Origin of the sequence: Rhizobium sp. 18055 (assembly GCF_902706285.1) — a bacterium.
Lineage (GTDB): Bacteria > Pseudomonadota > Alphaproteobacteria > Rhizobiales > Rhizobiaceae > Rhizobium.
Genome location: NZ_CACSKD010000014.1, coordinates 1 through 55,261, shown reverse-complemented (window position 1 = coordinate 55,261; position 55,261 = coordinate 1). Strand labels below are relative to the sequence as shown.

61 protein-coding genes and 1 tRNA gene (1 of these 62 cut by a window edge) are annotated in these 55,261 nt (G+C 62.2%); 27 read left to right on the top strand and 35 right to left on the bottom strand.

Annotated elements, in window-relative coordinates; all coding sequences use genetic code 11:
• Both GVL52_RS21310 and GVL52_RS21305 read right to left on the bottom strand, forming a co-directional pair.
• Positions 1-143, bottom strand: partial view of a MarR family winged helix-turn-helix transcriptional regulator gene (locus GVL52_RS21310; RefSeq protein WP_160010846.1) — the start only. The gene continues 202 nt to the left of window position 1, outside the view; the window shows 143 of its 345 coding nt (coding positions 1-143); the start codon lies at positions 141-143; its stop codon lies off the left edge, out of view.
• A gap of 114 nt (positions 144-257) precedes the next feature.
• Complete coding sequence (locus GVL52_RS21305) at positions 258-1,646, bottom strand: M17 family metallopeptidase (protein ID WP_160010844.1); 1,389 nt, start codon at positions 1,644-1,646, stop codon at positions 258-260.
• A 143-nt stretch (positions 1,647-1,789) separates the two neighbouring features.
• Here GVL52_RS21305 and GVL52_RS21300 point away from each other — a divergent pair, with 143 nt between their 5' ends.
• On the top strand, positions 1,790-2,617 hold the full coding sequence (locus GVL52_RS21300) for a tetratricopeptide repeat protein (RefSeq protein ID WP_160010842.1): 828 nt from the start codon (positions 1,790-1,792) through the stop codon (positions 2,615-2,617).
• Between the two features lie 21 nt (positions 2,618-2,638).
• Here GVL52_RS21300 and GVL52_RS21295 read toward each other — a convergent pair whose 3' ends face one another.
• From GVL52_RS21295 to GVL52_RS21250, 10 genes are all read right to left on the bottom strand, one after another.
• A complete protein-coding gene (locus GVL52_RS21295; protein WP_160010840.1) occupies positions 2,639-3,271 on the bottom strand; it encodes a LysE family translocator in 633 nt (210 codons plus the stop codon).
• 109 nt (positions 3,272-3,380) lie between these two features.
• Positions 3,381-4,367 carry a type II secretion system F family protein gene (locus GVL52_RS21290; RefSeq protein WP_160010838.1) on the bottom strand — a complete coding sequence of 329 codons (987 nt, stop codon included), beginning with the start codon at positions 4,365-4,367 and terminating at the stop codon, positions 3,381-3,383.
• A 13-nt stretch (positions 4,368-4,380) separates the two neighbouring features.
• Positions 4,381-5,388 (bottom strand): type II secretion system F family protein, encoded by a 1,008-nt coding sequence (locus GVL52_RS21285; RefSeq protein WP_160010836.1) that lies wholly within the window; start codon positions 5,386-5,388, stop codon positions 4,381-4,383.
• Between the two features lie 4 nt (positions 5,389-5,392).
• Complete coding sequence (locus tag GVL52_RS21280; RefSeq protein ID WP_160010834.1) at positions 5,393-6,865, bottom strand: CpaF family protein; 1,473 nt, start codon at positions 6,863-6,865, stop codon at positions 5,393-5,395.
• 26 nt (positions 6,866-6,891) lie between these two features.
• Positions 6,892-8,169, bottom strand: a complete 1,278-nt coding sequence (locus GVL52_RS21275) for a CpaE family protein (RefSeq protein WP_160010832.1) — start codon at positions 8,167-8,169, stop codon at positions 6,892-6,894.
• A 14-nt stretch (positions 8,170-8,183) separates the two neighbouring features.
• Positions 8,184-8,918 (bottom strand): CpaD family pilus assembly protein, encoded by a 735-nt coding sequence (locus GVL52_RS21270; RefSeq protein ID WP_160010830.1) that lies wholly within the window; start codon positions 8,916-8,918, stop codon positions 8,184-8,186.
• Positions 8,919-8,935: 17 nt separating this feature from the next.
• Positions 8,936-10,441 (bottom strand): type II and III secretion system protein family protein, encoded by a 1,506-nt coding sequence (locus GVL52_RS21265; RefSeq protein WP_160010828.1) that lies wholly within the window; start codon positions 10,439-10,441, stop codon positions 8,936-8,938.
• An 11-nt stretch (positions 10,442-10,452) separates the two neighbouring features.
• On the bottom strand, positions 10,453-11,265 hold the full coding sequence (gene cpaB, locus GVL52_RS21260; RefSeq protein ID WP_160010826.1) for a Flp pilus assembly protein CpaB: 813 nt from the start codon (positions 11,263-11,265) through the stop codon (positions 10,453-10,455).
• Positions 11,266-11,375: 110 nt separating this feature from the next.
• Positions 11,376-11,888, bottom strand: coding sequence for a prepilin peptidase (locus tag GVL52_RS21255; protein ID WP_160010824.1), 513 nt, complete (start codon positions 11,886-11,888; stop codon positions 11,376-11,378).
• Positions 11,889-11,986: 98 nt separating this feature from the next.
• Positions 11,987-12,172, bottom strand: coding sequence for a Flp family type IVb pilin (locus tag GVL52_RS21250; RefSeq protein ID WP_160010822.1), 186 nt, complete (start codon positions 12,170-12,172; stop codon positions 11,987-11,989).
• A gap of 402 nt (positions 12,173-12,574) precedes the next feature.
• On the opposite strand from GVL52_RS21250, the gene GVL52_RS21245 reads away from it, so the two are divergent.
• From GVL52_RS21245 to GVL52_RS21215, 7 genes are all read left to right on the top strand, one after another.
• On the top strand, positions 12,575-12,991 hold the full coding sequence (locus GVL52_RS21245; protein ID WP_160010820.1) for a pilus assembly protein N-terminal domain-containing protein: 417 nt from the start codon (positions 12,575-12,577) through the stop codon (positions 12,989-12,991).
• Positions 12,992-13,097: 106 nt separating this feature from the next.
• Entirely contained in the window at positions 13,098-13,706 is a 609-nt protein-coding gene (locus GVL52_RS21240; protein ID WP_160010818.1) for a TadE/TadG family type IV pilus assembly protein, read from the top strand.
• A gap of 2 nt (positions 13,707-13,708) precedes the next feature.
• Positions 13,709-14,281 carry a TadE/TadG family type IV pilus assembly protein gene (locus GVL52_RS21235; protein WP_160010816.1) on the top strand — a complete coding sequence of 191 codons (573 nt, stop codon included), beginning with the start codon at positions 13,709-13,711 and terminating at the stop codon, positions 14,279-14,281.
• 105 nt (positions 14,282-14,386) lie between these two features.
• Positions 14,387-15,607, top strand: coding sequence for a phosphopentomutase (locus GVL52_RS21230; RefSeq protein ID WP_160010815.1), 1,221 nt, complete (start codon positions 14,387-14,389; stop codon positions 15,605-15,607).
• The gene (locus GVL52_RS21225) at positions 15,604-16,572 is read left to right on the top strand and encodes an adenosine deaminase (protein WP_160010814.1); all 969 of its coding nucleotides are present in this window, start codon (positions 15,604-15,606) and stop codon (positions 16,570-16,572) included. The genes GVL52_RS21230 and GVL52_RS21225 overlap by 4 nt, the downstream gene beginning before the upstream one ends.
• A 107-nt stretch (positions 16,573-16,679) precedes the next feature.
• A complete protein-coding gene (gene upp, locus GVL52_RS21220) occupies positions 16,680-17,309 on the top strand; it encodes a uracil phosphoribosyltransferase (protein ID WP_160010813.1) in 630 nt (209 codons plus the stop codon).
• 125 nt (positions 17,310-17,434) lie between these two features.
• Entirely contained in the window at positions 17,435-18,004 is a 570-nt protein-coding gene (locus GVL52_RS21215) for a TIGR02281 family clan AA aspartic protease (protein ID WP_160010812.1), read from the top strand.
• A 3-nt stretch (positions 18,005-18,007) separates the two neighbouring features.
• On the opposite strand, the gene deoA is transcribed toward GVL52_RS21215, so the two are convergent.
• From deoA to GVL52_RS21170, 9 genes are all read right to left on the bottom strand, one after another.
• Positions 18,008-19,315, bottom strand: a complete 1,308-nt coding sequence (deoA, locus tag GVL52_RS21210; protein WP_160010811.1) for a thymidine phosphorylase — start codon at positions 19,313-19,315, stop codon at positions 18,008-18,010.
• 1 nt (position 19,316) lies between these two features.
• Positions 19,317-20,093, bottom strand: a complete 777-nt coding sequence (deoC, locus tag GVL52_RS21205) for a deoxyribose-phosphate aldolase (protein ID WP_160010810.1) — start codon at positions 20,091-20,093, stop codon at positions 19,317-19,319.
• The gene (locus GVL52_RS21200) at positions 20,090-20,896 is read right to left on the bottom strand and encodes a purine-nucleoside phosphorylase (RefSeq protein ID WP_160010809.1); all 807 of its coding nucleotides are present in this window, start codon (positions 20,894-20,896) and stop codon (positions 20,090-20,092) included. Before GVL52_RS21200 ends, deoC begins: the two co-directional genes overlap by 4 nt.
• Positions 20,896-21,282, bottom strand: a complete 387-nt coding sequence (locus GVL52_RS21195) for a cytidine deaminase (RefSeq protein WP_160010808.1) — start codon at positions 21,280-21,282, stop codon at positions 20,896-20,898. Before GVL52_RS21195 ends, GVL52_RS21200 begins: the two co-directional genes overlap by 1 nt.
• 4 nt (positions 21,283-21,286) lie before the next feature.
• Entirely contained in the window at positions 21,287-22,258 is a 972-nt protein-coding gene (locus tag GVL52_RS21190) for an ABC transporter permease (RefSeq protein ID WP_160010806.1), read from the bottom strand.
• A gap of 12 nt (positions 22,259-22,270) precedes the next feature.
• Complete coding sequence (locus tag GVL52_RS21185; RefSeq protein ID WP_160010804.1) at positions 22,271-23,374, bottom strand: ABC transporter permease; 1,104 nt, start codon at positions 23,372-23,374, stop codon at positions 22,271-22,273.
• A gap of 7 nt (positions 23,375-23,381) precedes the next feature.
• The gene (locus GVL52_RS21180) at positions 23,382-24,893 is read right to left on the bottom strand and encodes an ABC transporter ATP-binding protein (RefSeq protein ID WP_160010802.1); all 1,512 of its coding nucleotides are present in this window, start codon (positions 24,891-24,893) and stop codon (positions 23,382-23,384) included.
• Between the two features lie 69 nt (positions 24,894-24,962).
• The gene (locus GVL52_RS21175) at positions 24,963-25,955 is read right to left on the bottom strand and encodes a BMP family protein (protein ID WP_160010800.1); all 993 of its coding nucleotides are present in this window, start codon (positions 25,953-25,955) and stop codon (positions 24,963-24,965) included.
• 267 nt (positions 25,956-26,222) lie between these two features.
• On the bottom strand, positions 26,223-26,540 hold the full coding sequence (locus GVL52_RS21170; protein ID WP_160010798.1) for a hypothetical protein: 318 nt from the start codon (positions 26,538-26,540) through the stop codon (positions 26,223-26,225).
• A 228-nt stretch (positions 26,541-26,768) separates the two neighbouring features.
• Here GVL52_RS21170 and GVL52_RS21165 point away from each other — a divergent pair.
• A tRNA-Ser gene (locus tag GVL52_RS21165) sits at positions 26,769-26,858 on the top strand.
• A gap of 421 nt (positions 26,859-27,279) precedes the next feature.
• On the opposite strand, the gene pncB is transcribed toward GVL52_RS21165, so the two are convergent.
• The 10 genes from pncB to GVL52_RS21115 form a co-directional block, all read right to left on the bottom strand.
• Positions 27,280-28,584 carry a nicotinate phosphoribosyltransferase gene (pncB, locus tag GVL52_RS21160; protein ID WP_160010796.1) on the bottom strand — a complete coding sequence of 435 codons (1,305 nt, stop codon included), beginning with the start codon at positions 28,582-28,584 and terminating at the stop codon, positions 27,280-27,282.
• Positions 28,585-28,743: 159 nt separating this feature from the next.
• A complete protein-coding gene (locus GVL52_RS21155; protein WP_160010794.1) occupies positions 28,744-29,061 on the bottom strand; it encodes a hypothetical protein in 318 nt (105 codons plus the stop codon).
• Positions 29,062-29,157: 96 nt separating this feature from the next.
• Entirely contained in the window at positions 29,158-30,111 is a 954-nt protein-coding gene (locus GVL52_RS21150) for a glyoxylate/hydroxypyruvate reductase A (RefSeq protein WP_160010792.1), read from the bottom strand.
• 9 nt (positions 30,112-30,120) lie between these two features.
• On the bottom strand, positions 30,121-31,749 hold the full coding sequence (locus tag GVL52_RS21145; RefSeq protein WP_160010790.1) for an ABC transporter ATP-binding protein: 1,629 nt from the start codon (positions 31,747-31,749) through the stop codon (positions 30,121-30,123).
• A complete protein-coding gene (locus tag GVL52_RS21140) occupies positions 31,749-32,243 on the bottom strand; it encodes a PIN domain-containing protein (protein ID WP_160010788.1) in 495 nt (164 codons plus the stop codon). The genes GVL52_RS21145 and GVL52_RS21140 overlap by 1 nt, the downstream gene beginning before the upstream one ends.
• Complete coding sequence (locus tag GVL52_RS21135; protein ID WP_160010786.1) at positions 32,240-32,491, bottom strand: hypothetical protein; 252 nt, start codon at positions 32,489-32,491, stop codon at positions 32,240-32,242. Before GVL52_RS21135 ends, GVL52_RS21140 begins: the two co-directional genes overlap by 4 nt.
• Positions 32,492-32,563: 72 nt before the next feature.
• Positions 32,564-33,712: an ABC transporter permease gene (locus GVL52_RS21130; protein ID WP_160010784.1), complete on the bottom strand. Its 1,149-nt coding sequence runs from the start codon at positions 33,710-33,712 to the stop codon at positions 32,564-32,566.
• Positions 33,712-34,806 (bottom strand): microcin C ABC transporter permease YejB, encoded by a 1,095-nt coding sequence (locus GVL52_RS21125; protein WP_160010782.1) that lies wholly within the window; start codon positions 34,804-34,806, stop codon positions 33,712-33,714. The genes GVL52_RS21130 and GVL52_RS21125 overlap by 1 nt, the downstream gene beginning before the upstream one ends.
• A gap of 178 nt (positions 34,807-34,984) precedes the next feature.
• The gene (locus tag GVL52_RS21120) at positions 34,985-36,820 is read right to left on the bottom strand and encodes an extracellular solute-binding protein (protein WP_160010780.1); all 1,836 of its coding nucleotides are present in this window, start codon (positions 36,818-36,820) and stop codon (positions 34,985-34,987) included.
• 135 nt (positions 36,821-36,955) lie between these two features.
• Entirely contained in the window at positions 36,956-37,570 is a 615-nt protein-coding gene (locus GVL52_RS21115) for a TetR/AcrR family transcriptional regulator (RefSeq protein ID WP_160010778.1), read from the bottom strand.
• Between the two features lie 51 nt (positions 37,571-37,621).
• Between GVL52_RS21115 and GVL52_RS21110 the strand changes: the two genes are divergently transcribed.
• From GVL52_RS21110 to GVL52_RS21070, 9 genes are all read left to right on the top strand, one after another.
• Positions 37,622-38,215: a hydrolase gene (locus GVL52_RS21110; RefSeq protein WP_160010776.1), complete on the top strand. Its 594-nt coding sequence runs from the start codon at positions 37,622-37,624 to the stop codon at positions 38,213-38,215.
• Positions 38,216-38,371: 156 nt separating this feature from the next.
• Positions 38,372-39,445, top strand: coding sequence for a penicillin-insensitive murein endopeptidase (gene mepA / locus GVL52_RS21105; protein ID WP_160010774.1), 1,074 nt, complete (start codon positions 38,372-38,374; stop codon positions 39,443-39,445).
• 86 nt (positions 39,446-39,531) lie between these two features.
• Complete coding sequence (locus tag GVL52_RS21100) at positions 39,532-39,915, top strand: methylglyoxal synthase (protein ID WP_160010772.1); 384 nt, start codon at positions 39,532-39,534, stop codon at positions 39,913-39,915.
• A 33-nt stretch (positions 39,916-39,948) separates the two neighbouring features.
• On the top strand, positions 39,949-40,977 hold the full coding sequence (locus GVL52_RS21095; RefSeq protein WP_160010770.1) for a glucokinase: 1,029 nt from the start codon (positions 39,949-39,951) through the stop codon (positions 40,975-40,977).
• A 93-nt stretch (positions 40,978-41,070) separates the two neighbouring features.
• A complete protein-coding gene (locus GVL52_RS21090; protein ID WP_160010768.1) occupies positions 41,071-42,858 on the top strand; it encodes an ABC transporter ATP-binding protein in 1,788 nt (595 codons plus the stop codon).
• A 23-nt stretch (positions 42,859-42,881) separates the two neighbouring features.
• Positions 42,882-43,706, top strand: coding sequence for a 4-hydroxy-tetrahydrodipicolinate reductase (gene dapB, locus GVL52_RS21085; protein ID WP_160010766.1), 825 nt, complete (start codon positions 42,882-42,884; stop codon positions 43,704-43,706).
• Between the two features lie 20 nt (positions 43,707-43,726).
• Positions 43,727-44,362, top strand: coding sequence for a 2,3-bisphosphoglycerate-dependent phosphoglycerate mutase (locus GVL52_RS21080; protein ID WP_160010764.1), 636 nt, complete (start codon positions 43,727-43,729; stop codon positions 44,360-44,362).
• 74 nt (positions 44,363-44,436) lie between these two features.
• Positions 44,437-44,718, top strand: coding sequence for a CopG family ribbon-helix-helix protein (locus GVL52_RS21075; RefSeq protein WP_160010762.1), 282 nt, complete (start codon positions 44,437-44,439; stop codon positions 44,716-44,718).
• A gap of 5 nt (positions 44,719-44,723) precedes the next feature.
• Positions 44,724-45,011: a type II toxin-antitoxin system RelE/ParE family toxin gene (locus GVL52_RS21070; RefSeq protein WP_160010760.1), complete on the top strand. Its 288-nt coding sequence runs from the start codon at positions 44,724-44,726 to the stop codon at positions 45,009-45,011.
• Positions 45,012-45,020: 9 nt separating this feature from the next.
• Here the strand turns inward: GVL52_RS21070 and phnF are convergent, their stop codons facing one another.
• Positions 45,021-45,752 (bottom strand): phosphonate metabolism transcriptional regulator PhnF, encoded by a 732-nt coding sequence (gene phnF / locus GVL52_RS21065; RefSeq protein ID WP_160010758.1) that lies wholly within the window; start codon positions 45,750-45,752, stop codon positions 45,021-45,023.
• A gap of 98 nt (positions 45,753-45,850) precedes the next feature.
• Here phnF and phnG point away from each other — a divergent pair, with 98 nt between their 5' ends.
• The 8 genes from phnG to GVL52_RS21025 all read left to right on the top strand — a co-directional run bounded on the left by phnG (position 45,851) and on the right by GVL52_RS21025 (position 52,154).
• Positions 45,851-46,327, top strand: coding sequence for a phosphonate C-P lyase system protein PhnG (gene phnG / locus GVL52_RS21060; protein ID WP_160010756.1), 477 nt, complete (start codon positions 45,851-45,853; stop codon positions 46,325-46,327).
• Positions 46,327-46,974 carry a phosphonate C-P lyase system protein PhnH gene (gene phnH / locus GVL52_RS21055; RefSeq protein WP_160010754.1) on the top strand — a complete coding sequence of 216 codons (648 nt, stop codon included), beginning with the start codon at positions 46,327-46,329 and terminating at the stop codon, positions 46,972-46,974. Before phnG ends, phnH begins: the two co-directional genes overlap by 1 nt.
• 3 nt (positions 46,975-46,977) lie before the next feature.
• Positions 46,978-48,093 carry a carbon-phosphorus lyase complex subunit PhnI gene (locus tag GVL52_RS21050; RefSeq protein ID WP_160010752.1) on the top strand — a complete coding sequence of 372 codons (1,116 nt, stop codon included), beginning with the start codon at positions 46,978-46,980 and terminating at the stop codon, positions 48,091-48,093.
• An 85-nt stretch (positions 48,094-48,178) separates the two neighbouring features.
• A complete protein-coding gene (locus GVL52_RS21045; RefSeq protein WP_160010750.1) occupies positions 48,179-49,060 on the top strand; it encodes an alpha-D-ribose 1-methylphosphonate 5-phosphate C-P-lyase PhnJ in 882 nt (293 codons plus the stop codon).
• 346 nt (positions 49,061-49,406) lie between these two features.
• The gene (phnK, locus tag GVL52_RS21040) at positions 49,407-50,183 is read left to right on the top strand and encodes a phosphonate C-P lyase system protein PhnK (protein ID WP_160010748.1); all 777 of its coding nucleotides are present in this window, start codon (positions 49,407-49,409) and stop codon (positions 50,181-50,183) included.
• An 83-nt stretch (positions 50,184-50,266) separates the two neighbouring features.
• A complete protein-coding gene (phnL, locus tag GVL52_RS21035; RefSeq protein WP_160010746.1) occupies positions 50,267-50,977 on the top strand; it encodes a phosphonate C-P lyase system protein PhnL in 711 nt (236 codons plus the stop codon).
• Positions 50,974-51,591 (top strand): DapH/DapD/GlmU-related protein, encoded by a 618-nt coding sequence (locus GVL52_RS21030; protein ID WP_160010744.1) that lies wholly within the window; start codon positions 50,974-50,976, stop codon positions 51,589-51,591. The genes phnL and GVL52_RS21030 overlap by 4 nt, the downstream gene beginning before the upstream one ends.
• 149 nt (positions 51,592-51,740) lie before the next feature.
• Positions 51,741-52,154 carry a hypothetical protein gene (locus tag GVL52_RS21025; protein WP_160010742.1) on the top strand — a complete coding sequence of 138 codons (414 nt, stop codon included), beginning with the start codon at positions 51,741-51,743 and terminating at the stop codon, positions 52,152-52,154.
• Between the two features lie 82 nt (positions 52,155-52,236).
• On the opposite strand, the gene GVL52_RS21020 is transcribed toward GVL52_RS21025, so the two are convergent.
• Positions 52,237-52,509 carry a hypothetical protein gene (locus GVL52_RS21020; protein WP_160010740.1) on the bottom strand — a complete coding sequence of 91 codons (273 nt, stop codon included), beginning with the start codon at positions 52,507-52,509 and terminating at the stop codon, positions 52,237-52,239.
• A 102-nt stretch (positions 52,510-52,611) separates the two neighbouring features.
• On the opposite strand from GVL52_RS21020, the gene rsgA reads away from it, so the two are divergent.
• Positions 52,612-53,700 carry a ribosome small subunit-dependent GTPase A gene (gene rsgA, locus GVL52_RS21015; protein ID WP_160010738.1) on the top strand — a complete coding sequence of 363 codons (1,089 nt, stop codon included), beginning with the start codon at positions 52,612-52,614 and terminating at the stop codon, positions 53,698-53,700.
• Between the two features lie 92 nt (positions 53,701-53,792).
• Here rsgA and GVL52_RS21010 read toward each other — a convergent pair whose 3' ends face one another.
• Together GVL52_RS21010 and GVL52_RS21005 are read right to left on the bottom strand one after the other, a co-directional pair.
• Positions 53,793-54,551, bottom strand: coding sequence for a hypothetical protein (locus tag GVL52_RS21010; protein ID WP_160010736.1), 759 nt, complete (start codon positions 54,549-54,551; stop codon positions 53,793-53,795).
• Positions 54,530-55,141 carry a hypothetical protein gene (locus GVL52_RS21005; protein WP_160010734.1) on the bottom strand — a complete coding sequence of 204 codons (612 nt, stop codon included), beginning with the start codon at positions 55,139-55,141 and terminating at the stop codon, positions 54,530-54,532. Before GVL52_RS21005 ends, GVL52_RS21010 begins: the two co-directional genes overlap by 22 nt.
• Positions 55,142-55,261: the final 120 nt, after the last annotated feature.

Sequence of the window (55,261 nt, the reverse complement as noted above, 5' to 3'; positions counted from 1 at the left end):
GTGTGCGGCGGCGGTACCAGATAGATATGCAGCAGGATCGCCATCTGGCGCAATGTCAAATCGCGGTCGTCGTGACGAACCTGATCGAGCGAAACGCCGTGCCAAAGCCCCAGCGCCTGCGAAGCGGTCAATTCGATCGGCAAGGCCACCTCCGGACTTCGTTACGCCTGCGTTCCATTTTCCGGCAGGTGGTGGCGCAACGCAATGGGGCGGCAAATCTGCCGCCCCACAAGGTGAATCAAATTTTAACGATCGCGTTAACGCACGCTCTCGCGGATGTGGTGGTAGAGCGCCCGGATCGCCTGCGCCTCGCCGCCACCCGGCGAATGCGGCCGCTCGGAAGGCGCCCAGCCGTAAATGTCGAAATGCGCCCAGCTCTTCGCCTTGCTGACGAAGCGCTTCAGGAACAGTGCCGCGGTGATCGCGCCTGCCATGCCGCCCGACGGTGCGTTGGTGAGGTCGGCGAACTTCGAGCGGATGTCCTTTTCGTAGCCGGCATAAAGCGGCAGCCGCCACAGGGGATCGTCGGTCTCGAGGCTCGATTCCATCAGGTCCTGCGCCAGCTCCGTGTCATCGGTGAAGAACGGCGGCACGTCGGGGCCGAGCGCCACGCGGGCTGCCCCCGTCAGCGTCGCCATGTCGATCATCAGGTCCGGCTCTTCCTCGTCGCCATAGGCAAGCGCGTCGGCCAGAATGAGGCGCCCCTCGGCGTCGGTGTTGTCGATCTGCACCGTCAGGCCCTTGCGGCTCTTGTAGATGTCGCCGGGGCGGAAGGCGTTCGATGAGATCGAGTTCTCGACGACCGGAACGAGAACCCGCAGATCGACCTTCAGCTTGGCGTCCATGATCATCAGCGCCAGGCCCATGACGTTGGCGGCACCCCCCATGTCCTTCTTCATCAAAAGCATGGAGGAGGCCGGCTTGATGTCGAGGCCGCCTGTGTCGAAGCAGACGCCCTTTCCGACCAGGGTGATCTTGCGATGCCCCTTCTTGCCCCAGCGCAGGTCGAGCAGCCGCGGCGCATCGGCGCTGGCACGACCGACCATGTGGATCAGCGGGAAGTTATGCTTCAGGTCTTCGCCGGAGATGACCGAGAGTTCGGCCTTGTAATGCGCTGCAAGCCCGCGGAACGCCGCTTCCAGCTCGTTCGGTCCCATGTCGTTGGTGGGGGTGTTGATCAGGTCGCGGGCGAGAAACACACCGGCGAGCTGCCGCTTGATGTCGGCAGCATCGGCGTCGCGCGGGATCATCAGCGTGCCGGAGGGCCGTTTGTCGGATTTGTAGCGGTCGAATCGGTAGCTGCCGAGGCCGAAGCCGAGCGCCAGGCGATTGGCCGTCAGCGGCGCGGTCTCGATGTGCCAGTCGCCGGCCGGCAGCGCGCGCGCCAGCTTGCCGGTGATATAGGGCTGTTCGGAAGGGTTGGTGCCGAGGCCGAACAATGCGCCGCCGAGATGGCCTTCCGCCGTCGGGATCAGCAGTACAGAGCCGCTTTCCGCCTTGTATCCGGCCTTTTTCGCCCAATCGAGCGCGATAGGGTCGATGGTGCCGGTCTCGATGTGAGCGGGCGTGACGGCAAAGATCGGCAAGGTCGAGCCACCCTTGGTGTTGAAGGGGGTCGGTCTTTCGATGAACTGATACGGGGCCATGATTATCCTTCGGGGGCGTCCGGGAATCGCATTTTAACGCTCTGTTAGGGTTAACAGACTATTGCTTGAGTGAAGATTGCGTCAAAGCCTTTCCCTGTTCCGCTTCTAGGTCAGGCGCCGATTTCGGATTTCAGGAACGCGCGATGCCCGCTTTGGCCAACATCTCTATCACAACCCGCATCCTTCAGTGCACGGCAACTGCGTTGGTGGCCCTGACGCTGGCCGGCTGCAGCACCACCAAGGACCGGATGACCACCGGTTCCGTGCCGACGCTGAACAAGCCGGTCGAAACCATGAACGATCAGGAAGTCCGCTCGGCCACCGATCGTGTCGGCCAGGCTTACGAGAAAAACCCGCGCGATGCGGTCAATGGCGTCAACTACGCCAACCTGCTGCGCATGCAGGGCAGGGATGCACAGGCGCTCGCCGTCATGCAGCAGGTCGCCATCGCCAATCCGTCAGACCGCAGCGTGCTTGCCGCCTACGGCAAGGCGCAGGCCGCCGCCGGCCAGCTTCAGCAGGCGCTCGACACCATCGGACGTGCCCAGACGTCAGACCGTCCCGATTGGAAACTGGTCTCGGCCCAGGGCGCCATCCTCGATCAGCTCGGCCGCGCCAGCGAGGCCCGCCAGCGCTATCGTGACGCGCTCGATATCCAGCCGGGTGAACCGTCGATCCTGTCCAATCTCGGTATGTCCTACGTGCTGACAGGTGACCTGCGCACCGCAGAAACCTATCTTCGCCAGGCTGCGGGTCAACCGAATGCCGACAGCCGCGTCCGCCAGAACCTCGCACTCGTCGTCGGCCTGCAGGGGCGCTTCCCCGAAGCCGAACAGATCGCCCGCCGCGAACTGTCGCCGCAACAGGCCGATGCCAACGTCGCCTACATCCGCTCGATGATGTCGCAGCAGAATTCCTGGCAGAAGCTCGCTGCCAAGGACGTCGGCGGCACCGACAAAAGCGCCAACTGAACGATCTTCGGCTGCGTCATCTCAGCGTCCGCTGAGGCCTGAGGCGACGAGCTCCAGGCCAAGCCCGGCCATCACCGTGGCGGCCGCCCGGTCGATCCACTTCTTCGCCGCGAGATAGATCCGCCGCGGATGCCGTGCCGAAAAGGCAAGCGCCACGATCGTGTACCATCCGGCCTCGACGGCAAACACGCCGATCGGAATGGCCACGAACAGCTCGAGCGGAATGGTCTTCGGCAGCAGCGCCGCAAAGATGCTGGCATAGACCACGATCGTCTTCGGATTGCTGATCTGGGTGAGAAACGCCGTCATGAAGCTGCGGCCGACGGCACGATGCCCAGCACGCACGTCTGAGATCTCGAGAGGCTCGCTGGCGCCGCGCCAGATCCTGTAGGCGATGTAGGCCAGATAGAGGCCGCCCGCCACCTTCAGCGCCAGGTAGAGCCATCCGAATTGCGAAAGCAGCGCGGTCAGCCCTGCCAGTGCCAGCATGCTGAACAACACCCCGCCCAATCCCATTCCGACCGCCGCGGCCAAGCCGTCGATGCGCGAGCGCGACACCGCGATGCGCGACACCAGCACGAAGCTTGGCCCCGGGCTCATCGCCCCGATCGAAAGCGTTGCGACAATGCTGAGGAAGACGCTGAGAGAGGACATGGGTGGCTCCGCATGGTTGGAAGGGCAGAGCACTGTCTCCCATGCTTGGGCGCGCCCGTCCATAGCGGAAAAACTATATGTCGAGCCGTCAGTATAACGGCGATCAGCCTCAGAACCGGTCGGAGACCTGAATGCCGGCCGGCCCGAGAATGACGGCAATCAGCACCGGCAGGAAGAACAGGATCATCGGCACGGTCAGCTTCGGTGGAAGTGCCGCAGCCTTCTTTTCCGCCTCGTTCATCCGCTCGTCACGGCCTTCCTGGGCGAGAACGCGCAGCGCTTGCGAAATCGGCGTGCCGTAGCGGTCGGCTTGCATCAGCGCCTGCACGACCGACTGGACGATCGGCAGCTGCGTGCGCGTTCCGAGGTTCTCGAGCGCGACGCGGCGGTCGGGCAGGAAGGAGAGTTCGGCCGTCGTCAGCACCATCTCTTCGGCGAGCGCTGGCGAGGCTTCGCCAAGCTCTTCAGACACGCGGCGCATCGCCGCCTCGATCGATATGCCGGATTCCACGCAGATCAGCATCAGGTCCAACGCATCCGGCCAGGCACGCTTGATCGAATGCTGCCGCTTTCCCATCCGGTTGGAGATGAAGATGTTCGGCGCATAGAAGCCGGCATAGGCGATGCAGAGCGTCAGAAGAAGGCGGATCGGCGTCGGCTTGTCGGCAAGGTGATCGAGACCGAAAACCCAGAAGATTGCCAGCGCGAAGAAGCCGAAAGGCAGCAGGAAGCGCGCCACCAGAAACATGTTGAGCGCGTTTTCCGAGCGAAATCCAGCGGCGCGCAGCTTGTTCACGGTATTGGCATCGACCAGTGCCTCGCGAAGATTGAAGCGCTCGACGATCTGACGAACGGAGCGGTTGTTCTGCGTGCGCAGCGACGCCTTGCCGCCCGCAGCTTCGGCAGTCATCCGGGCGCGCTCGCGGGCGCGCATCTGCTCGCGCTCGGTCGATACCGCCTTCATCCGCTTGTTGAGGTCGCCGCGCTCGAAAAATGGCATGGCAAGCGTATACAGGCTGGCAAACACCGCCAGCGCAACCAGCACTGCAATCAGCGTCGTAGGGTCGGTCAGTGAGCTGGCGAGATCGGATGACATCGGATTTTCTCCGCTAGATGTCGAAATTGACCATGTTGCGCATGACGAAGATGCCGATCGACATCCAGATCGCCGAGGCGCCCATGATCAGATGGCCACGCGGGTCCGTGAAAAGGATCATCATGTAGGCAGGCGATGTCAGGTAGACGAGCGTGGCAACGATAAAGGGCAGCGCGCCGATGATGACGGCCGATGCCTTGGCTTCCATCGACAGCGCCTGGACCTTGGCCTTCATTTTCTTGCGCTCGCGCAGAACCTTGGCAAGGTTGCCGATCGCTTCCGAAAGGTTGCCGCCGGCCTGTGACTGGATGGCGATGACGATCGAGAAGAAGTTTACCTCCTGCAACGGCATGTGATTGCCCATGCGGGCGCAGGCGTCGGGCACGCTGAGGCCGATCTGCTGGGATTCCACAACGCGCCGGAATTCGCCCTTCACAGGCTCCTTGCCTTCGTTGGCAATCAGCCGGATGGCATCGTTGAGCGGCAGTCCCGACTTGATGGAACGTACGATGACATCGAGCGCGTTCGGAAACTCGGTGAGAAACTTGTTCTGGCGGCGCTTGATCAGGAAGCCGAGTATCCAGCGCGGCAGTCCGAGCCCGGCCACCACCGGCAGGCCGAACACGACCATCGTTGGCGCGCCCAGCAGAAATGCGGTCGTCATCAGAATGAAGGCCAGGATGCCGCTGAACACATAGAACCGACCGGGCGTGATCGAGAGACCGGCCTGGATCAGGCGGGATTTCAAGGTCAGTTTCTTCTTGGCGTTCTCATGCTGCCGCTTTTCCAGATCCTTCAGGTTGTCCTGCATCGATTTGCGACGCTTCGACATTTCCTGAACGCGGTCGCGGGCAGCCTTGACGTTGCTCTTGTCCGCCTCCGCAGCCGCAACGCGGCTGACCCGGTGTGCCGATTTTTTGTCGGTTTCCATCCGCGAAAACAACAGGCCGTAGCACACGGCAGCCGCCGAGACGGCGGCGAGCGCGATGATGGCCAGGATGGTGGGATCGAAACCGAACATCTGCTTAATCCTTCGACTTGGCTTCCATCTCGTCCAGTGCCGCAGCGAGGCGCGTTTCCTCGTTGTAGTAGCGGGCGCGATCCCAGAAATGCGGCTTGCCGATGCCTGTCGATTTGTGACGGCCGATCAATCGTCCGGACGAATCTTCGCCCTCGATCTCGTAGCGCATCAGGTCCTGGGTGATGATGACGTCGCCTTCCATCCCCATCACCTCGGTGATGTGGGTGATGCGGCGCGAGCCGTCGCGAAGGCGGGCAGCCTGCACGACGATGTCGATCGAGCCGGAAATGATTTCGCGCACCGTTTTGGCCGGCAGCGTGAAGCCACCCATGGCGATCATCGATTCGATACGGCTGAGGCATTCGCGCGGCGAGTTGGAGTGGATCGTGCCCATCGAGCCGTCGTGGCCGGTGTTCATCGCCTGCAGCAGGTCGAACACCTCAGGTCCGCGCACTTCGCCGACGATGATCCGTTCGGGACGCATACGCAGGCAGTTCTTGACGAGATCGCGCATGGTGATCTCGCCTTCGCCTTCGATGTTCGGCGGGCGGGTTTCGAGACGCACGACATGCGGTTGCTGCAGCTGCAGTTCGGCCGTGTCTTCGCAGGTGATGACGCGCTCGTCACGATCGATATAGTTGGTCAGGCAGTTGAGCAGCGTCGTCTTGCCGGAGCCGGTGCCGCCGGAGATGACGATATTGCAGCGGACGCGGCCGATGATCTGCAGCAGCGTGGCGCCCTCGGGGGTGATCGCGCCGAACTTGACGAGCTGATCGAGCGTCAGCTTGTCCTTCTTGAACTTGCGAATGGTCAGCGCCGGCCCGTCGATCGCCAGCGGCGGTGCGATGACGTTGACACGCGACCCATCGGGAAGGCGGGCGTCGCAGATCGGGCTCGATTCGTCGACGCGGCGGCCGACCTGGCTGACGATGCGCTGGCAGATCGACAGCAGCTGGGCGTTGTCGCGGAATCGCACTTCCGATTCCAGCGTCTTGCCGCCGACTTCGATGAAGGTCTTGCCGGAGCCGTTGACCATGATGTCGGCGATGTCGTCGCGGGCCAGAAGCGGCTCCAGCGGACCGTAGCCCAGAACGTCGTTGCAGATGTCGTCGAGCAGTTCTTCCTGCTCCGAGATCGACATCGCGAAATTCTTGATGGTGATGATATCGTTGACGATATCGCGAATTTCCTCGCGCGCGCTCTCGCCGTCGAGCTTGGCCAGTTGCGACAGATCGATCGTGTCGATCAGCGCCGAGAATACCTGTGCCTTGGTGTCGTAATATTCTTCCGTGCGGGCAGGGCGCTTGCGCTGCGGCGTCTGCATCGGCGGCGGCGTCACCTGCTGGCGCGTCTGCTCACGTTGCGGCTCGACGAACACTGCCGGCGCCGACGAGGAGGAGGACGCAGCAACAGGCGGCGGCGGTGCGACGATGCCGCCCGCCTTGCCAGAACCTTCGTTTCCGCGTTTTCCGAACATGCCTTATTCCAATCCACTCTTGGCGGTTACTTGCGCTTCAACAGGCTGAGAAGACTGCTCTTCTTCGCCTTCTTGATCGCGATTCGCCCGGTGACGATGTGTGATAGTTGCGAGAACGTTTCAGCCGTCGGCGATTTCGGATCCATCTCCGAAATCATCCGCCCGCTGTTTGCAGCCGTGCCGAACAGATTGCTGTCGAACGGAATGATCGCCACCGGCTCGCATTCCAGCGGCTCGCAGAAATCGGAAGGGCCGATTTCGGGGCGCTTGGGCATGCCCACCTGATTGAGAACGAGATGGGGCGCCTTGTCGTTCGGCCGCATCTTGCGCAGCGCGTCCATCATGTTCTTGGTGTTGCGCAGGTTGGCGAGGTCTGGCGATGCGCAGATCACCACCTCGTCGGCGCTCGCAAGAACCGAACGGGTCCATTCCGACCATGCATGCGGGACATCGAGAACGGTCACCGGCGCACTGCGCTGCAGCACGTCCATGACAGGCTGGAAGGCCTGGCCGTCGAAATCATAGGCGCGATCGAGCAGCGAAGGCGCGGCCAGCAGCGAAAGATGCTCCGAGCATTTCGTCAGCAGGCGATCGAGGAACATTTCGTCCAGGCGCTCGGGCGCGTAGACCGCCTCGGCGATCCCCAGGGTCGGGTCCTGGTCGAAGTCGATATTCGCCGTGCCGTAGGGCAGATCCAGATCGGCCAGGATCGTTTCCGTCGAGAACAGCCGCGATATGCCGAAGGCGCAGTTGTGGGCGATGGTCGAAGCGCCGACGCCGCCCTTGGCCCCGATGAAGGCGATGCTCCGACCCAGCGGCTCGGCATCCGGATCGACGAAGATCGCGGCCATCGCAGACATGATGTCGGGCATGCCGACCGGCTGTACGATGTATTCGGAGATGCCGTTGCGGATCAGGTCGCGGTAAAGCGCGATGTCGTTGTGGTAGCCGACGATGACAACCTTGGTGGTCGGGTCGCAGACGGCTGCCAGCGGCGCCAGGTCGTTCAGCAGACTGGCGCTGTTGGCCCTTGTTTCGATAATGATCAGGTTCGGTGTCGGCGCGCTGGAGAACATGTTCGCCGCCGCCGCAACGCCGCCGCTGGTAATGCGCAGGCCGACTTTCGACATGCGGCGATCCTGGCCGCAGCGCTCCATCACCCGCTGCAGTTCCTCGCTCTCGCAGAAGGCGTGCACCGAAATGCGCGGCAGCGGCCGCATGTTTTCGAGCTCATCCACCCGCATCGCGTCTTCAGCATGCTGAAGTTCGCTGGAATTCTTGATGTCGTACTCGACCGTGCTCATGGTGGATACTCGCCTTAGAAGCTGCTGGACGAGCTACCGCCGACGTCCTCAATGGTGGATGACTGCTCGCGATATTCTTTGATAGCGGCGTTGCGGCGTGTCGCATCAATCGGTGTCATGCCGCGCGGCGCGACCAGATCCTCGGGATTGGCGATCTGTGCCGCCAGATTGTTCTGCGTCGCGCAGCCGAAATTATAATAATTCTGGTTGCTGAAGTCGTTGATCATGTCCTTCGGCCACTGGCCGCACTGCGATGTCATCGCCGTCGTGCCGACAAAGGTCAGCCGGATCGGTGCTGCATCGGTGGCGCTGAGCGTCACATAGGAGCTGTTGACGATCTTCGAGGTCGCAATGCCGCGTGCGGCAAGTTCGGCGCGGACCTGGCCGCGTAGCTGGTGGGCGGCGTTCGCGTTCGGCGATCCCTCCGGTGTGAGCAGATAGACCGGTCCGGTGGCGCGCGATCCGTAATTCTGGGCAAAGCCGCGGATCATGTCGCGTTGCGCCGTGTTCAGCCGGCGATCGGTGGAAGCCACCGGAATATCGACCGATTGCTCGGCCTCGGCGACCACGATCGGATGGCGCTGGCGGTAGTCGTCCGGAATGCCACCGGTCGTCAGCTCGTCGCGCGACGCGCAACCAGACAGCATCGCGGCTGCCAGAGCCGCGACTGTTATCAGCGACTTGGAAAAACCGCTCCGGCGAGCGCTCATGTTGGTCTGGGCCATCGGCTTTTCTCTATGTTGTGCCATTGCTGATCCCGCCTCGCTCATTTGTAGATGAACCCGATTGAGCCATGGAATTGAGCGTCTGCGACCGGCGCTTTGCCGCCGTAGACCTTGTTGACGCGATTGAGGAAGAAGGCCGCGCCGTCGTTTTCGGGGCTGAAATTGTCATCAGGCCGGTTGAGCTGGTTGCGGGCAACGGGCCGCACCAGATACGGCGTCGCGATAATCACCAGTTCGGTCTCGTCGCGCTCGACCGTTCGTTGGCGAAACAGCGTGCCGAGCAGGGGTATCTTGTTGGCACCTGGTGTCCCGTTCGATGTCTGCGAGACGTTGTCGCGGATCAGGCCGGCCAGCGCGATCGAACCGCCGGACGGAAGCTCGACCGATGTCTCGGCCGAACGGCGCTGGTAGGTCGGAGCAGAACCGGAAACCGACGGTGCCGGCTCGGAAACGTTGGTCTTGATCTCGAGGCTGATGCGGCCGGCGGAAAGAACCACCGGCTTGAAGGAGAGGTTGATACCGTAATTGTAGGGGACGACTGTGACGTTGCCGTCATTGTCTGTCGTCGAGTAGAGAACCTGACCACCGGAATTGAAGGTTGCCGCCTGGCCGGAGATTGCCGTCAGCGTCGGCTCGGCCAGTGTCTTGACGACCTTGGCCTGCTCCAGTGCGCTCAGATAGGTCGAGATGTCGTATTTTCCGATCGAACTCTTGAACAGCGCTGCCAGACCGCCGCCAACCGTTGCCGTCGCGGCGCTGCTGCTGGGCGCACCAAGCTGCGCGACGCTCAGGCCGCCAGAATTCGAAACCAGATTGTCGAACCCGATCTGCTTCAGGATTTCCCGGCGCACTTCGGCAATGGTGACCTTGAGCGTCACCTGATCCTCGCCCTCGATCTGCAGAAGGTTGATGACCTGGGACTGCTGACGGCCTTCAGCAAACAGCGCGACCGAGCCGTCGCCGCCGCCGCTGCTGCTTGCAGTTTCGGTGCGCGTCGTTGCCTCGCCGCCCTTCAGGAACACGCCGGCAAGGTCTGCGGCCTGGGCTGCATCCTGCGGTGTGCGCACCGTTCCGGTCAGCACGATGTTATCCGAGACGATCTCGACGCTGATGTTGGAATCGGGAATGAAGCGGCGCAGGTTGGTCTGCAGGCCGCTGACATCGCGTTCGATGGCAATATCGAGGCTGACGATCTGCTGGCCATCGGCGCCGAAGATGAAGATGTTGGTTTGCCCGACCGTCTTGCCGAACAGATAGATGCGCCGCGATGAACGGGTCACGGCATCGGCCATCGACGGGTCGGAAACGAGAATGTCGTGAGCATCGACAGGAAGATCGATGACGATCGCCTTTTTCAGGCCAAGCTTCAGGCTGCGATGCGCGCCGGAGCCGGTCTGGGTGATGTTGATCATGCCGTCCGATGCAGCCTGTGCGGCGGTAACGCCGATCGCCTGATCGAGAAAGCCCGGCGCTATGCCGGTGACACCGATCGTCAGGGAAAGGCAGCCTGCCATCAGGGGCTGCATGCGCCGCGTTGATTTGCCCATGTTCATTTCCTCTACTCGGCTTTCGGCGCAGCGCTGTCGGTGACGATGGCGCCCGACTTGATGACCTGAACAATGGCGCTGCCGTTGTCGCCGCTAAGCAGATAGTCGGCTGCACTGGTATCCTGCTCGCGGGCGTCGGCGACCGAGCGCAATGCCAGCGAAAGCCGGTCGGCCATCTGCTGGGCGACGGCAAGCACCTTCGTCTGGTCGGGGGTGAGTTCCAGCGTCGCGGTCGTGCCGACGACGGCCTTCGAGCCATCATCCTTTTCCTGGATCTGCTGGTCGATCGCCAGAACGCGCACATTGCTGAGCACGGTCTCGGTCAGATACTTGTCGCCGGTCTTTTCCTTGCGGACCATGATCAGGTCGACGCGGTCGTTCGGCAGGATGAAGCCGCCGGCGCCGGTTGCGACGGATATTTCGGTCGCAACGGCGCGCTTGCCCGAAGGCAGCAGCGACGACATGATACGGCTATTGGAATCGGCGATCTTTTCGGCGCGGATCGGCTCGCCCTCGAAGATGGGGAGGCGTACCACCGAGCCCTGCATATCCTTGATCGCATCGGGCTTGTCCGTCTCGGTAATAAAGCCCTGCACGACGCCGCCCTGTGGCCAAGGCATCCAGTGCACGGCTTTTTCATCGATCCGCGCACCGACCGGCAGGTTGGCGCCCGACACCAGCACGTTGATGGTTGGTTCCTTTTCGACGACAGACTGCACCTGCGTCACGACAGAGCCGCGTCCCGCAAGGCTCATGGCGAGCACACCGGCAAGGCCGGCTGCCACGACAGCCACTCCAAGGATCAAAAGGCGGGCGGGTTTCATCAATGGTTCCCCAAGGAATCGAAATATTCGTTCCCGAGAATGAACCGCAATTGGTGTAATTATAGTTAACGAAAGGCTTCGAGGTTAGGTTAATGAAGACCTAACAGCCTTTACTTCAGGCTTTCCAGCGCGGCCATGAATATCGGCGAGGAAGGAAAGGCCAGAAACCCACCGATCGCGATGGCGATGCCGTAGGGGATCTTCTTGGCAAGAAGAATAGAGTTTGGAACCGGAATGCCGATCGCCAGGATGGTGTCCGACTGCGCCCGGATCATCAGGATGACCAAACTCGCGGCGCCGCCCATCAGGCCGACATAGCCCAGGAATTCGACAAGTGCCGGATTGAAGCCGAACCACAGCGCGGTTGCGGTCAACAGCTTTGCGTCGCCGCCGCCCATCGTATTCGTGGCGAACAGGACAAAGCACACGACGAAAACGGCCAGCGCTCCCACCACATGATTGCCGAATTGGCCAAGTGGCAGTCCTGTCAACAGGGCAATGGCGAAGAAGGATAGAATGAGGATGACGGATATCCTGTTCGGGATGGTCATCGTAAACAGATCGGAGAATGCCGCGATTGCGAGGCACAGGGGGAATATCACGAAGACAGATGCTGCGATCATTCTTTTCACCGATTTTGGAATGGCGAAAGGCCCACCGCTGTTCGCATGTGGGCCTGCGCTGCTGATCCAGGCGCATCGCTGCACCTGGCGTCGAGTGATTACTGGCTCGCAGTAACCGCGTTGTTCATCTTCGTCGACAGGTTGGTGAACACGGTGTTCAGTCGCGTGCCGAGGGTCGTTGCGCCGGTGATCAGGGCAACGGAGATCAGCGCTGCGATCAGGCCGTATTCAATTGCGGTTGCGCCAGATTCGTCTTTCAGGAAACGGCTTACAAGCTTGGTCATAATAACTCCTAACTCCAGTTGATGGTTCAGCACGTCCGCCAACTGTTTGCCGTTGATCGGATGACCACAACCTAGTGGGCGGCTCTTTCAATCGGCTTAAAAAAATAGGTTACTAATATGTAAACGAAGGTTCAGTCCTGGCTATAGTAAGTAGTTGCTTTAGTAATTCGGTTAAAATTTAAATATCACCGGCAAACTGCTGTAAGACAGGCTGCCTGCCCGGTTGGGCCGTCTTGATCTATATAATTGTGCGGCCCCGTTCGGCCGGCCTGTCCCATCAAAACACGGAAATTCACGACCATGCGCCCCATTCCGGCATCAAACGGGGCAGGCTTAAGTGTTCGTTCACCATTTTTTCCCATGCTAATGGCGAGTTACGTCACGATCGTGAGAGAAATCCAGATGTCATCGAGCGGCCACAGGTTAGTCCTCGCCAGCATACTTGCCGCGTCCGGCCTTTGCCATCAGGCTTTGGCTCAGGACAACGGAATGCTGCGCGTCTATATGGACCAGGCGCGCGTCTTGAAACTGGATCGGCCGGTAAGCAAGGTCATCGTCGGCAACGCAAAGGTTGCCGATGCCACGGTTGCGGACGCCAAGACCATCGTCCTGACCGGCCGCAGCTTCGGCAGCACCAACCTTGTTCTGCTCGATGCGGATGGCAACGCCATTCTCGACGAAAGCATCCTCGTCTCCATTGACGAGGCCAACACTGTTCGCGTCTTCCGTCAGACAGAGCGAACGGTCCTCTCCTGCACGCCGAATTGCGAGCAGCACAGCGACACGACGGCAGCAGCGACAACGGCCGCAGCGCCCTGACGTTTTCGCAGCGTTCCGAATCGTTAAATTTCTGAACCGGCCTGAAACGAATAATCAACGTTCGGCACTTACAAGTGCACAATCGAAGCTGTGTCGGATACAGGCCATGACGGAATTGGATCAAACAGCGGAAACGGCCAGCGGGCTCGGATGCAAGCGGCGGTCGCCGATCGCCACGTTCATGCGTTCGCGAGACGGCTCGGCCGCAATCGAGTTTGCGCTGCTTGCCATTCCCTATTTCATGGTGATCTTCGCCATCATCGAAACCTTCATTGCCTTCGCAGGCGAGCAGCTTGTGTCCAATGCGGTGGATACGATGAGCCGCAAGGTCCGGACTGGCCAGATTACCGCGGCAAACACCGACCGCACGGCCTTCCGCACGGCCTTTTGCAACGAAATCGCCATTTTGATCAGTTGCTCCACCACGGAAGCCGCGACGCCGAGCAAGCTCTTTGTCGATGTCCAGAAGTTTTCGACATTTGCGGCCATACCGACCACGATTGCCAAAACCGCCGGCGGCGATATCAATACCGCCAGCTTTCAGTATGCGCCCGGCGGCGCCGGTACGATCAATATGGTTCGCGCCTATTACAAGTGGCAGATCATCACCGATCTCATCCGTCCCTACATCTCGAGCATCAAGCCAACGGACGGTTCCTCTGCATATTATCTGATCGTTGCAACGGCAACCTTCCAGAACGAGCAATATCCGTGATGATGGCTCGTCGCACAGTCGCAAAAATTCGGGCGCTTTGCCTTCGCTTCGCCGGCGACCGCGAAGGCGTCGGCGCGATAGAGTTTGCCATCCTGTTTCCGATTCTCGTTATGCTGTATGTCGGCGCGTTCGAGATCACCGTTGGCCTCAGCGTCAGCAAGCGTGCCGCTCGTTCGGCCGCTGCCGTGGCAGATATCATCACCCAGCAGACGAGTGTCACCCCGACTTCGTTGGCCGATATGCCATCGGTGGCCGCATCGATGTTCGCGCCCTTCAGCACATCAAGCATGAAGATGAAGATCACAGGCATCACGATTGACGCATCGGCCAATCCAACGGTGAAGTGGTCCTGGGCGCAGGACAACACCCGGCCCTATACGTTGAACTCCGCGGTCACCGTTCCCACTGACATGAAGAAGGCCAACACCTTTCTTGTACGCACGGAGTTGACCGTCCCGTACAGGCTATTTCTGTTCGCACCCAATCTGATGCCCAACCAAAGCACCATCACCATCAGCCGCACCTACTATTATCGTCAGCGCCAGGGCGACGACGTCCCCTGCGACGACTGCTGAATCGGCCCCGGCACCGGCCATTTGCCATCGCGCGTCACCCGTTATAAGGCTGGTAACCCCGCGGCCGGCAACCCGGCGCGCCACTGTGTCTGTCTCAGGTGAAATATGCCGCGTGCCTTTCTTTTCGTAATGGATTCCTTCGGCGTCGGCGGCGCACCCGATGCATCGACCTATGGCGACGAGGGCGCGGATACGCTGGGCCACATCGCCGAATTCTGCGCAGCCGGAGCGGGCGACCGTGAGGGCTTGCGCTCTGGCCCGCTCCTGCTGCCGAACTTGTCGGCACTTGGCCTGCTGCATCTGGCCAAGGTTGCCTCCGGCCGGGTCCCCGCCGGCATGCCGTTCCCCGAAAAAGTCTACGCCAGCTTCGGCGCCGCCAATGAAGTGTCGCGCGGCAAGGACACGCCATCCGGCCATTGGGAAATCGCCGGCACGCCGGTGACCTTCGATTGGGGCTATTTCCCCACCGAGGGCGATGCCTTTGCCCCGGAGTTTATCGAAGCGCTCTGCAGCGCCGCCGAGGTGCCGGGCATTCTCGGCAATTGCCACGCCTCCGGCACAGATATCATCGCCCGCTATGGCGAAGAGCATATCCGATCCGGCAAGCCGATCTGCTACACCTCGTCTGATTCCGTCTTCCAGGTCGCCGCCCACGAGACGCATTTCGGCCTCGAAAAGCTGATGACCTTCTGCGCCATCGCCCGCGCATTGCTCGACCGGCAGAATATCGGCCGCGTCATCGCTCGCCCCTTCATCGGCGAGACCCGTGCCCGCTTCGAGCGCACCGGCAACCGCCGCGATTTCTCCGTGCCGCCGCCGGAGCCGACGCTGCTTGATCGCCTGGTCAGCGAAGGCCGCACCGTGCACGCCGTCGGCAAGGTGGGCGATATCTTTGCGCATCAGGGTGTCTCCAGGGTGATCAAGGCCAATGGCAATACGGCGCTGATGGACGCGACGCTCGAGGCCATGGATATCGCCGAGGATGGCGATCTGGTGTTCACCAATTTCGTTGATTTCGACATGCTCTACGGCCACCGCCGCGACGTGCCCGGCTACGCCGCCGCGCTCGAAGCTTTCGATTCCCGCCTGTCGGAAGTCGGCGGCAAGCTGAAGCCTGGCGATCTCGTCATCATCACCGCCGATCACGGCTGCGACCCGACCTGGCGCGGCACCGATCACACCCGCGAGCGCGTGCCGATCATCGCCTATGGCCCCGGCCACCGCCCACGCGATATCGGCATCCGCAGCACCTATGCCGATATCGGCGAAACCATCGCCCAGCATCTGCGCATTCCCCCGGGATCGCACGGGAGAAGCTTTTTATGACATCGCATCTGAAGAAGGTGGAGCTGCATTGCCACCTCGAAGGCGCCGCCCCGCCGGCACTCACCCTGGCGCAGGCCCGCAAGTACAACATCGACATCAGCGCCCATCTTAACGAAGGCGTCTATGTCTGGCACGATTTTGCAAGCTTCCTTGAGTGCTACGACAAGATCTCCGAAGTCTACAAGACCGAAGAAGACTACGCCCTGCTGACGGAAACCTACCTTGCCGAGTTGTCAGGCATCGGCACGATCTACAGCGAGTTGATCGTCTCGCCCGACCACGGCCAGCGCATCGGCCTCGGCGCCGACGCCTATATCGAAGGGGTCTGCGAGGGCATCCGCCGCGCCAGGGCGGCAAGCGGCATCGAAGCCCGGCTGATCGTCACCGGCGAGCGCCACTTCGGCCCCGAAAGCGTCATCGGCGCTGCCGAATACGCAGCGAAAGCGCAGAACCCCCTGATATCGGGCTTCAACCTCGCCGGCGAGGAGCGCATGGGCCGCGTTGCCGACTACGCCCGCGCCTTCGACATTGCCCGCGACGCCGGCCTCGGCCTTACCATCCATGCCGGCGAAGTCTGCGGTGCCTTCAGCGTCGTCGATGCGCTCGATGTCGTAAGGCCAGCCCGCATTGGCCATGGTGTGCGCGCCATCGAGGATGCCGATCTGGTCAGGCGCCTTGCCGATCAGGGCACGGTGCTCGAAGTCTGCCCCGGCTCCAACATCGCGCTGAAGGTTTTCCCGGATTTCCAGTCGCACCCGCTGCGGGCATTGAAGCAGGCCGGCGTCCGCGTCACCATCAGTTCGGACGATCCCCCATTCTTCCACACCTCGCTGGAGCGGGAGTATGAGCTTGCATCAGGCGTCTTCGGCTTCAGCGATGCGGAGATCGACGAGATGACCCGCACCGGCATCGAAGCCGCCTTCGTCGACGAGGCGACCCGCCAGTTGCTCCTGTCTCGACTTTAGCCCGCCAGATTGGGGATCACAGCGGCAAATTGCCCTGCGCTCTTGCAGCGAAGGCGATTTCCGTGAAAGAAACATCCGATAAGAACAGTCAGAGAAAGGGCTCGGCCATGGACGGCGTTACGGTCATCGATCATCCACTTGTGCAGCACAAACTCACCATCATGCGGCGCAAGGAAACATCGACCGGCAGCTTCCGCCGCCTTCTGCGCGAAATCTCGACGCTGCTGTGTTATGAGGTGACGCGCGATCTCGAGCTGACGATGGAAACCATCGAGACGCCGATCCAGACGATGCAGTCGCCGATCCTCGAGGGCAAGAAGCTGGTCTTCGTGTCGATCCTGCGTGCCGGCAACGGCCTGTTGGAAGGCATGCTGGAACTGGTGCCGTCGGCCCGCGTCTCGCATATCGGCCTCTACCGCGATCACGAGACCCTGCAGCCGGTCGAATATTACTTCAAGGCGCCGGATGATCTCGACGAACGCCTGATGATCGTCGTCGATCCGATGCTGGCAACCGGCAATTCCTCGATCGCCGCGATCGACAAGCTGAAGGAACGCGGTGCCAGGAACATCCGCTTCCTCTGCCTGCTGGCCGCTCCGGAAGGCATCAAGAATTTCCGCGAAGCACACCCGGACGTGCCTGTTTTCACGGCCTCGATCGACAGCCATCTCAACGACAAGGGCTACATCGTGCCCGGCCTCGGGGATGCCGGCGACCGCATGTACGGTACCAAGTAATTTAGCAATCCGTTTACCATTCCAATCGGTAGCTGGGGCCTGGGCTACGTTTCCAGGCCTTATCTCTTTCCGACATTAGCAACTTGTCAGCAATTGTGGCTTAGCTGCTAGAGGTGTGGCCGCGCATGATGCACGGTTTATACAGGAAGGATTTCTGTTTCATGCTCGTGCGTACGCTCATATTCGCAAGCATCGCCGCGGTGATTGCCACGCAGGCTCCTTCCTTTTTGGGAAGCGATGCCGCTCGGCCCGATGGTGCCGTCTCCGCAAACTTTCTCTCAGGCGCGATCGAACCCGTCCGTACGCCCGCCGTCGATGCAGGCAGCGGAACCATGCGGCTCCGCGCCGATGCCCAGGGGCATTATAGCGGTGATTTCAAGATCAATGGCAAGACGGTTCCCGGTCTGGTCGATACCGGCGCCACCTATGTGGCCCTGAACGAGACCATGGCGCGGCGCCTCGGCTATACCGCCAACCAGCTCGATTTCCGCTACTCGGTCAACACCGCCAACGGCCAGACCAAGGCCGCACACGTGACGCTCGATCGCGTCGAGATCGGCGGCATCAGGGTGCGCGACGTCGAAGCCTTCGTCCTCAGGGACGACGCGCTGTCATCGACCCTCGTCGGCATGAGCTTCCTGCAGAAGCTGGCTTCCTATTCGGTGGCCGACGGCTCGCTCAGCCTCAAGCAGTAGTATTCAGAGACGTTTGGAAATGACCGCGGGCAGGGCAGGCGCCCTGTCGCTGATGTTGTAATTGCCCTGCAGCGCCGCTGCGGCGGCCTCTGCGCCGATCTCTGTGGCCGCATGCACCATCCCGATCAGATCGCCTCGCTCGACCCGTGTGCCGAGCGGCAACAGATCGGTGAAACCGACGCGATGGTCGATCCGATCATCGGGATGCTGCCGTCCGCCCCCAAGGTCGATCACGGCCATGCCGATCTCCCTGGCGTCGCAGGCCGACAACCATCCTGCCTGCAGGGCCACCACGGGGACTATGCTTGGCGCAAGCGGCAGATAGGCGTCCGGCCGCTCAAGCAGATCCGCAGGCCCGCCGAGCATATGCACCATGCGTCCAAAAATCTCTGCTGCCCGGCCTGAAGACAGCGCATCGGCAGCCCTGCGCTCGCCATCCTCAAGCGAGGAGGCGATCCCCGAACTCGTCAGCATGTCGGCCGCAAAGGCCAGCACCACCGTCTCCAGCCGCGTCCCGGTCTTTCTGCCAGCCAGGAAGTCGAGGCAGTTGCGGATCTCGACAGCGTTGCCGACGGCATCGGCCAGTGGCTGGTTCATGTCGGTAATCAGCGCCGAGGTCTTCACGCCGGCGCCATTGGCCACCTCCACCAGCGATGTCGCCAGCCGCTCCGCATCCTCGCGCGAGGCCATGAAGGCGCCATTGCCGACCTTGACGTCGAGTACCAGCGTCTCAAGCCCGGCGGCCAGCTTCTTCGACAGGATGGAAGCGGTGATCAACGGTATCGAATCCACTGTCGCCGTCACGTCGCGCACCGCATAGAGCTTGCCGTCGGCAGGGGCCAGGGCACCCGTCTGGCCGATGATGGCGCAGCCGACATCCTTCACCACCTTGCGAAACAGCGCGGCGTCAGGGGTGATGCCGTAGCCTGGAATGGATTCCAGCTTGTCCAGCGTGCCGCCGGTATGGCCAAGTCCACGGCCGGAGATCATCGGCACCGCAAGCCCGCAGGCAGCGGCAATCGGCGCCAGCATCAGCGAGACATTGTCGCCGACGCCGCCAGTCGAATGCTTGTCGGCAATCGGCCTGTCGATATCCGCCCAGCTGAGAAGATCGCCGGAGCGCGCCATCGCCATCGTCAGCGCCACCACCTCGTCGCGGCCCATCCCCTTGAACCAGACCGCCATCGCAAAGGCGCCGATCTGCCCTTCGGAGAGCCGGCCCTCGGCAAGGGCTGCGATGAACGCCTGGATCTCGTCCGCTGACAGCGTCTCGCCATCGCGTTTCCGGCGGATGATCTCCTGCGGGATCATCTCAGTAGCTCGCAGCCGCCGCAGGGGCTGCCTGCGTGCCCGAAAGAACTGCAAGAATGTCGTCGAGCACGCCGGACGCGCCGAAGCGGAAGGTCGAGGGCATGGCCCAGTCCGCCGTCATGATCGTCTCGGCAAGGCTGAGATAGAGCGCTGCATCGCTAACCGTGGCAATACCGCCGGCCGGCTTGAAGCCGACCTTGCGGCCGCTCTGGCGGATTGCCCTCAGCATGATGTCGGCGGCCTCAAGCGTCGCGTTGACGGCAACCTTGCCGGTCGACGTCTTGATGAAATCGGCACCGGCCTCGATCGCCAGTTCCGACGCGCGGCGGATCATCGCCGCATCCTTGATCTCGCCGGTCTCGAGAATGACCTTCAGCAGCGCCTTGTCCGCGCATTCCGTGCGCACCGCCGCCACCATGTCGGTCACCGCGCGGCCGCTGCCGGCAATGAACTTGCGGTAGGGAATGACCAGGTCGATCTCGTCGGCGCCATCGGCAATCGCCTCGCGCGTTTCGGCCGCCACATCGGCGATCTCCATCTCGCCGGAGGGAAAGTTGACGACGGTGGCGATTCTTACAGGATGACCGCTGCCGAGAATGGCGCGGGCATGCGCCACGAAGCGCGGCCAGATGCAGATGGCAGCCGTATTGCCATAGGGCGTCTGCGCGCGGGCGCACAGCGCCTCGATCTGCGCTTCGGTGCAGTCATCCTTGAGATTGGTCAGGTCAAGCAGCGACAGCGCGACGGCAGCCGTCTCCTTGAGGGAATTGTTGCTCATTCTTCATGTCCTCCAGCCGCGATCATCTCTTTCAGGATGGCGGCAAGACGGGCGCCGCCTATGGGCGCCATGTCCTTGGTTTCCTCGTGACTCAGCTCTGCGCCGGTCATTCCGGCCCCATAGTTGGTGATTACGGACGCCGCCGCAACCCTCAGCCCCAGCATTCGCGCAATGATCACCTCGGGCACCGTCGACATGCCGACGGCATCGGCGCCGAGAATGCGGGCCATGCGGATCTCCGCCGGCGTCTCGAAGCTCGGGCCCGAAAACCACATATAGACGCCCCGCGACATTGGAATGCCGGCCTTCGCCGCGGCGGTCCGCATCGCATCTGCCAGGTCGCTGTCATAGGCGTTGGTCATGCCGACGAAGCGCCGGTCGCTGTCTTCGCCGATCAGTGGGTTCATGCCGGAATAATTGATATGGTCGGTGATCTGCATCACCGATCCCGGCGCCAGATCATCGCGCAGCGATCCGGCCGAGTTGGTGAGAACAAGCGTCTCGACCCCAAGCCCCTGCAACACCTCGATCGGCAGCCGCATGGCCGTGGCGTCGCCCTTCTCGTAGAAATGCACCCGGCCCGAGAGCAGGATCACCGGCACACCGCCCAACCGCCCGGCCACCACCTCGCCGGCATGGCCGGAGACGGCGCTGACCGGAAAACCCGGCAGATCGCGATAGGCGATGCGCACGACATCCGTCAGCGCATCGGCAAACGAGCCGAGACCGGAGCCGAGCACGATGCCGTGGCGCGGCGAAAGCCCGCCGAGCTTGGCCGCCAGCAGCACAAGCGCCGCTTTCATCAAAGTTCGGTCTCGAAGCTGAACGGCAACAACTCGTCCATGGTCATTGTCTTCTTCACGCCGGTTTCGTCACAAAGATAGATCTTCGTGCCCTTGGAGGCGAACTCCGAAATCTTCTGGCGGCAGCCGCCGCAGGGTGGGCAGAGCGCCAGCTTCTCGGCAATCACGGCGATCTCGACGATCTTCTTCGCCCCGCCCATGATCATCGCGCTGATCGCCGTCGGTTCCGCGCACCACCCCTGCGGGAACGACAGGTTCTCGATGTTGGCGCCGGTATAGACCTTGCCGTCCTCGGCGCGGATCGCCGCACCGACAGGGAATTTCGAGTAGGGGGCATGGGCAAAGGCCATGGCGTCGCGGGCGGCTTCGAAAAGATCGTGAGACATGGTTCTATCGCTCCTTGGTGTAGGGGACGCCGCCGGCCTTCGGCGGAATGGCGACGCCGATGAAGCCGGCAAGCAGCACGCAGGTCAGCACATAGGGCAGCGCCTGGAAGATCTGTACCGGCACTTCGCCGATCAGCGGGAGCGGCTTGCCCTGCATGAAATTGCCCAGCGCATCGAGGAAGCCGAACAGCAGGCAGGCAAACATCACAGGCACCGGCTTCCACTTGGCAAACACCAATGCTGCCAGCGCAATATAGCCCTTGCCGGCCGACATGTCCTTGATGAAGGCCGCAGACTGCGCAATCGCCAGATAGGTACCGGCAAAGCCGCAGAGAATGCCGGCGCAGATGACCGCACGGTAGCGCAGCCAGCTGACGGAAATACCCGCCGTATCGACCGCACCCGGATTTTCACCGACGGCACGCATGCGCAGGCCGAAGCGCGTCCGGTAGAGGATCCACCAGGAGAGCGGCACGGCCAGGAAGGCGAGGTAGGTGAGGATATTGTTGCCGGAGATGACGTTGGCATAGAGCGGGCCGATAACAGGCACCTCGCGCACGGCTTCGACACCGGGGAGCGTGATTGGCGTGAAGCGGGCTTCCGGCGAAAGCTGCGGCGTGCGCCCCCCCTGGCCGAACCAGGCCTGGCCGAGCACGATGGTGATGCCGGCAACGAAGAAGTTGATCGCCACGCCCGAGATGATCTGATTGCCGCGATTGGTGATCGAGGCAAAGCCATGCACGAAGCTCAACGCCACCGAGCAGACGATGCCGGCGCCGAGCCCAAGCCACGGCGAACCGGTGAGATAGGCGATGCAGGCCGCCGCAAAGGCCGATCCCAGCATCTTGCCCTCGAGTCCGATATCGAAGATGCCGGCACGCTCGGAGAAGAGACCTGCCAGCGCTGTGAAGATCAGCGGGATCGACAGGCGGATGGTCGAGCTCAGAACGCTGATGAAGATGTCGTAGTAATCCATCGTCCGCTCTCCTTACGCGCGCTTGAACTGTTGGTAGACGCGCACCAGCGCCGGACGGAACATGTATTCGAGCGCTCCGGCAAACAGGATGACGAGACCCTGGATGACGAGGATCATCTCGCGGGTGATGTTCGGCATCTCGAACGAGATCCAGTCACCGCCCTGATAGAGAATGCCGAACAGGATGGCCGACAGCACGATCCCGACCGGATGATTGCGGCCCATCAGCGACACCGCGATGCCGACAAAGCCGGCGCCGCCGACGAACTCCACCTGCAGGCGGGCCGACGAGCCCATCACCGGGTTGAGCGCCATCATGCCGGCCAGCGCGCCCGACAGCAGCATGGCGATCATCACCGTGCGGGCATAGGGAATGCCGGCATAGGCAGCCGCACTCGGGCTGACGCCGAGCGTACGCATCTCGAAGCCGAGCTTGGTGCGCCAGATCAGCAGCCAGACGAAATACGACGCCACGAGAGCAATGATGAACGACACGTTGAACGGCGCAGCACCGAGCTTGGCGCCGAACATGTCCATGATCCAGCCGAGCTTCGGCAACTGCCCGCCGTCAAGGAAGGTGCGGGTTTCAGGCGCCATCTTGCCGGGCACGATCAGCACATGCACCAGGAGGTACACCATCAGCGCCGCGCCGATATAGTTGAACATGATCGTGGTGATGACGATATGGCTGCCGCGCCTGGCCTGCAGGAAGGCCGGAATAAGCGCCCAGGCGGCACCGAACAGGCCGGCACCGATGACAGCCAGCGGCATGGTCACATACCAGGGCACGTAATGATCCAGCGCCAGCGCCACCAGCGCACAGCCGAGACCACCGAGATAGGCCTGTCCCTCGGAGCCGATGTTGAACAGGCCGGCATGGATGGCGACCGCCACCGAAAGGCCGGTGAAGATGAAGCTGGTGGCATAATACAGCGTGAAGCCGATGCCTTCGCCACTGCCGAGCGATCCCTCGATCAGCAGCGACAGGGCGGCCAGCGGGCTTTCGCCGATCAGCCAGACGACGAAGCCGGAGATCAGGAAGGCGACCAAGAGGTTCAGGATCGGGATGAGGCCGTAGTTGATCCAGTTGGGTAGCGGAACGGATGCAGTGCTCATTAAGGCCTCACGCGGCAATGCCGGCCATCATCAGGCCGAGGGTCTGTTCACCGGCATCGGGCGTCTTCTCGCCGACCACATGGCCGGCAAACATGACAAGGATACGGTCTGAAAGGGCGCGGATTTCGTCGAGCTCGACGGAGACGAGCAGGATCGCCTTGCCCGCGTCGCGCATCTCGATGATCCGGCGATGGATGAATTCGATGGCGCCGATATCGACGCCACGGGTCGGCTGGCCGATGATCAGCGCCGTCGGGTCGCGTTCGATCTCGCGGGCAACGACGATCTTCTGCTGGTTGCCGCCGGAGAAATTGGCGGTCTTCAGCCGCGGGTTCGGCGGCCGGATGTCGTATTTCTCGATCTTCTCCATGGCATCCTTGCGGATCGCCTCGAGATCGAGAAACGGGCCTTTGCTATAGGCCGGATTGCGGTGATAGCCGAGCATCGAGTTCTCGTATTCCTCGAACTTCAGCACCAGCCCCATATGGTGGCGGTCTTCGGGGATATGGGCGAGGCCCAGTTCGCGCAGTCGCGCCGGGCTCGCCTTGTCGATCGTCTGGCCGTCGAGCAGGATCTCGCCGGAATGCGGCTTGCGGATGCCGGCAATAGCTTCCAGCAACTCCGACTGGCCGTTACCGGCAACGCCCGCCACGCCGACGATCTCGCCGGCATGAACGTCGAAGGAAACATTATCGACCATCACCACGCCGCGATTGTCCTTGACCGTCAGGTTGCGCACCGAAAGCACGACCTTGCCGGGATTGGCTTCGCCCTTCTGGACGCGCAGCAGCACGCGGCGGCCGACCATCAGCTCGGCCAGTTCCTCGACCGTCGTTTCCGCGGTCTTGCGCGTCGCCACCATCTCGCCGCGGCGCATCACCGACACCGTATCTGTGATCGCCATGATCTCGCGCAGCTTGTGGGTGATCAGAATGATCGTCTTTCCCTGGTCGCGCAGCACCTTGAGGATGCGGAACAGGTGATCGGCCTCAGCCGGTGTGAGAACACCGGTCGGCTCGTCGAGGATCAGGATCTCGGCGCCGCGATACATCGCTTTCAGGATTTCGACGCGCTGCTGCAGTCCGACCGGGAGCTGCTCGATCAGCGCATCCGGGTTGACCTCGAGGCCGTATTCCTTTTCCAGTCGCTTCAGTTCGGCGCGTGCCGAGGCCACGCCTCTGGCAAGCAGCGCTCCGCCCTCGGCGCCGAGCATGATGTTCTCGAGCACCGTGAAATTATCGACCAGCATGAAGTGCTGGTGCACCATGCCGATGCCGGTGGCGATCGCCGCCTGGCTGTCCTTGATGGTCACGGCCTGGCCGTTGACCCGGATCTCGCCCTGGTCGGCATGATAGAAACCGTAGATGATCGACATCAACGTCGATTTGCCGGCGCCGTTCTCCCCGATGATACCGTGGATCGTGCCCTTGGCGACGCTGAGGTTGATGTCTTTGTTGGCGTGGACGGCACCGAATTTCTTGTCGATGCCCACAAGTTCGATAGCGGGCGTGTCTGTCACTGCAGGCTCCAGATATGGAAAGGGCGTATGACGAACTCAATTCGCCATACGCCCAATCTCAGGCGCGGATCACTTCGGGCAAGCGTTGTCCGATGTGTAATCGTGAACCTTGACGGTGCCTGCGATAATGTCGGCCTTGGCCTTTTCGACGGCTGCCAGCATTTCAGGCGTGATCAGCGCCTTGTTGTGCTCGTCGATGGCAGCCGAAACGCCGTCTTCCTTGATGCCGAGCGTCTGCACGCCGCCGGTGAACTTGTCAGCCTTGACGTCGGTGTAGGCGTTGTAGACCGCAAGATCGACGCGCTTGACCATCGAGGTCAGGACCGAGCCCGGATGCAGGTAGTTCTGGTTAGAATCGACGCCGATCGAGAACTTCTTGTTGTCGGCTGCGGTCTGCAGCACGCCGAGACCGGTCGCACCGGCTGCCGCGTAGATCACGTCGGCGCCCTGGTCGATCTGGTTCTTGGTGAGCTCGCCACCGCGAACCGGGTCGTTCCAGGCTGCACCCGTGGTGCCGGTCATGTTCTGGAACACTTCGGCGTCAGCCTTGACGGAGCGAGCGCCCTGCTCGTAGCCGCATTCGAACTTGCGGATCAGCGGAATGTCCATGCCGCCGACGAAGCCGACCTTGCCGGTCTTCGATGCCATGCCGGCGAGAACGCCGACGAGGTAGGAGCCTTCTTCTTCCTTGTAGATCACCGAACGGACGTTCGGCTTGTCGACCACGGCGTCAACGATGATGAACTTGGTATCCGGGAATTCGGCGGCGACTTTCTCGATCGCCGAGGTCCAGGCGAAGGACACGGCAACAACCGGGTTGAAGCCGCGGCTGGCGAAGTTGCGGATAGCCTGCTCGCCCTGGGTGTCGCCCGTCGGTTCGAAGTCACGGTAAGCGATACCGGTTTCCTTCTTGAACATCTCGGCGCCGTTATAGGCGGCTTCGTTGAATGATTTGTCGAACTTTCCGCCAGTGCCGTAGACCAGCGCCGGCTTGACATCGGCAGCAAGTGCGGTCGTCGCCATCGCGGCCACGGCAAAAAGGGTCAGAAGGGATTTTTTCATTGTGCAGCCCTGTTGTTGCTATTCGTTAGGGGTCCTCCCGCAAGCCTGTTTTCAGGCATGTCTGCGGAACCGCCGACCTCCCCCCGGAGGCCTGGCTTGGCGCATCCTTGCATGGCTCAAAAGAAAACTCACGAGAAATTTTTCAGGTGGTAAAAATTTGCCGAAACTGCCAAAAAACCGGCCAGACATGCCGTTTTTTGCGCAAAATCACCGCTGTATTGCGTTTTTTCTAGCCATTTCGCTGTGTATTCGCCCCCCGGAAATGCTCTAGGCAGCGAACCGGCCGGCCATCGGCTGTTTCTTGTAGCCGGCCATCCAGAACAGCAGCGACAGCACCAGAAACACAGCAAAGGCCGGCTGCATCATCAGCCATTGGAAGGCGATCGTGTAGAAGCGCGGATGGATATAGTAGGCAATGGTCGATTGCAGTGCCTCGAAAGACGAGGCGCTCATGTCCTGCCAGGCGTCTCCCATCGGGGTGATGACCACGGACGAGGCCGCCACCGACTGGATGGAATCCACCGTCCCGGCAATCACCGCCACAGCCAGCGCCACAAGGCTCGTCAAACGCAAAAGGAAACGCATTACTCTCTCCGCCACCGATCCGCCGGACATTGCCCGGCCAGCCGCGCCCATTCTCCACCTGAAACAACAATAGTTCGCTGTCGATGGAACCGCAATGGAGGGCTTTCCGGCACTTTTGCTGTAAGAAGTCAAAAAACTGTTAGATTTAGGTTGATCGCAAAAAATTCATCGGTATATATCGCGCCGTTCCAACGATTTGCATCTGACGATGATGCAGACCGATAGCAAGGACAGGTGGCCGAGTGGTTTAAGGCGCACGCCTGGAACGCGTGTGTGCGTGAAAGCGTACCGTGGGTTCGAATCCCACCTTGTCCGCCATCGCTATGAATATTTTCTGTCTCCACTTACCTCTGTCAGAGCACATGTTGCTTGTGCATGTGGTGTTCGCTTGCGCTTCGTGAGGCGATCGGTGTGGCCGGCTGTTGCCTTCCAGTCGAAGCGCAAATGGCCGACCTGGACGTCTTCAGTCTCGATGACGGCGTCAAGGACAAGGCGATCCTCGTCGTCAGGTGATATGCGCTTGTGGGTGCCGGGGTCCGGCGCCCGCTCGGTCCATCACCGGTGTCCGGCGGGCCGGCGCATGCATTCCGGCTTGCACAGCCGGAAATATCCTGTAAACGCAGCGGCGGAACGCGACTGCCGTTAACTTTAGAACGGGGTCGGGCGGCAGATTGACGTCACGCTGCTGTCACGAGATCACGTGACCGTTCTTTTGTCTGACTGAAGCCGATCCGGCGTGTCAGACCAGGACCGCCTGATCGACCAGATCCTCGGTGCCGAAGAATTTCAGATAGCGCTCGACCTCGGCCGGCTCGCCGGTCGCCTTCTGCGGGTTGTCGGAGAGCTTCACCGCCGGGCGTCCATTGGCGTCGCTGACCTTGCAGACGATCGAGATCGGGTTCAGGCCGGAGATTTCGGTCGGCGCGCAGCCGGCGAAGTCGTTGGTGAGGTTGGTGCCCCAGCCGAAGCTCATCCGCACCCGTCCCTCGAAATGCTTGTAGGTGTGGATGATCGCATCGACATCCATGCCGTCGGAGAAGATCAGCATCTTCTGGCGCGGGTCGCGCCCCATCTTCTTCCACCATTCGATGATCTTCTCGCCGCCTTCGATCGGCGGTGCGCTGTCCGGCCGGAAGCCGGTCCAGTCCGCCACCCATTCCGGCGCGTCGCGCAGGAAGGCGGCGGTGCCGAAGGCGTCGGGCAGCACGATCAGGAGGTTGCCGCCATAGAGCTTGTTCCAGTCGCGCAGCACCTTGTAGGGCGCGTTGTGCAGTTCCTGGTCGGTCTGGGCGAGTGCGGCTGCCACCATCGGCAGCTCATGCGCATTGGTGCCGACGGCTTCCAGGTCGTTGTCCATCGCCAGCAGCACGTTGCTGGTGCCGGTAAAGCCGGCGCCGATGCCTTCCTTCAGCGCCTCCACGCACCAGCGCTGCCATAGGAAGCTGTGGCGGCGGCGGGTGCCGAAGTCGGAAATGCGCAGGCCCGGCAGTTCGCGCAGCCGCTCGACCTTTTCCCACATCCGTGCCTTGGCGCGCGCATAGAGCACATCGAGCGTGAACGGTCCAAGCGCACGAAGGGCAGAGCGCGAGCGCAGCTCGTTGATGATGGCAAGGGCCGGGATTTCCCACATCGTGGTCTCTTTCCACGAGCCGTGGAAGTCGAGAACATATTGCCCGTTGCGCTTCGACAGCTCGTATTCGGGCAGCTGGAAATGCGACAGCCAGGCGAGGAACTCGGGCTCGAAGATCTGCGCACGACCGTAGAAACTGTTGCCGGCCAGCCAGATCATCTCCTTCTTGGAGAGTTTCAGCGTGCGCGCATGGTCGAGCTGCTCGCGCAGTTCGCCCTCGTCGATCTCTTCGGCAAGCAGAACCCGCTTGGTGCGGTTGATCACGGTGAATGTGGCGTTGACGTCGGGATAGAGCTTCCAGATCATCTGCAGCATCAGGAGCTTGTAGAAGTCCGTATCGATCAGGCTGCGGACAATCGGGTCGAGCTTCCAAGCGTGGTTGTATACCCGCCGTGCAATATCAGTCTTGGCCATCCGCTCCACCCTATCCAATCCGGTCGGATGCGCCTGAATGCGGCGCAAGACAGCCGGCCTGTGCGCCTTCTTATCGAAAACTCAGCCGATAATGTCCAGAACAAATAACAACCCGCAATGTCGCCGAAACCGAAGCCGAGGTGACGAACTTTCAAGGCTTTACGGCACGGGCGCTGGTTGGTCGGGACCGTCGGTCCTGGCGCCTGGTTGAACGATATCTCCGTTTTGCCGCGCAACTGGCTTTGCCTGGTCAGGCTGGTCGTGCCGCGGCATCTGGTAACGGCTCCAGATTTCGGCGGGAATCCACACGGCGAACGCCACCAGCAGGGCGGCGACCAATACACGCAGGATACGCACGCCTGTCGGCGACCGCTTGCGGCCGCTCGCGCGGATCCGCTGCTCTGCCTGCTGTTCGCGTGCCTGCTGGTCCGGTTCGCCCGGGCGACGATCCCGACGCGTCTCGATTTGGTCTGCCATCCTTGCCCTTTCCGGCACCTGCAAAGCCGGATTCCGCCAGCCTGATAAGATCGAAAAAACAAACGAGTTTCGGGCGCGAAGGTTCCCGGAAGGGCTCTAGTAGCCGGCGGCGAGATCGATGGTGAACTGCAACGGCTCGCCGCGCTCGAAACGGGCGATCTGCGTTTCGACATGGCGGAACAGCGCATTCTCTTCAGACGCCGCCGAATCGTGCGGCGTGATGAACACGTTCTCCAGATCCCAGAGCGGGCTATCGGCGGGCAACGGCTCGACCTCGAACACGTCGAGCGATGCGCCGCCAAGCACGCCCGAGCTCAGTGCCCGGACGATATCGGCCTCCACCTGGCTCTTGCCGCGGCCGCAATTGATGAACACCGGCTTGCCGAGCGCGCCCCCTTGGCGAAGCTTGGCGAACAGCCCCGCATTGTAGAGGCCTGTCGTCTCCGGCGTCAGCGGCAGCAACCCGACCAGAATATCGGTTTTCTGAAGAAACGCGTCGAGATCGGCACCGCCGAAGGTCTCGATACCGTCAATCTCCTTGCGCGTGCGCGACCAGCCGATGACGTTGAAGCCCATCATCCGAAGCTTGGCGGCGACCCCCTGGCCCAGCACGCCGAGCCCCATGATGCCGACAGTCACCTCGGCGGCCTCAGGCGCCGTCAGATCGGCCCACAGGTGCTTGCGCTGGTGTTGATCGTGCGCGCTATGGCCGCGCAGGTGCATCAGGCACTGCATCACCACCCATTCGTTCATCCTCACCGTCAGGCTGCGATCGACGAAGCGTACGACGGGTACGTCAGGGCGGCCGGGCAGATGCATGAAGCTGTCGACACCGGCACCGCCCGAAAATACCACCTTCAGGTTTCCGGCGCGCCGAAAGATGTCGGCGTCCGGCTTCCAGACGAGCGCATAGTCGAGATCATGGAAATCGCGGCCGTCATTGGCGGCATCGGCAAGGTTGATGCTGCCGCGATCGACAAACGCCGTCTTCAGGATGCGGGTGACGGTTTCGGGGTTGAATTTGAGATCGACGAGAATGGGAGCTGGCATGATCTTCTTTTAGTGTTGAACGGCTGGCGTCGGCACAGCCTCGATGTTGAATGCGGCGGCCATCAGCGCTTTGGTGTAATCATCCTTCGGCGCCTGGAAAATCTCGGCAGACGGGCCCTGTTCCACCACCTTGCCGAAGCGCATGACGATCACCTCGTTGGCCAGCGCCTTGACGACCTTCAAGTCGTGGCTGATGAACAGATAGGCGAGATCGTGCTTCTGCTGCAGGTCGCGCAAGAGATCGACGACCTGCGCCTGCACGCTCATGTCGAGCGCCGATGTCGGCTCGTCGAGCATGACGAAGCGCGGCTTCAGCACCATGGCGCGGGCAATGGCGATGCGCTGCCGCTGGCCGCCGGAAAATTCGTGCGGATAGCGCCAGCGGGTCAGGGGATCGAGCCCGACCTCCTCCAGCGCCCAGCACACCCGCCGGTCGCGCTCCTCGTAGGAGAGCGCCCGCTCGTGCACCTTCAGCCCCTCGGCAATGATATCGCCCACCGACATGCGCGGGCTGAGCGAGCCGTAAGGGTCCTGGAACACCACCTGCAACTGGTTGCGCAACGGCCGCATCTCGGTGAATGAATAGTCGGCTATGTCCTTGCCGACGAAGCTGATCTTCCCCTGCGACGAGATCAGCCGCGTCAGCGCCAGCCCCAGCGTCGTCTTGCCGGACCCGGATTCGCCGACGACGCCGAGCGTCTGCCCGGCCCGAAGCTTAAGATCGATGCCATCGACCGCCTTCACATGATCGACCACCTTGCGCATCAGCCCGGCCTTGATCGGGAACCAGACGCGAATATCAGATCCCTGCATGACGATCGGCTTGGAGGCATCGGCCATCGGCGGCTCGCCGCGCGGCTCGGAGGCCAGCAGGTGGCGGGTGTATTCATGCTGCGGATTGCTGAACACGTCCTCGACGGTGCCGGTCTCGACGATCTTGCCCTTGGTCATCACGCAAACCCGGTCGGCGAACTTGCGCACGATGCCGAGATCATGGGTGATGAACAGCATCGACATGCCGTGCTGGCCCTTCAGCTGCCGCAGCAGCTCGAGGATCTGCGCCTGCACCGTCACGTCGAGCGCCGTCGTCGGCTCGTCGGCGATCAACAGTTCCGGCCGGTTGGCCAGCGCCATGGCGATCATCACCCGCTGCCGCTGGCCGCCCGACAACTCATGCGGATAGGCCTTCAGCCGCTTCTCCGGCTCGCGGATGCCGACCTGGTTGAGCAGTTCCAGCACCCGCTTGCGGGCTGCCTGTCCGGTCACGCCCTGGTGCAACTCCAGAATCTCGGCAATCTGCTTTTCGATATTATGCAGCGGATTGAGCGAGGTCATCGGCTCCTGGAAGATCATCGTGATGTCGTTGCCGCGCACCGCGCGCAGCGCCTTGTCGGATGCCTTCAGAAGATCGTTACCCTTGAACAGGATCTCGCCCGAGGGATGGCTGGCGGCAGGGTAGGGCAGCAGCCGCATGATGGAGTTTGCCGAGACCGATTTTCCCGACCCGGATTCACCGACCAGCGCCACCACCTCGCCCTTGTTGACGTCGAAAGAAATCCGATCGACCGCCACCGACGTCTGTCCTCCCTGATGGAAGGCAACGGAGAGATCGCGGACGGAAAGCAACGGTTCGGTCATCAGGCAAGGCTCGCGAGAAGGGAGGAGAGGGTGGGTTCGTCGGGGCGAAGCACGGTGAGGGGAGCGATATTCAGTTTGCCCGATATAGGATGGTGCAAGTCGGAAATATCCTTCAACCCCATGTCGGCGCTGAGGAAATGATCACATCGGAGCTGCAATGCGCTCGCGAGATGGATTGCATCCGGCAACTTCACGCCCGGCCGGGTGGCGCGCAGCAAGGCTGCCATATCGAGGACGGGATCGCTGATCGGCAAGATCTCCATCCATCGACCGGAAGGGGACGCCCAATCCTCGTAGGTTTGAAGGAGTGGCAGGTTCCTGTCCTGCAGTGGCTTCACCTTCAGCTCGCTGAAGGTCATGGCGCTTGTCGAAAACGTCAATTTTCCCTGCGCGGCACCCAGGATCTGCCAAAGCAAATCATGGGCGGCATTGCTCTGTTCCCGCAGCATGATGAAGACATTCGTATCCCAATATATCGCTCGGGATTCGATCATTTATCGTCCCATTCGTCACGGAGTTCACGAATGCGCGCCACCGCTTCTTCGGTGGTCACGTTGCCGGAAAAGCTGCCGGGATTTTGGCTGCGTTTCGAAAGCAACGCTTCCAGGTTCCTGATTGCATTGCCCTTCGCGGGTTCATCGACTTCGATGACCACGCGCACTTTCGCATTCTCTCCGAGCCCCTCCCTGAGGTCCGCAGGAAGCTTCGACACTGGATAATGCTCAAACACGATCTTGTTCATCGGCTCAGGCCCCAAAGGTTGCGCTGGATGCAACTCTACCCGCAAACCCCGGATATGACGAGACCGCGCGCCTCATCCGAAGGTCTTCCGGGGATCGAAGGCATCGCGCACCGCTTCGCCGATGAAGATCAGCAGCGACAGCATGATCGACATGGTGAAGAACGCCGTCAGCCCCAGCCACGGTGCCTGCAAATTGGCCTTGCCCTGGGCGATCATCTCGCCGAGCGACGGCGAGCCGGGCGGCATGCCGAAGCCGAGGAAGTCGAGCGAGGTGAGCGTGGTGATCGAGCCCGACAGGATGAACGGCAGGAAGGTCAGCGTCGCGACCATGGCGTTCGGCAACAGGTGCCGCCACATGATCGTCCGGTTGCCGACGCCCAGCGCGCGGGCCGCTCTCACATATTCGAAATTGCGCGCTCGCAGAAACTCGGCCCGCACGATGCCGACGAAGCCGACCCAGGAGAACAGCAGCATGATCCCGAGCAGCACGAAGAAACCGGGCGGCAGGATCGCGGCGATGATCAGCAGGATGTAAAGAACCGGCATCGACGACCAGATCTCGATGAAGCGCTGCAACAACAGATCCGTCCAGCCGCCGAAATAACCCTGTATCGCGCCGGTCGTGACGCCGACGACGGCCGAGCAGATCGTCAACACCAGCCCGAACAGCACAGAGATCCGGAATCCGTAGATTACCCGGGCGAGCACGTCGCGCGCCTGATCGTCGGTGCCGAGCCAGTTGAGGTTGCTCAGCGTGCAGCCGGGATCGTTCACCCCTTCAGGATAGCCTGAGCAGCGCTCCTCCTTGCTCATCATCCAGAACGGGGCCGTAGGCGCCGAATGCGGGATGTTGGAGTTCACCGAACGGTAGGAATAGCGGATCGGCGGCCAGATCATCCAGCCATTGGCGTTGATCTCGTCGGATATCACGTCGGAGCGGTAATCGGTCTCTGCCAGGAACCCGCCGAACTTCTCCTCGGGATAGTTGACCAGAACAGGAAACAGGATCTCGCCCTTGTACGATGCGATGATCGGCCGGTCGTTGGCGAGGAACTCGGCGCCGAGGCAGAGCACGAACAGCACGGTAAATAGCCAGAGCGACCAGTAGCCGCGCCGGTTCGCCTTGAAATTCTTCCAGCGGCGGACGTTGGTCGGCGACAGCAGGCCCTTGCGCGGCGGCTTCACCGGCGTTGCGGTCACGGGATTTGCGGCAGTGTCCATCACACGTCCCTCCGCTCGAAGTCGATGCGCGGATCGATCCATGTGTAGATCAGGTCGGAGATCAGGCTGACGAACAGGCCGAGCAGCGAGAAGATGTAGAGCGTCGCGAACACGATCGGATAATCGCGGTTGACCACCGAGAGATAGCCGAGCCGCCCCAGCCCATCGAGCGAGAAGATGTTCTCGATCAACAGCGAGCCGGTGAAGAAGGCCGAGATGAAGGCGCCGGGAAAGCCGGCGATGATGATCAGCATGGCGTTGCGGAACACATGCCCGTAAAGCACCTGCCGCTCGTTCAGCCCCTTCGCCCGCGCCGTCACCACATACTGCTTCTTGATCTCCTCGATGAACGAGTTCTTGGTCAGAAGCGTCGTCGTCGCGAAGGCCGCGAGAGACAGCGAGATCAGCGGCAGAGCCAGATGCCAGAAATAGTCGAGCGGCTTCTGCCACCAGGCCAGCTGGTCGAAATTGTCGGACACCAGCCCGCGCAGCGGAAACCAGTCATAGAACGATCCGCCGGCAAACAGCACGATCAGCAGGATGCCGAACAGGAAGCTTGGCACGGCATAGCCGATGATGATCACGCCGGACGTCCAGACGTCGAAGGTCGAGCCGTCCTTGACCGCCTTGCGGATGCCGAGCGGGATCGAGATGCCGTAGGAAAAGATCATGATCCAGATGCCGAGCGAGGCCGACACCGGCAGCTTGTCCTTGATCAGGTCGAGCACCGAGGTATTGCGGAAGAAGCTCTCGCCGAAATCGAAGCGGATATAGTTCCACATCATCTCGCCGAAGCGCGTCAGCGGCGGCTTGTCGAAGCCGAACTGCTTTTCCAGCTTCTTGATCAGCTCCGGATCGAGCCCCTGGGCGCCACGATATTTCGAGCCGCCCTCATCGAGCCCGCCGCCACCCATCAGATCGCCGCCGCCACCGGAAAGCCGGGCGTCTGCCCCTTGCGCATCGCCGGTCAGCTGGGCGATCACCTGCTCGACAGGGCCGCCTGGGGCAAACTGGATGACGGTAAACGAGATCGCCATGATCCCGACAATCGTCGGGATCATCAAAAGCAGGCGGCGAAGAATATAGGCTCCCATCAGCGAGCGGCCTCCGGGGAGTTGATAAAGTGACCGTCCAGTCTATCGCCGCTCAATCCGCCAAGCCTTTCAAATCGTAAAGCCTTCCTTTGCCGGTCCCTCCCGGCTCTGAGATGTCGTTCCGAAGTGATTCGGTCGAGCCATTTGGAGCCCAGCCGTCAGGCCAATGCAAGCCCGCTCATTTCGCGTTCGCCGACCACCAGACATCCGGGAAACCGGTTGAATAGGTCGGGTATTCGGCCGGCCCCGTGATGCTGTCCCAGTGGGCGATCGATTGGGTGCCGCGATAAAACAGCGGCACGACATAATGCCCGGCCATCAGCACCCGGTCGAGCGCCTTGATTGCCGCCACCTGTTCGTCGCGATTGGGCGCGAAGATCACCATCCGGACCAGGGCATCGACGGCAGGATCGTGCACGCCGGCATAATTGTGCGAGCCCTGCTGGTCGACGGACGCAGAACCCCAGTAGTCGGCCTGTTCGTTGCCGGGGTTCATGGTCTGCGCCCAGACGTTCCAGATCATGTCGTAGTCGAAGCTGCGCACCCGGTTGGTATATTGCGAGGCATCCACCGTCCGCACCCGCGCATCGATGCCGATCTTCCTCAGATTGTTGGTGTAGGGAACGGCCCAGCGTTCCAGTGTCGGGCTCGACAACAGGATCTCGAAGCTCAGCGGCTGCCCGGTCTTGGTATTGACCATGCGGTTGCCCTTGATCGCATAGCCGGCTTCCTTCAAAAGCCCGACCGCCTTGCGCAGGTTGTCGCGGCTCTTCTGCGGATCGCCGCCGACGGGATTGCTATAGGCGGTGGTGAAGACATCGGGCGAAAGCTTGTCCTTCAGGCCGTTGAGGATCTCCAGTTCGCGACCCTGCGGCAGGCCGGAGGAGGCAAGCTCAGTGTTCCAGAAGAAGCTGTCGATCCGCTTGTAGGTGTTGAAGGCGACGGTGCGGTTCAGTTCCTCGAAGTCGAAGCCGTAGTTCAGCGCCTCGCGCACCTTCTCGTCCTTGAAGATGTCGCGGCGCGTGTTCGGCACCAGCGCCTGCATGATGCCGGTGGCGCGCAGCGCGTTGGCCACGTCTTCCTTCTTGACGCGCCCGTCCTTGACGGCGGGAAAATCATATCCGGTCGCCCAGCGGGCCGCCAGCGTCTCCTGCCAGTAGTCGCTGTTGCCGGCCCGGAAAGCCTCGAACTCGACGTCGCGATCGCCGTAATACGTATAGGTGATCGAACCGAAATTGTTCTGGCCGACATTGACGTTGAGATCCTTGCCCCAGTAGTCGTCGCGCAACTCGTAGCGGATCGTGGCGCCGGGCGAAAAGGCGGCGATCTTGTAGGGGCCGGATCCCATCACCGGCTCCAGCGTCGTCTTGGTGATGTCACGCGGCTTGCCGTCGGGCCCGGTGCCCTCCCACCAGTGCTTCGGCACCACGGTCAGCTGCCCGAGGATGTTCGGCAGCTCCTTGTTGTTCTTCTCGTCGAAGGTGAAGGTCACGTCGCGCTCGCCGGTCTTTTCGGCTTTCACCACATGCTTGTAGTAGTTGAAGGTGAGCGGATTGAGCTCCTTGGTCTTGTCGAAGCTGAAGATCACGTCTTCGGGCGTTACCGGCTTTCCATCCTGCCATTTCGCCTCGGCGCGCAGCCGGAAGGTCGCGCTCGACACGTCGTCGGGATAGGAAATGCCTTCGGCAAGCAGGCCGTAGGAGGCGAGCAGCTCGTCGTCGGCCGATTTCATCAGCGTTTCGAAAGGCAGCGTCAGCCCGATCGCCGTCTCGCCCTTGGCAAGAACCGGGTTGAACGTGTCATAGGTGCCGCTCGCCGAAAGCCTGAGGCCGCCGCCCTTCGGCGCATCCGGATTGACATAGTCGAAATGCTTGAAACCCGGCTTGTATTTCAGCTCGCCGATGACGGAGGTGCCGATGCGGAAATTCTGCTCCTGGGCTGCGGCCTGCAAGGGCAGGGCGACCGCACCGAAAAGAGAAAACACCATACCGAGTTTCGACCACGCACGCGCCATTCGCCAGCCCCAATTGTTTCACTTGCGCCGAGGATAAGCCAAAAGCGGGCGAAAAACAGGTGACGCCAAGGTTTTTATCCGGCGCGCGCAATCGTGTCCTCAGCGCGGATGCCCGGTCGTCCCCGACGCCGCCACTCAGGGCGCCGCTTCCTCCAACCTCTTTCGCAGCATGCCGCGCAGTTCCGTCACCATGCGCGGGTCGCCGCCGATATCGGGATCATAGGCCGCCGTCACGATGATCCGCAGCAATTCGAGCACCAGCGCTGCCAGAAGGTCGATGTCGTTGTCGATCGACGGCACGGCCTTTTGCAAGAGTGCTGCGATATTGCCCCGCAATTCCGCCCGCGATGTGGCCTTGCGCTCCTTGGGAATGTCGCGCCGAGCCGCCAGCACCGGAAATTCGCGGTGCTCTTCGAGAAAATCACCGAGCCGCGTGAAGATCGCATCGCCGATCTCGGACGCGCGCATGCCGCCCACGCTGGACTGCAGCTCGACAAGCGCTGCGTTCAGCTGCCGCAGCCGCTCGACATGCAGCGCCTCGGCCAGAAGCACCTTGGTCGGAAAGAACTGATATAGCGAGCCGATCGAGGACGTCGCCTCCGCGGCGATCTCCGTCATCGTCGCGGCCTCATAGCCCTTTTCAAGGAACACCTTTGCCGCAGCCTCCGTCAGAATGGCAACGCGCTCGTGGCCACGCTTCTGCTTCGGCGAGCGATTGGTCGGATCGGCACTTGATTTTTGTGAGGACATCCTCATAATTCCAATTGCGAGGATATCCTCATGTTTGTTTCGGAGCTTCCCATGTCCCTCAACCATCCCCAGACGTCACTCTTCGATCCGAAGACCACTGCCCTGATCTCCATCGATCTGCAGGGCTTTATCATCTCCATGCCCGTTGCGCCTCATCCCGCGCAGCAGGTGGTCGAAAATACCGCCGCTATCGCCAGGTCGCTAAAGGCCGCGGGTGGCACCACCATCTTCGTCACGGTCGGATTTTCAGATGACTATGCCGATGCTGTCAACCAGCCGACCGATCAGCCGACCGCCTTCCCACAGGGCGGACTGCCGGCAGAAGCCCTGCGCGAACCGCCCGAGATCGCCGCTCTCACCCCTGATGTCCGCATCACCAAGCATCAATGGAGCGCCTTTTACGGCACCGAGATGGATCTGCAATTGCGCCGCCGCGGCATCAGGACGGTCATCCTCGCCGGCATCGCCACCAATCTCGGCGTCGAAGCCACCATCCGCGACGCCTACGCCCATAATTACGCGGTCATCGCCGTCGAGGATGCGATGACGACATTTTCAGCCGAGATGCAGGCCTTTGCCTGCGAGCGCATCTTCCCGCGTCTCGCCCGCATCCGTAAAACCGCCGACATTCTCGCCAACGCCTGAGCCCACTCTGCTGTCCGACCAAGGCCTGGCATCGCAACCGCTGAAAACATCGATTCACCAAAATTGCTTTTCACGGTAGGTTCCAATCAAATCACCTGATGCAAATCAGTTGGTGCAGATCATTCGACCTCGGTCGGCAGCAGTTCAGGACACGGCATGGCTTTCCGCATCGCGCAGGCGCTTTCCACCATCGGTAAATTGGCTTTGGCCGGCGCGATCGGCGCAAGCATCATGGCTGGCGATCTCGCCGCCCAGCAGAAGCAGCCGAGCCCCGGCAGCGCCAAGGCGATCTTCGGCGCCGCCACCTTGCCGACCCAGGGCGGCCCTCAGCCCTTCGGCTTTTACGCCAAGGGCTGCATGGCAGGCGCGGAAGCGCTGCCGACCGACGGCCCGAACTGGCAGGCGATGCGCCTGTCGCGCAATCGTCGCTGGGGCAATCCGGCCATGCTCTCGGTTCTCGAGCAGCTGTCGCGCGATGCAGCCAAATATGATGGTTGGCCGGGCCTGCTGGTCGGCGATATCGCCCAGCCGCGTGGCGGCCCGATGTTCAATGGCCATGCCTCGCACCAGATCGGCCTCGATGCCGACGTCTGGCTGACCCCGATGCCATCGCAGCGGATGACCGCCGAGCAACGCGAGGCCTTGCCGTTCACCACGATGCTGCAGAAAAATGCCTTCCTGACCATCAATCCGAATGTCTGGACGCCAGCGCATGCCCGCTTGTTGATGCGCGCCGCCAGCTATCCCCAGGTTGAGCGCATCTTCGTCAATCCGGCGATCAAGAAGAAGATGTGCGACACCTGGACCGGCGACCGCACCAATCTCGGCAAGCTGCGCCCCGAATACGGCCATGATTCGCACTTCCACATCCGCATCAAGTGCCCGCCCGGCGCAACCTCCTGCAAGCCGCAGGCCCCTGTTGCCGCAGGCGACGGATGTGACCAGTCGCTCGCCTGGTGGTTCACCAAGGCGCCCTGGGCCGCACCCAAGCCGCCGAAGCCCGATGCCAAGCCGGTGAAGCCGCGCGAAGTCATGGTGTCGGATCTGCCGAATGCCTGCGCCGCCGTCGTTGCGGCACCTTCGGTAGCCTCCGTGCGCGCCGCAACCTTTGGCGGCGTCTCGGCTGCCGAGGCCCTGAGCGTCGCGCCTGCCGCAGAACCCGCAGCCGCCAATGACGATGAACTGCCCGATGTCGGCCCGATCCCGGATGACAAGCCCGCGGCCCAGTAAGCTTGCCAAAGCGCTCTTTGCAAACACGGATCGCTTCGTATAGAAGCGATCAAATCGATTGAATTTTCCAGGGGGGAGCTTCTTTTATGGCTGGCCGCAAATGCCTCGCATTGATTGCGCATGACCAGAAGAAGGACGACATGGCGGAGTTTGCCCGCCGCAACGAAGAGACGTTGGCCGCCAACTGGCGGATCGTTGCCACCGGAACCACCGGCGGCCGCGTTCTCGAAGCGGCCCCGTCTCTCGATGTCACCAGGCTGAAAAGCGGCCCGCTCGGCGGCGACCAGCAGATCGGCGCGCTGATTGCCACCGGCGAAGCCGATGCCCTGATTTTCTTCGTCGACCCACTGACGCCGATGCCCCATGATGTCGATGTCAAAGCGCTGATGCGCCTGGCGATCGTCTATGATATCCCGATGGCACTCAACGAAGCGACGGCCGACAGGCTGATCGCCAATCTTCACGCATAAGCGGCGCGCGGACGCACAACAACGGAACCTGCCATGCACCAGCTCGACATCAGCGAAGCCTCCATGCCCTTCCCGATCCTGATCGGCGATATCGGCGGCACCAATGCCCGTTTCGCGATCATCGAGACCGCAACGGCCGAACAGATCAATTTCCCGAACGTGCGCACCGCCGATTTCGAGACCATCGATGACGCCATCCGTTTCACCATTCTCGAAAAGAGCGCGATCAGGCCGCGCTCGGCGATCCTCGCCGTTGCCGGCCCGATCAGCGACGACGAGATCCCGCTGACCAATTGCGATTGGATCGTCCGTCCGAAAACGATGATCGGAGACCTCGGTTTCGAAGACGTCCTCGTCGTCAACGATTTCGAAGCGCAGGCGCTGGCCATTTCCGACCTTTCGGCGGAAAACCGCGAGCGCCTCGGCAATGCCGCGCACGAAGAGATGGTCGCCTCCCGCGTGGTGCTCGGACCGGGCACCGGCCTTGGCGTCGGCGGTCTCCTGCATGCGCGCAACGTCTGGATCCCGGTTCCCGGCGAAGGCGGCCACGTCGATCTCGGGCCGCGCACCAGGCGCGACCTCGAAATCTTCCCGCATGTCGAGACCATCGAAGGACGCGTTTCGGCCGAACAGATCCTGTCTGGCCGCGGCATCGTCAATCTCTACCGCGCCATCTGCACGGCCGACGGCATTGATCCGAAGTACAGCGATCCGGCGGACATTACGTCGCATGCGCTTGGTGAAAGTGACCGGACGGCGGTCGAAACCATCTCGCTGTTTGCCACCTATCTCGGCCGCGTGGCCGGCGATATGGCGATGATCTTCATGGCCCGCGGCGGCGTGTTTCTCTCCGGCGGCGTCAGCCAGAAAATTCTGCCGGCGCTGCGCAAGCCGGAGTTTCGCGCCGGTTTCGAGGATAAGGCGCCACATTCGGCACTGCTGTCGACGATCCCGACCTATGTCGTCACCCACCCGCTGGCGGCACTCGCCGGCCTGTCTTCCTATGCCCGACGACCCGACAGTTTCGGCGTGTCGACCGATGGCCGCCGCTGGGGTCGCTAGGCGACCCTAGCCAAAGCTGCGTCAAGTCTTTATAGAGCCGCCCGAGCGCGAGCCATGATTGCGGCTCGCATGGACCCGAGACAGGAAGCTTTTTTGCGTTCACCCGACCCCCAGCAGCGCCCCGTTGACAGTGGTACGGTCACCGCCGTTCTGAAGCGCATCATCGCCGAGAACGGCCGCGAGCACATTTGGGGCTACGTCGCCGCCATCAGCTGCCTCGTGCTCGTGGCGCTGTCCACCGCCTTTACCGCCTGGATCATGCGCACCATCATCGACGAGGCCTTCGCCAATCGCCGCGCCGATGTCGTCTGGATCATCTGTCTGTCGATCTTCATCGCCTTCGTCATCCGCGGCTTTGCCAGCTATGGCCAGGCGGTCGCCCTGTCGAAGATCGGCAACAATATCGTCGCCCGCTACCAGAGCCGTCTCTACGTGCATCTGATGTCGCTGTCGGTCGGCTATTTCAACGAGGCCCGCTCCGCCCGCATCGCCGCCCAGGTCAGCCAGAATGTCGGCGGCATCAGGGATGTGCTCAACCTGACGATCACCTCGACCGCGCGCGATCTGCTGACTTTCGTCGCCCTGCTCGGCGTCATGGTCTATCAGGACCCACTACTGAGCCTCGCCGTGTTGATCCTCGCGCCGCCGCTGCTCCTGGCACTGCGCTACCTCTCCAAGCGCCTGCGCCAGGCCACCAAGGAAGCGATCGATCTCAACAGCCACGTGCTCGGCGCGATGCAGGAAACCATTCAGGGCATTTCCATCGTCAAGGCCTTCACGATGGAGCGGCAGCTCGAGCTGAAGATCAACAAGATCATCGTCGCCGCCGAAGAGCGCGGCAACAAGATCGCCAAGCTGTCGGAGCGCAACGCGCCGATGACCGAAAGCTTCGCGGGCTTCGCCGTCGCCAGCGTCCTGGCCTATGCCGCTTACCGCTCGATCTATCAGAACGTGCCCCCCGGCGCCTTCTTCTCCTTCGTCACGGCACTTCTTCTCGCCTATGATCCGGCCCGTCGCCTTGCCAAGCTGCAGGTGCAGATGGAGCGCGCCGCCGTCAATGCGCGGATGATCTACGAACTGCTCGACATGGAAACGCGCCAGCGCGACCTGCCGGATGCCAAGGCGCTGGTGGTCACCGAAGCCCGCATCGAGTTCAACGACGTCGCCTTCGCATACGGCAACGACAACGTGCTGAACGGCGTCACCTTCGCAGCCGAGGGCGGCAAGACCACGGCGCTGGTCGGTCCGTCCGGTGCCGGTAAGTCCACCATCATCAATCTCATCCCGCGCTTCTACGATCCGAAGTCCGGCGAGATCCTGATCGATGGCCAGGACATCGCCCATGTGACCAAGCAGTCGCTGCGCGAGCAGCTGGCCTATGTCTCGCAGCAGCCCTACCTGTTCGAAGGCTCGATCCGCGACAACATCCGCTACGGCCGGCCGGAAGCCACCGATGCCGAAGTCGAGGAAGCCGCGCGCCTCGCCTACGCCCATGATTTCATCCTTGCCCAGCCCGAAGGCTATGACACTGCCGTCGGCGAAAACGGCGTGACGCTCTCCGGCGGCCAGCGCCAGCGGCTGTCGATCGCCCGCGCGCTGGTCCGCAATGCGCCGATCCTGCTGCTCGACGAAGCCACCTCGGCGCTCGATACCGAATCGGAAGCCGCCGTCCAGAAGGCGCTCGACGAGGCCATGACCGGCCGCACCGTCGTCGTCATCGCCCACCGCCTCTCCACCGTGGTGCGTGCCGACAAGATCGTCGTCATGCAGCAGGGCAGGGTGGTTGAGGAAGGCAATCACGATACGCTTGCGAAGCGCATCGACGGTCTTTACGCTCGCCTCAACAATCTCCAGAGGCCGGCAGCCTCCGATAGCTACTGATACCGAAATGATGGACGCCTGAGATGAGCGATGCTGCGATGAAGCTGGTGGTGGTGGGTGCAGCGGGCCGCATGGGGCAGGCGCTGATCCGGCTGGTCCAAGAGATGCCGGGTGTCACCCTGCACGCAGCCGTCGCCCGCCCGGGCTCGGCATTCGTCGGCAAGGATGCTGGCGAGATCGCGGGCCTTGGCCCGAACGGCATCGTCATCGGCGAAGATCCGCTGGCAGCCTTCCTGCATGCCGACGGCGTGCTCGATTTCACCACACCCGCCATCACCAACGAATTCGCAGCGCTCGCGGCGCAGGCCCGCATCGTCCACGTCATCGGCACCACGGGTTGCTCCGTCGAGGATGGAGCCAGGATCGCCGCTGCCGCCCGCCACGCCCGCATCGTCAAGTCGGGAAACATGGGCCTCGGCGTTAATCTCTTGAGCGTGCTGGTCGAACAGGCCGCCCGCGCCCTCGATCCCGCTGACTGGGATATCGAAGTCCTCGAAATGCACCACAAGCGCAAGGTCGACGCGCCCTCGGGCACCGCGTTGCTGCTGGGTGACGCTGCCGCCAAGGGGCGCGGCATCGATCTCGCCACCCATTCGGTGCGCGTCCGCGACGGCCACACTGGTCCGCGCGAAGCAGGCACCATCGGCTTTGCCACGCTGCGTGGCGGCTCGGTCATCGGCGAACATTCGGTGGTCTTTGCCGGCGAAGGCGAACTGGTCACCATGTCGCACAGCGCCGGCGATCGCTCGATCTTTGCCCGCGGCGCCATCAAGGCAGCCCTTTGGGCACGCGACAAGAAACCCGGTCTTTATTCCATGCTCGACGTTCTCGGGCTTTCCCAACACTGATCTTATCAGGAGGCAATTTCATGAGCGGTACCCTCGTCCTCGTTCGCCACGGCCAGAGCGACTGGAATCTGAAGAACCTTTTCACCGGTTGGAAAAATCCTGAGCTGACCGAACTCGGCGTTCAGGAAGCCAACACCGGCGGCAAGGCGCTCGCCGACTATGGCGTCAAGTTCGACATCGCTTTCACTTCAGACCTGAAGCGCGCCCAGGACACGTTGACGATCATCCTCGAAAATCTCGGCCAGCAGGGCCTCGAGACCATCAAGGACCAGGCGCTGAACGAGCGCGATTACGGCGATCTCTCCGGCCTCAACAAGGATGACGCCCGCGCCAAGTGGGGCGAAGAGCAGGTCCACATCTGGCGCCGCTCCTACGACGTTCCGCCTCCCGGCGGCGAAAGCCTGCGCGACACCGGCGCCCGCGTCTGGCCGTATTACCTGACCGAAATCCTGCCCCGCGTGCTGCGCGGCGAAAAGGTGCTCGTCGCAGCCCACGGCAATTCGCTGCGCTCGCTGGTGATGGTGCTGGATGGCCTGACCAAGGAACAGATCCTCGGCGTCAACCTCGCAACCGGCGTCCCCATGGTCTACAAGCTCAACGCCGACTCGACGGTGGCGTCCAAGGAAGTGCTGGGCGACATGTCCGGCGCGCACTAAACCGAAGGCGGCATTTGGCGTTCGAAATGCCCATGTGCTACGGTGCATCGTCTCTGTAGCACATGGAGCAAACCGTGCCGGATGCCGTATTCACCTTTCGTGTCGATGAAGATCTGAAAGCCGCTTTTGGCGAGGCCGCCAAGGCGCAGGATCAGAGTGCAGAGCAACTGCTTCTGGGCTTGATGCGTGAGTACGTGGAGAGCCAGCAGAACGATGCCGAATATGACACATGGTTTCGGCGGCAGGTTCAAATCGGGTTGGACTCCGCCAATGCGGGCAATCTGATATCCAACGACGACGTTGAAGCGGAATTTGCCCAGCGCCGTGAAGCAGCGCGTCAAAAGCTTATGCGCTAGACACCATGGTCGTTCGTTGGACGCACCAAGCCGCCGTCGATCGCCAATCCATCTTTGAGTTTATCGAGACAGCCGATCGCCGGGCGGCAATCGCGTTGGATCATGTGTTCTCCCGCGCGGCACTGCGGCTTGATCTCTTTCCTTGGATGGGGCGGCCCGGACGCGTAAAAGGTATGCGGGAGTTTGTCGTGCATCGACACTACCTCATCGCCTACGACGTCAACGGCGAAACCATCCGCATCCTTCGTATTCTGCATGCCGCGCAGCAATGGCCATCAGCCCCCGAACACTGAACTCCACCCTCAATTCTCGATCGTGAACTGCACCCGATCGGCCGCAAACCGCGTCACCGAATACTGCACCGGCACACCGTCGAGATCGGTGTTCATCGCTTTGGTGATCAACACGATCGCCCCCGGCGTCAGTTCCAGCGCCATCAGGTCGGCAGCCTCGGCATGGGCGGCGGTGATCTCGGTGGTCGCGCGCACATAGTCGGAAAGCCCAAGCTCGGCAAAGGCCCGCGTGATCGATTCCGTCTTCTGGTAGGCCTCGGGCATGCCCGCAAAGCGCTCAGCCGGGAACCATGAGGTTGCCGACGACACCGGCCGACCATCGGCCTTGCGCACCGTCTCCAGCCGGATCACGATCTCACCCGGCTTCAGCTTCAGCCAGCGTGCCACCTCGTCGTCGGCACTCTCCTCGTCATGACCGAGCAGCAGCCCGCGCGTTTCGCGCGCCTGGTCGCCGATGCCGCTGTTGAAGCGTGTCCGCTTGCTGATCGGAAAGTTCAGCCGCTCCTTGCGCTCGATCAGCGTGCCGCGTCCCTGCACGGCGCGCACGATGCCCTCTTGGGCCAGTGCAGCCAGCGCACTGCGCACCGTATGCCGGTTGACGCCGAACTGCGCGGCCAGAACCGTCTCCGGCGGCACCATGCCGGTTTCATCGTAGGTGCCGGCGCTGATCGCCTGGCGGATCCGTTCGGCGATCTGTCGCCACAGCGCCACGCCCGTCTGTCTCTGTACCTGCCCAGCCATTTTGCCCCTTGATGTCACACGCTTGTCACGTCGCCGATTTAAGCCTAGATATAGCTTGTATGGTTGTCTATATCAATAGACATTTAAAGGATGTGGCGATGACCTTAGCGGAAATGAACGAGGCGAAGGCAGAGATCGAAAGCGCCCGCAAGCGCACCGTCGATCTGCTTGCCCGGGCCGAACCGGCCGAACTGGACGCCGCTTGGCAGGCGCTGGCCGACAAGCCGGTCGCCCAACCGATGCGCGGCCCGGAAACCGGCCTCGTCATGGTCCGCGGCCGCATGGGTGGCGGCGGCGCGCCGTTCAATCTCGGCGAAGTCACCGTCACCCGCGCGACCATCCGTCTTGCCTCCGGCACGGTCGGCCACGCCCAGGCGCTCGGCACCGATCGCGAAAAGGCGCGCCTCTCGGCGATCTTCGATGCGCTCTGGCAGGAGCCTACATCGCGCCCCTTCGTCGAGCAGGCATTGCTCACCCCGATCGCCGCTCGCATCGCCGATGCAGATCGCCGCAAGGCCGACGAGACCGCGGCAACGCGGGTCGATTTCTTCACCATGGTTCGCGGAGACGACTGATGAGCCTCAAGCCCCAACTCCCCAACCAGGCCCCCAATCAGGCTCTCAAGACCGATGCGCTGTCCGGCGGCTTCGCCGAGCCGGTGTTCCACGCCCAGAGCGTCTTCAAGCTGATGATGGACGCCATGGCCCGCCCCGGCACCATCCAGACTGTCGCCCCCGATGCCGAACCGCCGGCCCCGCTCGGCATCGCCGCCGGCGCCATCGCGCTGACGCTTTGCGATCACGACACCCCCGTCTGGCTGTCCTCGGGTCTGGCGAAATCCGCCGTGCCGCAGTGGCTGGGCTTCCACACCGGCGCTTCCGTCACCGCTGAAAAGGCCGAGGCCCGCTTTGCTTTCGTCGAAGCCGGCGCCCCGCTCTGCTCCTTCGGCCTCTTCGCCTCCGGCACCCAGGAATATCCCGATCGCTCGACGACGCTGGTCATCGAGCTTCCCGATCTCGAAGGCGGTCGCCGCCTGGCGCTGATGGGCCCGGGCATCAAGACCGTCAACGACATCGCCCCGCTCGGCCTGCCGGACGCGTTTCTGCATCTGTGGACCGAAAACCGCGCTCTTTTCCCGCGCGGCATCGACATCGTGCTGACCTCAGGCAGCCGTTTCGTCTGCCTGCCGCGCACCACCAAGATCACCGCAACGGAGATGTGACCCATGTATGTTGCCGTTAAAGGTGGCGAAGCCGCCATTTCAAATGCCCACCGCCTGCTGGCCGACCGTCGCCGCGGCGATCGCTCTCTTCCGGCCATCGGCATCGAGCAGATCGTCGCCCAGCTGGCACTCGCAGTCGATCGCGTCATGGCCGAAGCCTCGCTCTACGACCGCACGCTGGCAGCGCTTGCCGTACGCCAGTCGCGTGGCGACATGATCGAAGCGATCTTCCTGCTGCGCGCCTACCGCACCACGCTGCCGCGCTTCGGCTATAGCACCCCGCTCGACACCGCGAAAATGAAGATCGAGCGCCGCGTCTCCGCCACCTACAAGGACCTGCCCGGCGGCCAGCTGCTCGGCCCGACCTTCGACTACACCCACCGCCTGCTCGACCCGTCGCTCCTCACAGACGCGCCCGTCGAGGAGCCAAGCCTGCGCGACGCCGAGACCGGCCGCGTCATCCGCGTCTCGGAAATCCTCGCAGAGGAAGGCCTGATCGAGGGCGATGGCGAAATGCCCGAGGATCATGAGGTCGGCGATCTCACCCGCGAGCCGATGGAATTCCCGATGAGCCGCGATCTGCGCCTGCAGGCGCTTGCCCGCGGCGACGAAGGCTTCCTCTTGGCGCTCGGCTATTCCACCCAGCGCGGCTATGGCCGCAACCACCCCTTCACCGGCGAAATCCGCATCGGCGAGGTCGAGGTGGAGTTCGATGTTCCCGAACTCGGCTTTGCCGTCTCGCTCGGCACCATCCAGGTCACCGAATGCCAGATGGTCAACCAGTTCAAGGGCTCCTCCAAGGCGCCGCCGCAGTTCACCCGTGGCTACGGTCTGGTCTTCGGCCAGAGCGAGCGCAAGGCGATGTCGATGTCGCTGGTGGATCGCGCCCTGCGTGCCGAAGAGCTTGGCGAGGACATCACCGCCCCGGCGCAGGACGAGGAATTCGTCATCTCGCATGCCGATAACGTCCAGTCGACAGGCTTCGTCGAGCACCTGAAGCTGCCGCATTACGTCGACTTCCAGGCCGAACTGGAACTCGTCCGCCGCATGCGCAGCGAGTTTGAAGCCAGCCGCAACGGCCCCGGCAGCGATAGCAGCCTCAGGGAGGCCGCCGAATGATGATCTCAGGCACAGCCGTAGTCGCCGCCCGCTCTGTCGGCACCCTTTCTTCTGTCTGGAACCTGCAAGCACAGGGCATGTCAAGATGACCGATCTCGCCACGTACAACTTCGCCTATCTCGACGAGCAGACCAAGCGGATGATCCGCCGCGCCATCCTGAAAGCCATCGCCATCCCCGGCTACCAGGTGCCGTTTGCCTCGCGCGAAATGCCGATGCCCTATGGCTGGGGCACCGGCGGCGTGCAGGTCACGGCCTCGATCATCGGTCCCGACGATGTGCTGAAGGTCATCGACCAGGGCGCCGACGACACAACGAATGCGGTCTCGATCCGCGCCTTCTTCCAGAAGGTCGCCAATGTCGCGGTCACCACCCACACCCGGGATGCGACGATCATCCAGACCCGCCACCGCATCCCCGAGGAAAAGCTCGGCGAGAACCAGGTGCTGGTCTACCAGGTGCCGATCCCCGAGCCGCTGCGTTTTCTGGAGCCGCGCGAGACCGAGACCCGCAAGATGCATGCGCTGGAGGAATACGGCCTCATGCATGTAAAACTCTACGAGGACATCGCCCATAACGGCCGCATCTCCAAGACCTATGCCTATCCGGTCAAGGTCGCCGGCCGCTACGTCATGGACCCGTCGCCGACGCCCAAATTCGACAATCCGAAAATGCACATGTCGGACGCCCTGCAGCTGTTCGGCGCCGGCCGCGAAAAGCGCATCTACGCCGTGCCGCCCTATACCGAGGTCGTCAGCCTCGATTTCGAGGACTATCCCTTCGAGATCCAGCGCTTCGGCAAGCCCTGCGCACTCTGCGGCGCGGAAGAGGTCTATCTCGACGAGGTCATCCTAGACGACAAGGGCGGCCGCATGTTCGTCTGCTCCGACACCGACCACTGCGAAGATCGCCGCAACCACGGCCACGCCGGCGAGATGCTGGCACCGGGCCGGGAGGCGGCGGAATGAGCGGAGAGGCAACACAGTTCGGGGGACTTGCAGTCATGCGTCCTGCCAGCCCAGCCCCCCTCTGCCCTGCCGGGCATCTCCCCCACGGGTGGGGAGATCGGCTGGGCGCTCCCGCCCGACACCTGCCGATCTCCCCCCTTGTGGGCGGCGCCACACGCGCCGACCTCCCTTTCTCCCCCGCGGGGAGAAGGTGGCCCACAGGGTCGGATGAGGGGGCCTTCGCCACACACGCGTCCGTCGCTGATCGCTCCGGCCGTTCGCACTTTCAGTCGCTCACCCCCTCATCTGTCCTGTCGGACGTCTTCTCCCCGTTGGCGAGAAGAGCAAACGCCCCGGAGGCACAGCAATGACCGACATCCCGCTTCTCAAAGTCAGCGACGTCTCGAAATTCTACGGCAACCGCATCGGCTGCAAGAACGTCTCCTTCGAGCTCTGGCCCGGCGAAGTGCTGGCGATCGTCGGCGAATCCGGCTCCGGCAAGACGACGCTGCTGAACTGCATCTCCACCCGCCTGATGCCGACCACAGGTAGCGTCGAATACCACATGCGCGACGGCGCCTACCGCGATCTCTACCATATGAGCGAGGCCGAGCGCCGTTTCCTGATGCGCACCGATTGGGGCTTCGTCCACCAGAACCCGGCCGATGGCCTGCGCATGACGGTGTCGGCCGGCGCCAATGTCGGCGAGCGGCTGATGGCGATCGGTGACCGCCATTACGGCAACATCCGCTCGACCGCCATCGACTGGCTGAGCCGCGTCGAGATCGACGAAAGCCGCATCGACGACCAGCCGCGCGCGTTTTCCGGCGGCATGCGCCAGCGCCTGCAGATCGCCCGCAATCTGGTCACCGGCCCGCGCCTGGTGTTCATGGACGAGCCGACCGGTGGCCTCGACGTCTCCGTCCAGGCTCGCCTGCTCGATCTCGTCCGCGGCCTCGTCAACGATCTCGGCCTCGCCGCCATCATCGTCACCCACGATCTGGCCGTCGCCCGCCTGTTGTCGCATCGGATGATGGTGATGAAGGATGGCCATGTCATCGAGCACGGCCTGACCGACCGCGTGCTGGATGATCCGCGCGAGCCCTACACCCAGCTCCTCGTCTCCTCGATCCTGCAGGTTTGACCGCACAGCGCCATCCGAAGCCGGCTAACGGATACGGATAGCAAGCCGCGAAACCCAAATTGCAAAACCAAGGAAAAGCAATCATGGCAACGCCTCTCGTTGTTTCGGAAGTCTCCAAGAGCTTCACCATGCACCTGCGCGACGGCATAAAGCTGCCTGTCGTCGCCAATGTCTCCTTCTCGGTCGCATCGGGCGAATGCGTCGTGCTAGGTGGTCCGTCCGGCATCGGCAAGAGCTCGCTCCTGAAGATGATCTATGGCAACTACGCCGTCGATACCGGCCAGATCCTCGTCCAGCACCTGGATCGCCTCGTCGATCTCGCCACCACCGATCCGCGTACGGTGATCGAGGTCCGGCGCCACACGCTCGGCTATGTCAGCCAGTTCCTGCGCACCGTGCCGCGCGTGGCGGCAATCGATGTCGTCGCCGAACCGCTGGTCGCCCGTGGCACCAGATCGGAAGCGGCGCGTGAAAAGGCCGCCGAGCTGCTCGCCAAGCTCAACCTGCCGCAAGCGCTCTGGCAGCTGCCGCCCGCCACCTTCTCCGGCGGCGAACAGCAGCGCGTCAACATCGCCCGCGGCTTCATCACCGAGCATACGATCCTGCTTCTCGACGAGCCGACCGCATCGCTCGACGCCAAGAACCGCGCCGTCGTCGTCGAAATGATCGCCGAGAAGAAGAAGGCCGGCGTCGGCCTGCTCGGCATCTTCCACGATGAGGAGGTGCGCGAGGCGGTCGCCGACCGCATTCTCGACGTCCAGGCATTCTCGCCGCGAAAGGCGCTCGCAGCATGAGCCGCAAGATTGGCCTGGAGCCCTATGTCCACGAGACCGCCGCGGTCAGCAACGCCAGCTTCGGCCGTTATACTGAGGTCTCCGAGCGCTGCCGCATCGACGAGGTCGAGTTCGGCGACTATTCCTACGTCATGCAGGATGGCGCCATCTGGTGCGCGACGATCGGCAAGTTCGTCAATATCGCCGCCTCGGTGCGCATCAACGCCACCAACCACCCGACCTGGCGCGCCACGCTGCACCACTTCACCTACCGCGCCACCGATTACTGGCCGGATGCCGACATGGAGACAGATTTCTTCGCCTGGCGCCGCGCCAATCGCGTTGTTATCGGCCATGACGTCTGGATCGGCCATGGCGTCACCATCCTGCCCGGCGTCAAGATCGGCAATGGTGCGGTGATCGGCGCCGGCGCCGTCGTCTCCAGGGATGTTGCCCCCTACACCATCGTCGGCGGCGTCCCCGCCAAGCTGATCCGCGAGCGCTTCCCGAAGGAAATCGGCGAGCGCATGGACAATCTCGCCTGGTGGGACTGGGGCCACGACCGCCTGCGCGTCGCCCTGCAGGATTTCCGCGATCTCAGCGCCGAAGGTTTTCTGGAACGGTACGAGGGGTGATCGGATGGATCGATCGGCGGCAACAATCCCTTTGCCGCCGCCGCGCCCATGGTCGCCCTCGGCTCGCCACGAGCGCATCCGAGGTTTAAGCCTTCCTTAGACGCGCGCTGATACGTTCTCAGCAGTCCCTCACAAGAAAGGCCTCGGCCATGCGTCGCGTTCACCATGCACTTCGGGCAATCAGTTTCGGCGCGGCAATGGCGATTGCCTCGGCCGGATGGGCGGCCGGCTTCGAAAACATCATCCTCTCGGCCACCGAGGATGCCGATGCATCCGAGACCAGCTTTTCGACCGAGGTTGCCAAGATCTACGTCTCGGCGGATCTGACCGACGAGGTCAAATCAGGCTCAAAAGTCACGGTGTCGTGGATCGCCGTCGATACCGGCGGCGTGGCCCCCGCCAACTACAAGATCGACGAGGTCGATCTCGATATCAACATGATCGAAAACCACGTCAATTCGGCGCTCAGCCGGCCGAACAGCGGCTGGCCCGTCGGCGATTACAATGTCGTCTTCTCGGTCGATGGCAAGCCGATGGAAACCGTCGATTTCAAGGTCAAGTAAGTCTGGTGCGTGAAGGCGATGACTTGCGGCCGCCACCCGGCACGATTGTCCCGGCCGGCGGCGTCCGTCTTTCGCCGGCGTGTCAGCCCTGATCTTCCTCGCCCGCCTCATCCAGAATGTTCTGCGCCAGCTCGCTGATGGCGACCTCCGCCTCCTCGAACGACCAGCCGACCGCTTCGGCGCGCTTGGCCAGCGCCACCATAACAGGCGAAAGCTTGCCGCCGGCGGCATCGACGATCTGGCTGGCCGGCACGCTGCGGGCGATTTCCGACAGCGCGCCTTCCAGCGCCTCCTGGCAACCGATGTCGCGGTCCTTGTACTGGTCGTTGCTGCGGGGTCTGTTGAGGATTTGCATCGTATCGTTCCGTCGGGTGTTGATCTGTCGCGAACCCAATAGCTTAAAATCCGAGGTTCCGCTAACGCTGAGATAATGTCATTGTCCGCCGCAAACAGGCGGATGCGATATCCTGCCATCTGGACGACGGAGAAACACAGTGAACCACGCGCCGCACCCCTTGGTGAGCCTTTGACGACCGATCGCGAAGCGAACTTCCAGGCATCGCTCGGCTGGTCCGCGTTTTTCGCCGACCAGCTGGACGAGGCCGATGGCGATCTGGTGCCGCGGCGCATCGCCGAGGTCCATCGTAGCCGGCTCAGCGTCACCTCGCTGGAGGGCATCGTCCGGCTCGGCATCTCGCATCAGGTCAACACCTCCGAATATGCCGTCGGCGACTGGGTGATGGTCGATCCCGATGGCGACAGGCTGATGCGCCGGCTCGAGCGCCGCACCCTCTTGCAGCGCCGCACCGAAGGTCGCCAGACCCATCAGCTGGGTGCTGCCAATGTCGACACGCTGCTGATCGTCACCTCCTGCAACGCCGATTTCAATGTCGCCAGGCTGGAGCGCTACATGGCGCTCGCCAATCAGGCCGACACCACCCCCGTCATCGTGCTCACCAAGGCCGACATGGCGCCCGACGCCGCAGACTACGAAGCGCAGGCAAAAGCCCTTCAGCGCGACCTGCCGGTCATCGTCCTCAACGCCAAGACCCATGATGCGGCGCAAGCACTCGCCCCCTGGTGCGGCTTCGGCCAGACCCTGGCGCTGATCGGCTCGTCCGGCGTCGGCAAGTCGACGCTGGTCAACACGCTGGCCGGGCTCTCGGGCGAAAGCTCGCAGGAAACCGGCGACATCCGCGAGCGCGACGCCAAGGGCCGCCATACCACGACGGCCCGCTCGCTGCACGCCATGGAAGGCGGCGGCTGGGTCATCGACACACCCGGCATGCGCACGCTCCATGTCAGCGACGTCGCCGAAGGCATCGACCAGGTGTTCTCGGAAATCACCGAACTTGCCGAGCACTGCCGCTTTCGCGATTGCACCCACGCCCACGAACCCGGCTGCGCCGTCCAGGCCGCGGTCAAGGCCGGCACGTTGCCGGCGGAGCGCCTGGCCCGCTGGCGGGTGCTGCTCGATGAGAACGACAAGAACACGCCGAAGCTCACCGGCCCGCGCGGCAACAAGGTGTTTCAGAAGAAGCGGTGAGGGGGCGCGAGCTTTCGGCTGCCGGCGCTTGCTGATCGCCGCAATACCAATTCAATACGTCCGAACGGTGGTTGGGAGCCGGTCGGTTTCGGCTATGCAACCCTGCGATAAGCTTCCAAGTCGCTATCGGCTGCGATCACAACATCCGCAGATGACGAAAGTATCTGCCGCAACGGCGGATCCGTCTTATCATAATCAGACAGAACAATCGCCGTTCGCGGTCTCTCAATCATTGCCGAAATATCTCCCACCTTCATGTAGGCAACAGCCACGGACGTTGCTGCCGGAGAGACAAATTCAAAGATTGCCACAACATTCGATTGATCGATAATTGCGGCGTCAACCTCCCAAGCCTTTGTTGAGCCTCGGAAATCAACATTGAAAGACGCCTTGTCTCCGAAAGCTTTCGATATCCTTTCGACAAACAGACCCTTCGTCTTTTTGATCTTGATTCGATCGAGAGCATAAAGGGCTCGCTCTATGGAAGCCGCCGATGCGTTGGCGATCAATGTGACTGCGGCCGGAAGCTGGTTCTTCGTCGCCTTCAGAATGAAAAATGATCTTTGATCGTAGCTGACGCCAAATCTCTTTGCCACATCCGCCGCAATGCGTTGAAACTGGAAAGCGCCGCCAAACATGTCTGCGTTGAGGCTCGCGTAGCCGTCATCTGACACGAAGAAGTTGTCACCGTCTTGGTCTAGCCGGATGACTACATGAGTTCCGTTGGCATAGGTCACCGTCGTCGACACGAACGCGGATCGGCCTTCTACCGTCGCATGCGAAAGGGATCGCGCGACGTCGTCGGCGATCTTCTGAAGTGACTCGTTCGTTACAGCAAGCTGCGAGACCATGGCGGTGTCGGCACCCTTTCAATATCTGGGCACTTCCATACGATAGCACAGAACTTAAGATAATCTGAAAAACTGATGATCCAATCCGGCAACGCATCGGCGAACCCTACAGCGCCTTGCAGGAAGACGCTAACATCTTGATCTCTATTAAGATCATACGGATGCCAGCGATCAAAAAAAGTTTCGAGTGCCAGTCCTTCGGGGGCACCTGGCGGATTTGTGTGTGGCCTCTTAGGCCTCCACTCGACGGGAATAAGGCGGACGGCGCGAGGCAGGAAAGCCACTCTCACTTCCAATTGCCCGTAAACGTCCGCTTCCCAAGCATCGACAGGCGTGGCTAGTCGCGCCGACACGCCCCCGCCAAGGGTGCCACCCAGTTTTAGGGCTGCCTGCCATTCGAACCGGCCCGCCGGTCGATTGAAAACCGTGTACCAATTGGACATCGCATCAATCGATTTCGAGGCTGAGTTGACATGATCGAGATGATCTAAGAGCTGCCGTTGCTGCTCCGGTGACAAATTTTCCTCCGTCGAAACGAATTTAAAGTATCCATTTGGGGTTGCCAAAGTGAAGTCTGGAAACTGATGCATGTGCATCAAATCCGAAGCTGACAGTCGTGGCGAAATAGTCAATGCCAGACTGGCAATGGCTGTTTCGCCGTCGCCGTGCCCAGCGGCTCCTCCGCCCCGTCGTCACCAGACCTGTCTCTT

Coding starts and splice junctions, on each gene's coding strand:
- GVL52_RS21275 (WP_160010832.1), bottom strand. CDS start 8,169: ATGAGCACGGTCGAGTACGACATCAAGAATTCCAGCGAACTTCAGCAT.
- upp (WP_160010813.1), top strand. CDS start 16,680: ATGGACGGCGTTACGGTCATCGATCATCCACTTGTGCAGCACAAACTC.
- GVL52_RS21190 (WP_160010806.1), bottom strand. CDS start 22,258: ATGGATTACTACGACATCTTCATCAGCGTTCTGAGCTCGACCATCCGC.
- deoC (WP_160010810.1), bottom strand. CDS start 20,093: ATGAGCAACAATTCCCTCAAGGAGACGGCTGCCGTCGCGCTGTCGCTG.
- phnK (WP_160010748.1), top strand. CDS start 49,407: ATGACCGACATCCCGCTTCTCAAAGTCAGCGACGTCTCGAAATTCTAC.
- GVL52_RS21020 (WP_160010740.1), bottom strand. CDS start 52,509: ATGCAAATCCTCAACAGACCCCGCAGCAACGACCAGTACAAGGACCGC.
- GVL52_RS21050 (WP_160010752.1), top strand. CDS start 46,978: ATGTATGTTGCCGTTAAAGGTGGCGAAGCCGCCATTTCAAATGCCCAC.
- GVL52_RS21290 (WP_160010838.1), bottom strand. CDS start 4,367: ATGTCATCCGATCTCGCCAGCTCACTGACCGACCCTACGACGCTGATT.
- phnH (WP_160010754.1), top strand. CDS start 46,327: ATGAGCCTCAAGCCCCAACTCCCCAACCAGGCCCCCAATCAGGCTCTC.
- GVL52_RS21230 (WP_160010815.1), top strand. CDS start 14,387: ATGCCGCGTGCCTTTCTTTTCGTAATGGATTCCTTCGGCGTCGGCGGC.
- GVL52_RS21130 (WP_160010784.1), bottom strand. CDS start 33,712: ATGGACACTGCCGCAAATCCCGTGACCGCAACGCCGGTGAAGCCGCCG.
- GVL52_RS21295 (WP_160010840.1), bottom strand. CDS start 3,271: ATGTCCTCTCTCAGCGTCTTCCTCAGCATTGTCGCAACGCTTTCGATC.
- GVL52_RS21045 (WP_160010750.1), top strand. CDS start 48,179: ATGACCGATCTCGCCACGTACAACTTCGCCTATCTCGACGAGCAGACC.
- GVL52_RS21285 (WP_160010836.1), bottom strand. CDS start 5,388: ATGTTCGGTTTCGATCCCACCATCCTGGCCATCATCGCGCTCGCCGCC.
- phnF (WP_160010758.1), bottom strand. CDS start 45,752: ATGGCTGGGCAGGTACAGAGACAGACGGGCGTGGCGCTGTGGCGACAG.
- GVL52_RS21135 (WP_160010786.1), bottom strand. CDS start 32,491: ATGAACAAGATCGTGTTTGAGCATTATCCAGTGTCGAAGCTTCCTGCG.
- GVL52_RS21125 (WP_160010782.1), bottom strand. CDS start 34,806: ATGGGAGCCTATATTCTTCGCCGCCTGCTTTTGATGATCCCGACGATT.
- cpaB (WP_160010826.1), bottom strand. CDS start 11,265: ATGAAACCCGCCCGCCTTTTGATCCTTGGAGTGGCTGTCGTGGCAGCC.
- phnL (WP_160010746.1), top strand. CDS start 50,267: ATGGCAACGCCTCTCGTTGTTTCGGAAGTCTCCAAGAGCTTCACCATG.
- GVL52_RS21240 (WP_160010818.1), top strand. CDS start 13,098: ATGACGGAATTGGATCAAACAGCGGAAACGGCCAGCGGGCTCGGATGC.
- mepA (WP_160010774.1), top strand. CDS start 38,372: ATGGCTTTCCGCATCGCGCAGGCGCTTTCCACCATCGGTAAATTGGCT.
- GVL52_RS21235 (WP_160010816.1), top strand. CDS start 13,709: ATGGCTCGTCGCACAGTCGCAAAAATTCGGGCGCTTTGCCTTCGCTTC.
- phnG (WP_160010756.1), top strand. CDS start 45,851: ATGACCTTAGCGGAAATGAACGAGGCGAAGGCAGAGATCGAAAGCGCC.
- GVL52_RS21200 (WP_160010809.1), bottom strand. CDS start 20,896: ATGAAAGCGGCGCTTGTGCTGCTGGCGGCCAAGCTCGGCGGGCTTTCG.
- GVL52_RS21030 (WP_160010744.1), top strand. CDS start 50,974: ATGAGCCGCAAGATTGGCCTGGAGCCCTATGTCCACGAGACCGCCGCG.
- GVL52_RS21185 (WP_160010804.1), bottom strand. CDS start 23,374: ATGAGCACTGCATCCGTTCCGCTACCCAACTGGATCAACTACGGCCTC.
- GVL52_RS21265 (WP_160010828.1), bottom strand. CDS start 10,441: ATGGGCAAATCAACGCGGCGCATGCAGCCCCTGATGGCAGGCTGCCTT.
- dapB (WP_160010766.1), top strand. CDS start 42,882: ATGAGCGATGCTGCGATGAAGCTGGTGGTGGTGGGTGCAGCGGGCCGC.
- pncB (WP_160010796.1), bottom strand. CDS start 28,584: ATGGCCAAGACTGATATTGCACGGCGGGTATACAACCACGCTTGGAAG.
- GVL52_RS21005 (WP_160010734.1), bottom strand. CDS start 55,141: ATGCATCAGTTTCCAGACTTCACTTTGGCAACCCCAAATGGATACTTT.
- GVL52_RS21175 (WP_160010800.1), bottom strand. CDS start 25,955: ATGAAAAAATCCCTTCTGACCCTTTTTGCCGTGGCCGCGATGGCGACG.
- GVL52_RS21150 (WP_160010792.1), bottom strand. CDS start 30,111: ATGCCAGCTCCCATTCTCGTCGATCTCAAATTCAACCCCGAAACCGTC.
- GVL52_RS21280 (WP_160010834.1), bottom strand. CDS start 6,865: ATGTTCGGAAAACGCGGAAACGAAGGTTCTGGCAAGGCGGGCGGCATC.
- GVL52_RS21225 (WP_160010814.1), top strand. CDS start 15,604: ATGACATCGCATCTGAAGAAGGTGGAGCTGCATTGCCACCTCGAAGGC.
- GVL52_RS21010 (WP_160010736.1), bottom strand. CDS start 54,551: ATGGTCTCGCAGCTTGCTGTAACGAACGAGTCACTTCAGAAGATCGCC.
- GVL52_RS21305 (WP_160010844.1), bottom strand. CDS start 1,646: ATGGCCCCGTATCAGTTCATCGAAAGACCGACCCCCTTCAACACCAAG.
- GVL52_RS21025 (WP_160010742.1), top strand. CDS start 51,741: ATGCGTCGCGTTCACCATGCACTTCGGGCAATCAGTTTCGGCGCGGCA.
- GVL52_RS21155 (WP_160010794.1), bottom strand. CDS start 29,061: ATGGCAGACCAAATCGAGACGCGTCGGGATCGTCGCCCGGGCGAACCG.
- GVL52_RS21255 (WP_160010824.1), bottom strand. CDS start 11,888: ATGATCGCAGCATCTGTCTTCGTGATATTCCCCCTGTGCCTCGCAATC.
- GVL52_RS21095 (WP_160010770.1), top strand. CDS start 39,949: ATGCACCAGCTCGACATCAGCGAAGCCTCCATGCCCTTCCCGATCCTG.
- GVL52_RS21245 (WP_160010820.1), top strand. CDS start 12,575: ATGTCATCGAGCGGCCACAGGTTAGTCCTCGCCAGCATACTTGCCGCG.
- deoA (WP_160010811.1), bottom strand. CDS start 19,315: ATGATCCCGCAGGAGATCATCCGCCGGAAACGCGATGGCGAGACGCTG.
- GVL52_RS21145 (WP_160010790.1), bottom strand. CDS start 31,749: ATGACCGAACCGTTGCTTTCCGTCCGCGATCTCTCCGTTGCCTTCCAT.
- GVL52_RS21215 (WP_160010812.1), top strand. CDS start 17,435: ATGATGCACGGTTTATACAGGAAGGATTTCTGTTTCATGCTCGTGCGT.
- rsgA (WP_160010738.1), top strand. CDS start 52,612: ATGCGATATCCTGCCATCTGGACGACGGAGAAACACAGTGAACCACGC.
- GVL52_RS21070 (WP_160010760.1), top strand. CDS start 44,724: ATGGTCGTTCGTTGGACGCACCAAGCCGCCGTCGATCGCCAATCCATC.
- GVL52_RS21140 (WP_160010788.1), bottom strand. CDS start 32,243: ATGATCGAATCCCGAGCGATATATTGGGATACGAATGTCTTCATCATG.
- GVL52_RS21080 (WP_160010764.1), top strand. CDS start 43,727: ATGAGCGGTACCCTCGTCCTCGTTCGCCACGGCCAGAGCGACTGGAAT.
- GVL52_RS21300 (WP_160010842.1), top strand. CDS start 1,790: ATGCCCGCTTTGGCCAACATCTCTATCACAACCCGCATCCTTCAGTGC.
- GVL52_RS21110 (WP_160010776.1), top strand. CDS start 37,622: ATGTCCCTCAACCATCCCCAGACGTCACTCTTCGATCCGAAGACCACT.
- GVL52_RS21115 (WP_160010778.1), bottom strand. CDS start 37,570: ATGTCCTCACAAAAATCAAGTGCCGATCCGACCAATCGCTCGCCGAAG.
- GVL52_RS21270 (WP_160010830.1), bottom strand. CDS start 8,918: ATGGCACAACATAGAGAAAAGCCGATGGCCCAGACCAACATGAGCGCT.
- GVL52_RS21195 (WP_160010808.1), bottom strand. CDS start 21,282: ATGTCTCACGATCTTTTCGAAGCCGCCCGCGACGCCATGGCCTTTGCC.
- GVL52_RS21250 (WP_160010822.1), bottom strand. CDS start 12,172: ATGACCAAGCTTGTAAGCCGTTTCCTGAAAGACGAATCTGGCGCAACC.
- GVL52_RS21170 (WP_160010798.1), bottom strand. CDS start 26,540: ATGCGTTTCCTTTTGCGTTTGACGAGCCTTGTGGCGCTGGCTGTGGCG.
- GVL52_RS21100 (WP_160010772.1), top strand. CDS start 39,532: ATGGCTGGCCGCAAATGCCTCGCATTGATTGCGCATGACCAGAAGAAG.
- GVL52_RS21120 (WP_160010780.1), bottom strand. CDS start 36,820: ATGGCGCGTGCGTGGTCGAAACTCGGTATGGTGTTTTCTCTTTTCGGT.